This window comes from Dorea amylophila (assembly GCF_025567265.1).
Classification (GTDB): Bacteria; Bacillota; Clostridia; order Lachnospirales; family Lachnospiraceae; genus Dorea_A; species Dorea_A amylophila.
The window spans coordinates 50443-98787 of the sequence record NZ_JAOQJW010000014.1 but is presented as its reverse complement, the minus strand read 5'-3'; the positions used below and the strand labels follow the sequence as shown (position 1 = coordinate 98787).

Here is a 48345-nt window from a genome sequence, read left to right as displayed (position 1 = left end):
ATAGGCATTCGCTCAGTCCACTTAGGTCTGCCAGGCTCATCGAGAACTGTCTCGATTACCTTGCTGTCTACCTCGACCTCTGGTAGGTTTGGCTCGCTCTCCTCAACAGGGTTCTTGACATCAATTATTACGATTGCTCTGCCGTTTTTCTTTACTCCATCTACTGAGAACTCGAGAACCGCTCTTGCCGTTCCCTTCTTGCTGAGGTCAGGCTTCTGCTTTATGCTCACCTTTACTGAACCATCCGCAGGGATGTTACTGAATAGAGCTTTATAGTCATCGAGTGTCGGTTCTTTGCCGTCTACAACGAGAGGCTTTGAGTTATGTCTCTGTGGTGTAAACGCTGTTCCGCCATCTTCATCATCGTCTGCGATTCCGTCGCGGTCTTTATCTCTGTAAATCCAGTACTTATATTTTCTTACCAGCATCACCCCGTTCTTCTTTGCCTTGAACTTCAGAGTTACGGTCTTGAACATACCATTGTCTCCATCCCAGTTGTCGTCTTCTACAACCGGTGTTCCGGTTATGGTTCTGCCATCAAATTTTAGTCCCTTTGGAAGTCCTTCGATGGTTGTCTGCATCTCGGCATCCTTATCAAGGCTAGTAACTGTCGCAGGCTTGATAGGCATTCGCTCAGTCCACTTAGGTCTGCCAGGCTCGTCGAGAACCGTCTCGATTACCTTGCTATCTACCTCGACCTCTGGTAGGTTCGGCTCTTCGGTTGAACCGCCATTACCTCCACTACCATCATCACCTACAAGCTCCTTATCTGCTTCCGTACCGGAAAGCTGGAATGTCACAAAAATTGTATGTGGAGCATTAGGATTTTCATCCTTTATCACGGTGTATTTCACCTTTCTATTAACAGGTTTCTTATCAGTAGTATATTCGTAGCGATGCCCTTCCTTAGAAACCAGGCGGATCTTAACATTTTCGAACTCGAAAGATGTCGGTGCGTCAACAACCTGCTGGTCATCTATCTTACGATCATCTGCGAAATCTCTCTTAACGTCACTTACCTTATACCACTTCGAACCATCCTTGCTGTACTGAAGTCCAACAATATAGTCTTTGCTATAGCGTCCAACTAAAATTCTGAAATTGTCGTATGAAAGAGATTCCTTGTGAACTACCCTTGCCTTGATTACCTTCTTATCGCCGTAAGCCTTGAGGTCGCTGCCGTTTTCGATTGCATTACCAGCCTCATCAGTAATACTGAGTCCGTTCTCCGCAAAATCCTTCCATCCAACTTCTTTAATCGAACCGTCGTTTTTAACAAGCTTAATCTTTAGTTCAGAGAAGTCAACTACATCACCTTTATTAACTTCTATAGTCTTGACCTTTGGTTCAATGATCGATATTTCTTTTACATCAGAATTCATCTTAAAATCATTTGCAGACTTATTGGTTGCTTCCTTTGTAGCAGCAGAAATACCGCTAGCACTAACTGTAGCTCCAGTTACGCTATCAAACATCTTCTTGCCTTCGTAGCGATCACCCATGTAAGCCTTTACAGTTCTCGACATTAGTGTGAGGTCAGACTCTGTGTTCTTTCCAGATAGTCCATTGAGCATGCTTACATATTTATCTCCAAAGAGCTCCTTAACCTTCGCCTTTGGATCTCTGCTTTTTCTGATATCTTCGAAATACTCACGGTAAAGTCCCATCTTAGCTATATTCCAACGTCCTTCCTTACCCTGTAGGAAAGGTAGAACGTTCTCAGCTTTACTTCTAAATGGTCCCATATCATCACGATATTCATCACCTACTCCAACTCTCAGGCTTGAGATTTCGCCATTCTTTACGGTCACGTAAGTCTTGATTCCACCCGGATTTAGGTACCCTATACCTATACCGGTGTACTCACCGTCCTTAAGCTTATCCCCCGGATAGTGCTTGCGAAGAGCTGCATCAACGTATGACGGCTCTCCAGTCTCCGGCTTCACTAAAGGGGGGTTGTTACCCGTGCCTGGTGTATTGTTGTTATTATTGTTAGGCTTGTTAGGCTTGTTCGTATTGCTGTTCGTGTTTGTTATGTTCGTCTTACCAGCATTAGCAAGCGCATTTCTTACAGCGTAGATAATTCCACGGCTAGAATAAGTAGCGCCGGAAACTGTATCTACGCTCTTACCCGGCTTACCTAGCAGTCTACCGATTACGGCCTTTGCGCGGTTAAAGTATGGTGCATCATCGCTATGTGACAGTATTTCAACATTTGTAATATTGCCGCCGGAAACTGTTACTCGAACACGTATCGGTCCGTTGAAGCCCTGACCTGACCCTGTGTAAACCCCATCATTTAGATTAAGGCTATCTGTGGAAACTTCAGAACCTGACCCCGTGGAAACTCTATCATTTAGATTAGCATTTCTTGTATCTTTCTTAACTGTAGACATTTTAGCCTGCTGCTTAGAACCCGCTTTCCGTAGTGCGTCTGCAACTGCCTTTTTGATTGCATTCGAAGAAATAGTCGCACCCGATACAGAATCGACATTTACATTGCCACTGTTCAAAATCTTACCTATGACAGCGGATGCTCTGCTGAAATATTCCGGTGTTTCTGTGTGAGATACAACTTTGATATCTGTCAGTTTTCCACCCTTAATGGTGATGCGGACAGTAAGAGGTCCACCATAGCCGGTAGCAGTAGCCTCGTATTCTCCATCCTTAAGGTTATCTGTGGAAACTCCAGAACCTGACTCTGTGGAAACTCCATCATTTAGATTAGCATTTCTTGTATCTTTCTTAACTGTAGACATTTTAGCCTTCTGCTTAGAACCTGCTTTCCGTAGTGCGTCTGCAACTGCCTTTTTGATTGCATTCGAAGAAATAGTCGCACCCGATACAGAATCGACATTTACATTGCCACTGTTCAAAATCTTACCTATGACAGCGGATGCTCTGCTGAAATATTCCGGTGTTTCTGTGTGAGATACAACTTTGATATCTGTCAGTTTTCCACCCTTAATGGTGATGCGGACAGTAAGAGGTCCACCATAGCCGGTAGCGGTACCCTCGTATTCTCCATCCTTAAGGCTATCTGTGGAAACTTCAGAACCAATTGCCTGAGATTCCTTTACAGCCTTCTCTGTAGCAACGTTGTTCTTCTGTATGACTGTAACAGCTGAATATGCCATAGCAACCGTAACGGTCACCGCCACACAAAAGGACAACACTCCCTTGATACTTGTTGTTTTCATCTTTCCCTCCTTTGAATAGTAATGATTTCTCGGAATCTTCAGCCCAGTAAATCAAGGCTTTCTGATTCCTTTTTATTAAAATCCCCCACTTTTTTGTCAAAAACACTTGACAAATCGCTCAAAATTTGCGGCGAAGCCGATTGAATATATTTTATTTTATCGACTGGAGGGCGATTTTTATGTTACCTATTAATTGTGGCAGTCATGCTGACTACCAAAACTTTGTTGTTACTAATCTTCGTAAATATTATCCTAATCCAAATACTCTTGCTCGTTCCACCTGGGATATCATTGAGTGGTTTTGGAATCTCGATTTATCTTTTACCGATACTTTTATGGCTGATAAATATTCAAAATTCGGTCCAGCCCCACGAACTCCTTCCTGCATGCAGCGTTCTTACCTTCTTTCCATTGATTTTAAAGTTACTTCATTAACGGAGTGGGCTGTTCAGCTTAAAATTGTTAATCCTGTCTTATGTAGACTTCTACGATAAGGTCTTTCCACTGTACTGCTCTTATAAAATTACCAAATGCTTTTCTGTACTTCTTTGCTTCTTCAAAATTCAGTGTAAATCTGTCATATAAAACATACTTAGATTCATCAAAAGAAGTTTCTGTATCATACTCTTCACCTTGGATATACCATTTAAAAGCGCCGTTTTCCATTGGTGTGATTCTTGCTATAACAGCGTCTACCAGTTCGTCACTTAACTGTTTCTGATTCAAATCACACACACCATTCAGATATTCTTTTATTTTTTTAATCTCTCCTTCTACTTCTACAGGCTCATTATCCTCTTCATCCTGTGACAATATTGCCAGTTCATTCTTAATCTGTAACATCCGTTCATCAATCGTACATTTCTTGTCTTCGAACTCTTCACTACCGATCAAGTCATCCAGTTTCATATCTACAAGATTACTCATACGGTTCTTTAATCTTTCCGATTCTCTTTTCAGTTTTTCTATCTGATATTCACGATCTGTAATTCCAGTCTCTTCACTGTAATTATCCTGAATATCCTGAAGCAATTCTTCTACTGAACTTTTCTGGTCTTTCCATAACCTTTCCAGAATACTCTTAGCCATAAAATCTAATTTCCATTCACAAATAGCTGGCACATTACAATATCCCGTACCATCCAATCCCTGTTTTTCATGGAAACTTCTTTTACGGTAGCGGATTTGATGTCTGCACTGATATCCATTACTGACCTCACCATTTTTATTGGTTCTCCATTTGTATTTTCCGTACACACTGCCACATTCACATACCAGATGTCTGCACCACTTATCTTTTGATATCGGTTTAGAACATTTTCTACCGTCTACGATAACTACTTTCTTACTCTTTATTGCCTGTACTCTGTTCCAAGTCTCTTCTGATACAATCGCCGGAAAGTTACCTTTGACATATTCATATTGGCTGACATCCCGTACCGTTACCCTTTTATGTCCCAGAAAGTTTTTCGTATAGGATTTATTGTAACTGATATAACCGGCATATGTCTTATTATTTAATATCCGTAGTACTGACAAATGTTCCCAGTTGTATGTTCCATCTGCCTTTTTCCTTTTCATCTCTACCATTTTACCTGCGATAGTTTTTGCTCCCATCCCAGTTAAATACAGGTCATAAATCATTCTTACGGTTTCGGCTTCTTCCTCTATGATTTCATATGTGTTATCTATAGACTTTTTCCCTTTGATCAGTCTGTATCCTAAGATATTTCCATTACCATAAAGGACACCTTTTTCTCTGGATATTCTCTGTCCGGCTCTTACTCTTTCACTGATATGTTTTGATTCTTCCTGTGCCATTGCAGACATGATCGTAAGTCTTAACTCCCCATCCTGTTCCAGTGACCAGATACCATCATTGTAAAAGAATACTTCTACACCCCACTCTCTCAGTTGTCTTGTGTACTGTAAGCTGTCTACCGTATTACGTGCAAATCTTGATACTTCACGAGTACAGATAAGGTCAAAGTCACCTTTCTCTGCATCTTTTATCATTTGCATGAATCCCTCTCTCTTCTTTGCCTGTGTACCTGTCACACCTTTATCCACATATACATTAACTTTTTCCCAGTTCGGATGTTCTGCCAGAATCGTCTCGTACCATTGAAGCTGATTACTTAATGCGTTAACCTGTTCCTCATGTTGTGTAGATACTCTTCCGTAAAAACATACCCGGACTTTATCATGTATACTTGTTCTTGACCTGTTACTGATACACATTGCTTGCATCTTATAAGCCAAATTGTCCATTATGCTCGTTCCTTCCTCCTGTACTGTTTCACAACTTTCTTGTATGTCGAATGATTGATTTTATTATTTATGAATAACATCTTTATCAAAAGTGGTTTCATCTCCAACTTTTTTGTATCCTGATGTTCCATATATTCCTCCTTTCTCTTACTCAATCATTCATAAAAATAATATTACTTTGAAAAATACGATAATTACGAATGGTTGATAAGAATTACTTCCACCTGTTCCACCGCCCTTTTAGTCTTGTGAAGCTTGCGCTTCACGCTTTTCTTTTTTTGGGGGGGCGTGTGCACGATTATTTATCGTGCACCATCAGAATATCTGCAGGTCTTCGTCACTTCGTGTCTTCGCTTCTGCATATATTCTGACCCCTCCGTCTACTTTGTGTTCGTGGATGTGGTGGTCTGTCGCTGTAGTGTTTGTTGATGTTTCCTTTTTTCTTCTGTCTGTTTGTGTTGTCGTGGTTGTCCTGTGTTGTTATTCATTCAACATTCATACAGAACAATCATTACAATTACCCATCGTCACTACGTCACTAACTTTTTTATAAAGGGGAAAAAATATATAAATAATTTTCCCCTCTTACCGACGAAACGACGAATTATTCTTCATCAAGCTCCTCTTCTAAGTTCTTATTGGTTATCACATAAAGACGTTCCTTACCTCGTTTTTGTTCAAAATCCAGTCCATACACCTCACTTAATTCATCTCTGATTAAAATGAATGCCTTGGTTAATCTCGAACCATCTTTGGGAAGGGTCGATTTATCAATTCCTTTTTGGAGTGCGATGTGTTTTAACTCATTTAGACATTCTGTCGGTGTATTTACATATTCATATTTATCAGCCATAAGTTCTTTCAAACATATGGCTATGGAACTTGATTCCAGTATACTTAATGACAAATTAAGTCTATTTTGGAATAATATATCAGATATTTTATCTTCTTCGATACCTAATACTCTTCCAATCTTAATAGCTTTTTCATGGAAGTCAGCTAGACGAATCTTGTGTCTTGCTTTTACTTTCTTCCTGTCACTCAATACACCAGCAATCGTATTAAAGATTGCACCCAATATGAACGGTAAATCTTTTTGAAAACTTGCCATAACACTCTGCTCTGTTTTTATTTCAGATTTTTCAAATCTACTCAGAGCTATCAGACACGAACGGTCAACAAGGTCAGAAGACCTTGCAACCCCATTGATAGATGTTATACCTATGATGGAGTGAAGCTTCACGATTCTTTCTTCGGTATCTGTATACAACCGTCTTGTAGTATCGCTTGCCCCTGTTACCGCACTGCAAAGTAAGTCCGATATGGCTTTTGATATAAAGCTTACGTTGTCGAAACAGGTAAAATAACTTTTGGATAATCGGAGTACAATCGCTTCTTTGTTACTTGTATAAGCACATATTCCAGAATCTTTTGGATCGATTATCATTTCCAGCTTTTTCAAACATTCTGATTTTCCAGAGCCTTTTTCTCCCTGTATCAGAATTACTGGATGATTGAAGTTCATTCCTAACATACTAGAAACAATCAATATGCTAATGAGAATGACATCGTCTTCATCTTTAACATTAAAATGCTTTCTGATATACGGTAATAACTCTTCCGGCATAACGTTTAAATCTGGTTCTACCTGATTCTTAAAGTTCCTGTCTGTATAAAACATGAAGTCAGGTGTCTCTTCAATCTCACACTCTCCATCTTCTATACGGACACTTGTATTATTATCCGTATTTAACTGATAAATGAGCATTCTTCCTTTTGTGTAAATACGATGATTTCGTTGTATTTTATTCTTGGATTCATAACACTCTACTTCGATAATGCTTATGATCTCTTGAACTTCTTTATCGTTCAACAACTCACCATATTCTTTCTTCCAGAATGACTTAAAAGCTATTCTGAAATTGGATGAATGGATATCAAGTATTTCTTTATTTCCATTGTGCGGGATGGAACAAAGAAATGTTCCATCTTCCGCTTTTCCAACAGAAATTTTTTTTGATTTTAGAAGCCTGTATACTCTTTTGTCATTCGACATCCTTCATCCTCCTCAAAATCATCTTCAAGGATTGTATATATTTTGTCTGTGATCAGCTGGCCAAAATCGTTATAATATATACCTACCATAAATTCATGGTCATATAACTTTTCAAAGTCAGCATTTCCAGACTTATCCAATCCTCCCACTTCTTCCATGAGTTCTATAATCGAAAGATTATATCCTATGTCCAGACAATATGATTTCTGAACATCAGCCTCCTGTTTAAAAGTGTCAATTAGAAGATTTAAATTTAGATATTTTTTACCAGTTCTATCAGAGGTTTTTATATTATAATCTCTAATGTAACCCGGATATAACCCTTGCTTTATGGATATTAATTTCAAAATAAATCCTCCTCTTCCACTTCAAAATCTTCAGCTACCTGTAACTCTGCAATAAATGGTTGTCCCAATTTATTGTAGACAATGCTTACTTTAAAGAAATGGTTATACAATTTTTCAAAATCTGCTTCTTCATCTACATCTACCCCATCTACTGCTTCCATAATTTCTATGATATCCATGTTCTTTCCTGGATCCAGACAGTATGATTTTTGAAAATCTACTTTCTGTCCGTTCGCCTTGATAGTTACCGTAAGGTTTAAATAAGTTAAACCTGTTCTATTAGATCTTCTGGTATTATACGTTTTTATTTTTCCCGTATAAATACCAGCTTTTAATTTTTGTAATAACATATAATATTACCTACTTTCTTTTTTAATAAATGATTTCCTACCTACTCAATCCATGTATGCATCCATTTCTTGAATAAGTGGAAGTCATTTGTTTACGGGTAACCTTGTATTAATACAAATTTATTTAAGATATCTTCTATATCTACTATAAAACAAATGGCTTTTTTTCAAAATATGGAGGGAAAAATACTTTTTTCATGCAATCACGACCACTGGCTTAGCCGGTGGTTTATTTGTTTCCTATAGTTTCATTTTGGAAAACATCCAAAAACTCCACAACATAAAACAGAGCCTTGCCCTAACAAAAAAAAAATTGACAACCATTATAGGTCATCAATTTCTGATTTTATTCTCACCGTTCACATCATTCTTCATTTCAATTACTGATTCCAACATCTCTATACACTGAGTCAACATATCTCTTCTTTTATTTAAATAATCTAAATATTCCGCTGTCTTTCCCTCATTTACATATCTTTCATATATATATCGTTCTATCAAGATAATACTCTCACTGTTCTTTATATCTATAATTTTTCCTTGATATAATTTTTTTGGCATTTGTTTATTCAGTTTCAAGTTTCCCTTATCATCGCCATATAAAATATGATACATAATTTTTACATTTTTAGCATATCTCTTTTCTTTAAAAATAGGATTTTTTTTGGCTAATTTATCCATTACTTTTAAAACATATTTCAATCTATTTCTAATTTCATTTCTATCACTAGGCTTTCGTTCCGTTTCATTTGGTAGTATATATTCCATCAACTCCTTTATCTTTGAATGATTTATATATGATTCTGAATAGATAATCTTATCTTTATCTTCCCTTGTTAAATTTATCGAACCTGTATTTAGACATTCTATCAGCTCCTTTATCTTAGAATCATTTATATATGATTCTAAATAGGCAGTCTTATCTTTATATTCTTTTTTTGAACTATTGTAATTTTCTTTATCTTCTCTTATTAAATTCATTGAAACCGTATTTAGATATTCAAAATATCGTTTAAAATATATCATGTACACATGCATTGCAAAATGAAAGAAGACATTACTATTATATTTATCTCTGATAATATTTTCTTGTACTTCATTTAACCATTCAAATATTTTTTTGTATAAACTATCGAATTGCTCTAACCAATCTTGTTGATTATACTCTACCAAATTTTTAAAACTACTTACGCTAAAAGTATCAATCATAAATCGCATACAACTCATATACAAAAACACAACTATATCAGTTGCCTCTAACTTATTAGCCCTTTGTATTTCCCTTAGATATAATTTATCTATAATTCCGTTCAAAAATCCCAAACAAATTTCTGCCGAATGAATTTCTAATATTATCTGCAAACTTTTATACAACTTCTGTTTATCTTCTCGGAGTATATCATAATATTCTTTGTCATATAATTCCGTTACTTCATTTAGTCCCATTTTTATATCTTTTAAATTTTCTTTCACTTCTTTATCGCTACTATTATCTGAGTAACCACGCATTCTTTCATCTTTATAATATTCTACATTTCTGAATCTTTTATCCGCAAAAAATAAGTGCTCATTAAACTTCTTAATTAACGTTTCTTCATTCTGAATGAATGGTTCAATTTTAAGATTTTCATAAGTACCTCCTACTACCCAAAAATAAATTACTAATTTTTCTATCTTTGAATCTACATTTATATCTTTTATATTTTTAATTAATTTCTGATTTGGCAATACTTTTGTCCTTGATTCTTCTCTTTTTAATACTTTTCTTTTTGAATGTGTTAGTACCATGTAAGTTAACTGAAAAAGGAATCTATCTAGTTCCTCATATTGTGTTATATCAAATTCTATTTCTTTTAATTGATTAGCTATAGTTTTTCCCTTTGTTGTTTCGTAATAACATGCTTTCTTTAATCTGTCTATGGCATGTTTCTTGTCATCTTCATAATAATCAGGTAATAAATCAGAGTACATTTTTATTTTTTGATTTCCAGACATATTTCTAATTTCTTTCATTTACATACTCCTCCTTACATTTCATTTTCTTAATTCTATAAACTGAAATTTATAACAGTCCTTCTGCTTTTACCCGAATTGCATAAAACTCTTGGAATGTATCTGGTTCGTCCATTATTGTTTCTTTCATAATTTTTAATCTCCGTTTACCAACTCGTCTATCCAATACAGCAAATATTTTTACGATTAAATTTTCACTTTTAAGGCTTGTTTCAATATCTTGATTATCAAACTCTGCAAATGCATTATAAAAACAGCGTTGGTCAAAAATTCCCAATTTTATAGCTACATCGTCCATATACGCATTTTCTACTTTTATGCGTTTCTCATATTTTTCGTCTTGGGGAAACATGCCTGCTTTCGACCAATTGTTCCAATAGCATCCTTTGATGATTTCTTTTCCATCATATCTTATTGCCGCCCGTCCCTCATGGTCGGGACTCTTACTATATGATGTTACATAATACTGAATATGACCTTGCAGACTTTGAGCCAGATATTCCGTTTCCAACTTTTTTCTTATACCACTCCATGTTGCCATTCATTATTCTCCCCAAATACCGATTTGTCTTTATCATCATACTAGCACACCCAAGAACTTTTGTACATTTTTCACGTAAAAAACCCCTTACATCAATTATGGTGTAAGGGGTTTTCTATATAAGCTAATTAACGTTCTATGTTAGTCACCTACAGTGTACTATTTCTGGTTAATTGCTGCCTGTGCTGCTGCAAGACGAGCGATTGGTACACGGAATGGTGAGCAAGATACATAGTCAAGACCGATCTTGTTGCAGAATTCAACTGAAGATGGATCTCCACCGTGCTCTCCACAGATACCAACGTGAAGGCTTGGGTTAACCGGCTTACCTAATTCGATAGCCATTTCCATTAATTTACCAACACCTGTCTGGTCAAGCTTAGCAAATGGATCGTTCTCGAAGATCTTAGCATCATAGTAAGCGTCTAAGAACTTACCAGCATCGTCACGAGAGAATCCGTATGTCATCTGTGTTAAGTCGTTTGTACCGAAGCAGAAGAAGTCAGCTTCTGAAGCGATCTGATCAGCAGTAAGAGCTGCTCTTGGGATCTCGATCATTGTTCCAACTTCGTACTCAAGGTCGCTGTTTGCTGCTGCAATCTCAGCGTCTGCTGTCTCTACTACGAATTTCTTAACATATTTAAGCTCTTTGATGTCTCCAACAAGTGGGATCATGATTTCTGGTTTTACGTTCCAGTCTGGGTGAGCTTTCTTTACATTGATTGCTGCACGGATAACAGCGCTTGTCTGCATCTTAGCAATCTCTGGATATGTTACTGCAAGACGGCATCCACGGTGTCCCATCATTGGGTTGAACTCATGAAGGCTGTCGATGATTGTCTTGATCTGCTCAACAGTTTTACCCTGAGCGTCAGCAAGTTTCTTAATGTCTTCCTCTTCTGTAGGAACGAACTCATGAAGCGGTGGATCAAGGAAACGGATAGTAACCGGGTTACCTTCCAGTGCTTCATACAGTTTTTCGAAGTCTCCCTGCTGTTCTGGAAGAATCTTAGCAAGTGCTGCTTCTCTTTCTTCTTCTGTCTCAGAGCAGATCATTTCACGGAATGCATCGATTCTGTTTCCTTCGAAGAACATATGCTCTGTACGGCAAAGTCCGATACCTTCTGCACCAAGTTCGCGTGCTTTTACAGCATCGTGTGGTGTATCAGCGTTTGTACGAACTTTCATTGTTCTGTATTTGTCAGCCCATCCCATAATTCTTCCGAATTCACCAGCGATTGTTGCATCAACTGTTGGGATGATACCATCATAGATATTACCTGTAGAACCATCAAGTGAGATGCAGTCTCCTTCATGATATTCTTTTCCGGCAAGTGTAAATTTCTTATTAGCTTCGTCCATTGCGATGTCACCGCAACCAGATACACAGCATGTACCCATACCACGAGCAACTACGGCTGCGTGAGATGTCATACCACCACGAACTGTCAGGATACCCTGTGCAGACTTCATACCTGTGATATCTTCTGGTGATGTCTCAAGACGTACAAGAACAACTTTTTCTCCTCTTTCAGCCCATTCTACAGCATCGTCAGCTGTGAATACGATCTTACCGCAAGCAGCTCCCGGAGATGCTCCAAGTGCTTTTGCAAGTGGTGTAGCCTCTTTCAGGGCTTTTGCATCGAACTGTGGGTGAAGCAGAGAGTCAAGGTTACGAGGGTCGATCATTGCAACAGCCTCTTCCTCTGTTCTCATTCCTTCATCAACAAGATCACAAGCGATTTTCAGAGCAGCTTTTGCTGTTCTCTTACCATTACGTGTCTGTAACATGTACAGTTTACCATGCTCTACAGTAAACTCCATGTCCTGCATATCTCTATAGTGTTTTTCAAGAGTTTCACAAACCTGTTTGAACTGTACGAATGCTTCTGGGAATTTCTCTTCCATTTCTGAAATGTGCATTGGTGTACGAACACCGGCAACTACGTCTTCTCCCTGTGCATTTGTAAGGAATTCTCCGAACAGACCGTTCTCTCCTGTAGCTGGGTCACGAGTAAACGCAACACCTGTACCACAGTCATCTCCCATGTTACCAAATGCCATCATCTGTACGTTAACAGCTGTTCCCCATGAATATGGGATATCATTGTCACGACGATATACGTTAGCTCTTGGGTTGTCCCATGAACGGAATACAGCTTTTACTGCTTCCATTAACTGTTCCTTCGGATCAGATGGGAAATCAGAACCAATCTTCTCTTTGTATTCAGCCTTGAACTGGTTAGCCAGCTCTTTCAGGTCTTCTGCAGTAAGTTCAACGTCCTGCTTAACACCTCTGTCAGCTTTCATCTTGTCGATCAGCTCTTCGAAATATTTCTTTCCAACTTCCATAACTACGTCAGAGAACATCTGGATGAATCTTCTGTAGCAGTCCCAAGCCCAACGAGGATTTCCTGAAGCTTCAGCAAGTGTCTCAACTACTTCTTCATTTAATCCAAGGTTCAGGATTGTATCCATCATACCAGGCATAGAAGCTCTTGCTCCAGAACGAACTGAAACGAGAAGTGGATTCTTCTTATCTCCGAATTTCTTTCCTGTAATTCCTTCCATTTTATCGATAGCTTCCATGATCTGACCCATAATTTCGTCATTGATCTGTCTGCCGTCTTCGTAGTACTGTGTACAAGCTTCTGTTGTTACAGTGAAGCCCTGTGGTACCGGAAGACCTAAGTTTGTCATTTCAGCAAGGTTTGCACCTTTTCCACCGAGAAGGTTTCTCATGGTTGCGTTACCTTCTGTAAACATATAAACCCATTTTGCCATTTGTCATGACCTCCTAAAACTAAATTTTCTAAGTCGCACTTCATATTTTACTGTTTTTGCCAGTTTTCGTCAAGACTTTCACCAATAAATCTGCTGATTTTTCCTGTGTTTTTCAGTCATTGTGCACAATTGTGCTTGTTCCCGTACATTCAAGTGCAAATATACGACTTCCTTTTTTAGATATTACGCAAAAACGACTTATATCCTCTGTAAGCCTCGTATACATCTGCCTTACTTGTTACTTCCCATGGTGCATGCATACTTAAGACTGCCACACCACTGTCGATAACTTCCATGCCATAATTTGCCATGATATAAGCAATTGTTCCACCGCCTCCAATGTCGACCTTTCCAAGTTCAGCGAACTGATACGATATATCTTCTGTCTTCATCGCACGACGTATTTCTGCCAGATATTCTGCATTGGCATCATTGGAACCACTCTTTCCTCTTGCTCCGGTAAATTTATTGAATACCAACCCTTTTCCAAAGAATGCCGCACTCCGTTTTTCAAAGGCTTCCGCATACATCGGATCATAAGCTGCGCTTACATCAGAAGAAAGCATTCTGGAATTCTGAAGCGCACGACGTACTTTCAATTCTGATTCCCCTTCTGTAAGAGCTACCAGTTCTGCCACAACATTTTCAAAAAAGCGGGAATGCATACCGGTTGCACCAACACTTCCGATCTCTTCTTTGTCAACCAGGATGCAGCATGAGGTACGCACTGCTTCTTCGACATCCAGCATAGCGAATAATGAGGTAAATGCACACACTCTGTCATCCTGTCCGTAAGCCAGTATCATACTTCTGTCAATTCCACAATCTCTGGCCTTTCCTGCAGGTACGATTTCCAGTTCTGCCGACAGAAAATCTTCCTCTTCCATATCATAATAATCTGTCAGAATCCGCATGACATTGGCTTTTACTGCTTCTTTCTCACTCTCATCTAGTCTTTCTTCTTTCTCAAGCGGGCGGCTTCCGATCAGAAGATCCAGTTTTTCTCCTTCGATCACTACACTTGCTTTCTTTTCCATCTGTTTTCCTGCCAGATGGATCAGAAGATCTGTCACTACAAATACCGGATCCTCTTCTTTCTCTCCGATACTTACTTCCTGTACTGTTCCGTCGGTCTTAACAATCACTCCATGAAGAGCAAGAGGCAATGTCACCCACTGGTATTTCTTAATGCCGCCATAGTAATGCGTATCCAGGTAAGCAAGTTCTTCGTTTTCATATAAAGGATTTTGTTTCACGTCAATTCTTGGTGAATCAATATGTGCTCCCAGTATGTTCATGCCATTCTCCAATGGTTCTTTTCCGATCCGGAACATGGCAATACTTTTTCCCATACATACTGCATAGACTTTATCTCCTGTTTTTAAACTTCCTTTGATATCATTCAGGTTACGATACCCCTGCTTTTCAATCTCTTTCACAGTCAGACGGATACATTCTCTCTCCGTCTTTCCTTCATCCAGGCATACTTTATATCTGTCATTGATCTGATCCAGTTCTTTTAACTGTTCCTGTGTGTATGTCTTCCATGCATTTCTTCTTTCCATTGTCAGTCTCTCCTTTCAAGTTTACGCTGTGTTTAGTATAACACAAAAAAGAAAATGGTACGCACCACTTTTCATAAATGCTACGTACCATTTTTTCTCATCTTTTATTTATTTTTATCCGGTTATTTATTTAATCCCATCTCTTCTCTTACTTCAATAAAACATTTTACGATGAAATCAATATCTTCTTTTGTATGGCTTGCACATACCTGTGTACGGATTCTTGCTTTTCCCTTCGGTACAACCGGGTAAGAGAATGCTACAACATATACACCTTTTTCCATCATACGTTTTGCGAATTCTGCTGCTGTCTTCTCATCATAGAGCATAACAGGTACGCATGGATGTGTTCCCGGAATAATATCAAATCCGTTATCTACCAGCTGTTTTCTGTAGTATGCAGTTACCTCTTCCAGGTGATCACGAAGTTCTGTACTCTCCTCCAGCATGTCAAACAGTTCCAGGCTGGCCCCTGCAATTGCCGGTGCCAGAGAGTTAGAGAACAGGTACGGACGGCTTCTCTGTCTTAACAGATCAATGATCTCTTTCCGTCCGGATGTATATCCGCCGGATGCTCCTCCAAGTGCTTTTCCCAATGTTCCGGTAATGATATCCACACGGCCTTCCACACCACAGTACTCTGCTGTTCCACGTCCGGTCTTTCCTACAAATCCGACCGCATGGCTATCATCAACCATAACCAGTGCGTTATATTTATCAGCCAGATCACATACCCCTTTTAAATTACAGATGATTCCATCCATAGAAAATACGCCATCTGTAGCGATCAGTTTGATTCTTGCTCCGGCTTCGTCTGCTTCTTTTAATTTTGCTTCCAGATCTTTCATATCGTTATTCTTATAGCGGAAACGTTTTGCTTTACACAGACGTACTCCGTCAATGATAGAAGCATGATTCAGTTCATCACTGATGACTGCATCTTCTGCTGTCAGAATTGTCTCGAATAATCCTCCGTTTGCATCAAAGCATGAAGAATAAAGGATCGTATCGTCTGTTCCCAGAAATCCGGAGATCTTTTTCTCCAGTTTCTTATGAATGTCCTGTGTTCCACATATAAAACGTACAGATGCTACTCCGTATCCTTTTTCATCATATGTTCTCTTAGCTGCCTCGATCAGTCTCGGGTTATCCCCCAGTCCAAGGTAGTTATTCGCACACATACAAAGAAGTTCTCTTCCGTCTTCCATCTTCACTCTTGCTCCCTGCGGGGATACAAAAGGTGCCTCTCCTTTGAAAAGCCCGGCTTCTTTGATTCCTTCTACTTCTTTTGTATAAATGCTTAAAATATCGTCTTTACGTGCCATTTTCTCAACCTCTCCATTTTTATTCTGCCTTTTTCCTACTTTGTTCCATGCACTCTTCTTAGTCATTTACATGTGCCCAGTCCAGAATGACTTTTCCCGAATTACCGGAGATCATAGCGTCAAATCCTTTCTGGAAATCTTTGATGTCAAAATGATGTGTGATGATATCTGAGATATCGAGTCCTGCCTGTAACATCGTAGACATCTTGTACCATGTATCCCATACTTTACGTCCATAGATTCCTTTCAGATGTAATCCGTTGAAAATTACTGTCTCAAGATCTACTTTAGCATCTGTTCTCTGTAATCCTAACAGTGCAATGTGTCCGCCGTGCTTCATATTGTGGATCATATCATCCAATGCCACCTGTGATCCGGACATCTCAAGACCGACATCAAATCCTTCTGCCATTCCGATCTCTTTCATGACATCTTTCAGATTCTCTTCTTTTAAGTTAACTGTTCTTGTTGCTCCAAGCTTCTTCGCAAGTTCCAGTCTGTATGGATTCATATCCGTTACCACAACATGTCTTGCACCCGAGAACTTCACGATTGCTGCTGCCATACATCCGATCGGGCCTGCTCCGGCGATCAGCACATCCTCCCCCAGTGCTTCAAAAGAAAGTGCTGTATGTGTTGCATTTCCAAATGGATCAAAAATTGCATACATCTCTTCCGGAATGTTCGGATTACATGGCCATACGTTACTTGACGGAATCACAAGATATTCCGCAAATGCTCCGTTACGGTTCACGCCGACACCTTTCGCATCCTTACAGTTCTCCTTGTGTCCTTCCAGACAGTTACGGCATTTTCCACATGTAATATGTCCTTCACCGGATACCAGATCACCGATCTTGAACCCCTGTACACCTTCCCCTTTTTCTACGATCTCTCCAACATACTCATGACCTGCTGTAAGGCCGATCGGAATCGTATGCTGTGCCCAGTCATTCCACTGATAAATATGTACATCCGTTCCACAGATTGCTGTCTTGTGGATCTTGATCTTCACATCATTCGGTCCTACTTCCGGAATCGGAACACGCTTCATCCACAGTCCTTCCTCCGGTTTTTCCTTTACTAGTGCCCACATCAGACCATCATTATTTAATTGCATATTATATGACCTCCCAAAAACACCATCTCCCCAGATGGCAATCTCTTTATTAACAATGGTTATTATACCACTCTTACTGCATATGCACAACCTCTAAACGATATTTTTTTGTTTAATATGACAATTTTTTCACATACTTTTTCCTTTTTCTTGTCATTTTGCACCAAAAATAATATTTACTTTCCTGCTCTTTTCCTGTATAATCATAATCATACTTGCGAAAAGCAAAAAAACAAAAGAGAGGGGTGCGGGATTCAAAAAAATCCTGCCAAAAAAACAATGAAAGATTTAATCAAAAAATGGAACAGCATCAGCCTAATCAAACGGATCATCTGCGGATTGATCATTGGTCTGGTTCTTGGTCTTGTTGTTCCGCAGGCATCCGTAATCTCGATTCTCGGAACCATGTTCGTCGGAGCACTGAAAGGAATCGCCCCGCTTCTGGTATTCTTCCTGGTTATGAGTGCACTCTGCCACATGAAGTCTGGTCAGAAGACCAATTTAAAATTTATTATCATTTTGTACATGGTTGGTAACCTTGTATCTGCCTTTGTAGCCGTTATTGCCTGCCGGTTATTCCCAGTAACACTGACCTTTACAGACACTGCTTCTGCTACCGATATCACTCCGCCAAGCGGAATTGCGGAAGTGCTCACCAACCTTTTGAACAATCTCGTTAAGAATCCGGTTGATTCCATTGTCAATGCTAATTATATCGGTATTCTTTTCTGGGCAGTTATTTTTGGAATTGCATTAAAACATGCGAACAAGGGAACAAAAGATGCACTGGAGAACATTTCCGATGCAACGGCGACCGCAGTTCAGTGGATCATCAACTGTGCTCCGTTCGGTATCATGGGACTGATCTTCTCTACGATTTCAGAACAGGGACTGGATGCATTACTTTCTTATGGAAAGTTAATCCTCGTTCTGGTTGGAAGTATGGCTGTTGTTATCTTCATTATCAATCCAGTCATTGTATTTATTTTCACAAAACAGAACCCATTTCCACTGGTATTTACCTGTCTGAAAGGAAGCTTTATCACAGCATTCTTCACCAGAAGTTCTGCTGCCAATATTCCGGTTAATATGGAACTTTGTAAGAAACTTGGTCTGGACGAAGATACCTACTCTATCTCCATTCCACTTGGAGCTACGATCAACATGGCAGGGGCTGCGATCACAATCTCTGTAATGGCTTTATCTACCGCTCATACACTGGATATCCATGTAGATTTTCTTACATCGATCATTCTCTGTGTACTTGCTGCATTAAGTGCCGCAGGTGCTTCCGGAGTTGCCGGCGGATCTCTTCTTCTTATCCCTATGGCCTGCAGCCTCTTCGGTGTACCGAATGATGTTGCCATGCAGGCTGTCGGTGTTGGATTTATCATCGGAGTTATCCAGGATTCCTGTGAGACAGGCCTCAATTCTTCATCCGATGTACTTTATACAGCCATTGCTGATATCCGTGAAAAGAGACTTCGCGGTCGGAAATAATACATAGAAGCTGCCACCGGCAGCTTCTATTCCATATTAAAAAATACCGGGAGTGGAAGAATCTTTCTATTGATTCTTCCACTCCCGTATTTATTCTTATTTTTTCACTCAAACCATTGGATTCCGTTATCCTTTAATTGATATATCCTGCCTTTTTAAGCTCCTCTTCTGCCTTTGCAAGATTCGCATCAGACACACGGATAATCGGTCCTGTACAGCCCATTCCGCTCTCTGCATAGATGTTCTGCTTCCACAGTACTTTCACCGCATCTTCCAGATCCATAACTTCTATTCCCGCAATCTGGGATGTCACGATCTCTTTTGGCGGAGCCTTTACTTCTATGGCTTCCGATGCCGGTTTCGACATCTGTTTTCTTGCCGCCAGGATATCTTTTAAACCGGCTTTGTCTGCTGCTACAAATTCTTTCTTTGCGATCTCAAATACTTTACTTTTTACCAGCTCCGCCGCATAACGGATTGCGCCTGCGATCACTGGTGCTCCTGACGCCCTGGATACAATCATAACCAGCTGTTCATAACCTTCCCCGACACCAGGGCCATAACCATATCCGGATGCTTCAAAGCTGCCTCCTGTTGTGTAAGAAGATAACATCTTCACCATGATATTTCCGGTCAGCGAATCACATACCATAATGTCCGGTGTTCCCTGCAGTACATCATTTCCACGCATTACACACCCCCCGTCAGCTCTTGCTGATTCAGCAAACGTAATGTCGTATCCGTTTTTCTCAAGTTCTTTTAATGCCATCTCCGTCTGGCGTGCACCATCCACATTCAGGATTCCCACTGTCGGATGCTCCTTACCACACGCCTTTGCAGCTATGATTCCATAGATTGTATTTTTGATCATTCCTTCTATACGGTCTGAACTGGAAGTTCCGGTTGTATTGGCAATGAACATCTCTCTTCCCTTCGCCGGAGTCACAACACGTCCAACCGTCGATACCCCGATTGGGAATGGGAAATGCATCGTTACCGCACCGTCTATTTCATGCGATGCAAGTAATTCTTCCATCTTCTTATGGCCTTCTTCATCATCTGCCACCTTCACGGTAGTAATGCCATCTGCTTCCAGTGTTCCGATATAATATACGTCAATTCCATCTTTTGCTGCCATCTTTGCGGCTTCCATGGCATTCTCTTCTCCATGTTCGCTACCCATTCCGGTCAGTGCAATCCTCGGTTTCTTTCCAAAGTTTCCGGTCTCCAGACCTTCTGCCATCTGCAGAAATGTGTCTGCAATGATTTTTTCAATCTTATCTGCCATCCTGCACACCCCCTATTCAGCCATCAGGGTTGCTGCAAATTCTTTCATCGCCTTTGCGATCAGTCCCTTTACTTCTTCCTCAGATACACCGGCAGCTTCTTCCTGTACAGCTGCTGTATTGCCATGAATAACGAATGATACCCCATCGAAAAGGTTCGTCATACGTCCAAGGAACAGGCTTCCTTTTCCGATGATCATTGCATTCTTAATCTTTCCATCCAGAATGTCTTCTCTTGCAAATCCTACATATGGGACACCGGAAGGAATGTGACCCTGTGTCGGTGCCCATCCGGTCAGGCCATGTTCTTTTGTAAAGTTTGCAAGTTCTTTTCTGTCCAGCTCGCCTCTCTTAACAGCCAGTGCACCGATCATCTTATAATTGGCAAGCGGTACATCTCCTGCTCCTGCCGGTTTTGTGATATCCGGATTCTGCATCTCCGGTGAGAATTTATCGATATCCGTAATTTTCATTCCTGCACGGTCAAGCGGGTCTGCTACCAGGCTTCCGATTACATTCTGCGGTGCAGAACCGGTTCCCACACTGTGGCGTCCAAGCATTCCGAGATCAATCTCCGGATTCACTCCGTCATTCTCAGATACAACAACTGCAAATCCTCCCAGGCAGTCTTCCAGGATCGGAAGGCCTTTCTTTACATGATCTTTTCCGTTCATACCAAGTTTTGCAGTACAGCCTCCTGCTGTAACGACAACCGTCTTATACGCGCCCGCTTTTACCAGTGCGGCTGCCTCGATCAGTGCATGTGTCGGTGCTGCACAGAATCCTCTGGCATCTGATCCGGTTGCATTGACAAGACCTGCCACCTCTGCTGCCGCCTTCGCAAAGTTACCGCCGCCTCTTTGGTTCATATCTCCACAAGCTTCTTCCGCACAGTCAATTACATATTCAACATCTGATTTCTCAATTCCTGCATTCTTCACAGCATAGAGAAGGGCAAGTACACTGGAAGCCTTGCTCATAAGATTTTCATGCATAACATGAGAAGACAGGTTCACATCAATGTCATGTGCCGGTTTTACACAGCCCACTAACTGATGCTCAAAATATAATGGTTCCGCATGATCTTCGCTGATCAGCGTTTCGATCTCAGAAAGTTCCACCCCTTCATGGATTTTTTCAACTATGTCATCAGAGATTACCGGATCTTTGGCAAATGTTTCTTTATATTTTTCAACAAATGCTTTGTCCAGTCTCACTACTTCGAACATATCACATGCCTGTACCAGAAGCAAGAATTCTTCTTCCGGCATGATCTCTCCATATTTTCCGTAACGTTCTGCCCCTTCTTTTTTCTTGTCATAATACGGGAATTCTATTTCGGCAAGTTCATCCGGATGTGCATTACCGATATAAGTCTGGTTCGGCCAGTAAGACACTGCCTCTTCATAAGAACGGAGATGCTCCGGTACTGCTTTTAAATATTCCGAATCCGGATTCACAACTCTTTCTGTTGTCTGTGTTGTTCCGTTGTATAAAACCATATCTGGTGTATGTACTAATACATAACTTGCCCCTTTAATTACACTGTTCATTGGTTATCCACCTTTCCATTTACCTCAAAATAAATACCCTGAAATTTAGAAAAAGGACAGTCCCTGTAGGAACACAACGGACCTGTCCTTTTCATTCGTATGAGAAACTTCGGACTATAACTGATCTCTGATAGCCTGCATCTCAGAAATGATATCATCAACATCTAATACCATTTCCATCATGCTTACCTGCTCATCATAAACCGCTTCGTCAAACTCTTCTTTCATCTCTGGTTCGCATACGTGATATACCGTGAGTCCAAGCTGGACCCCTGTCAATGGACCTGCGAAAGTAGGATCGCCTAAAGTTACAGTCTCAGCTGCAAGACCTGCAGCCTCTCCTTCTGCTGCACCAAGAACTACTACCAAGTTCTCTGCACCATATTCTTCAGCGAATTCTTTTACTCTCTTCTGGTTTTCCAGATCCATTGCGCCTGCGCTCGTTCAGACGAAACATTCCGTAGATGAGAATACGATCTCAGCACCTGCAGTTTTTACACATTCTGCGATAGCCGGTCCCGGAATTCCATCACGGTCTCCGATAATTATTGCTTTTTTCCCTTCTAAAATAGCCATAATTACGATCTCCTTTCTTTTTTATTTAAACCTTATCAAGGTCATTCATCTATGATTTAGAAATTACCTCTCGAGAATCAGATATATTTCTTAATCATTGCTTCAATTGCTTCAGCTGTACAGTCATCTTTTACCAGCTCTTCTACTTTTTCCCCGTCTTTATAGATTGCCATTACAGGAAGTCCAAGAACTTTCTGGGCAATTGCAAGACGGCGTGCTTTTGTTGTATTTAACGATGTGAATTTGAGCTTGTCCCCATAAGTATCTGCAAATTCATGTACCTTCGGCATCAGTGCCTGACAAGGAACACATCCATCTCCATAAAAGTCAACAAATACATAACCTTCTGCTTTTAATACTTCTTCTTCAAACGTAGTCTTATCTACATCTATCATGTCATTTCTCCTCCTTTTTATTATAATGACCCGGTTAAATTCCGGAGTTTCTCCTAAAAATAATCTGACATGCTGCGTTCGACCTGAACAGCTGCGATCGCACCATCTGCTGCCGCTGTTACCACCTGACGCAGGCTCTTTACACGTACATCTCCCGCTGCATATACCCCCGGAATATTGGTATGCATATCAGCATCCGTCTTAATGTACCCTCTTTCATCCATATCAATGATTCCTTCAAAGATCTTTGTATTCGGAACCGTTCCGATAAATCCGAACAGCCCGAACATTCCGTCTTCCGGATCTGCTTCGACTTTTGTTACTTCTCCGGTCTTAACATTCTTCACATACATTGCCTGAAGGATGTCGTCACCTTCCAGTTCTTCTACGACACTGTCCCACATAAAGAAAAGCTTCGGATTCTTAAATGCTTTTTCCTGAATTGATTTTGCAGCCCGCAGTTCATCTCTTCTGTGAATGATCGTAACTTTTCTTGCGAATTTTGTCAGATACATAGCCTCTTCTACCGCGGAATCCCCACCGCCGACTACATATACTTCAAAATCTTCAAAAAAGTTCGCATCACATGTTGCACAATAAGAAACACCTTTTCCCCTGAACTGTCCTTCTCCTTTGCATCCGATCGGTCTTGCATGTGCGCCCGTTGCAATGATCACATTTTTTCCGCGATATTCATTCTTTTCGCTCTTAAGAACCTTGACCTCTCCTTCAAGTTCTACTTCTTTAATCATATCGGATACCCTTTTTGCCCCGAATTTTTCTGCCTGCTCTGTCATTCTTGCAATCAGGGATGGTCCGGATTCCCCTTCTACAATCTGACCCGGATAATTTTCAATCTCGTCAGTAATTGCGATCTGACCTCCATCCTGACCTTTTTCGATGATCAGAACATTGAGCCGACTTCTTCCTGCATACAGCCCCGCCGCCAGACCGGCAGGACCTGCACCCAGAATGATAACGTCATAAATCTCACTCATTTTACGTTATATCTCCTTCTATATTCACATGTACTATTCAAAAACTTTCTGTCCGTCAACTTCCGTAGTCAAAGCTTCCAGAGCTTTTTCTACGATTCCACGGCGTAATTTCTTTTCTTCTTCCTGATCCAGTGCCGGATTACCGAGTGGATGTGGAATAGCGATCGCCGGTACGATTCTATTTGCACCAACTGTCATAGAAATCGGAGTAACTGTACAGATATGTACAACAGGAATTCCTGCTCTTTCGATTTCTTTTACCATCGTTGCACCGCAACGAGTACAGGTACCTCAGGTGGAGGTCAGGATAACGGCATCTACTCCGTCAGCCTTTAATTTCTGCGAATACTCTGCTGCAAATGCTTTTGCGGATGCTACAGATGTTCCATTTCCTACAGTTGTATAGAACAGATGATGAAGCGATCCGATCACACCTTCTTTTTCCATATCGCGAAGAACATCTACCGGAAGTACACGGTCCGGATCTTCATTCGCATATACCGGATCATATCCGCCATGTGCAGTCTCATATGTCTCTTCTGTAAGATCTGTAACTCCTGTAATATCATACTCTCCATAGTGAGAAGCACTTGAACTTTCTATGTGGTCCGGGTTTCCCTTTGGAACGATACCACCGGAAGTAACCAGGGCAATCTTCGCATGTGCAAGATCCTTCACTGCCGGATTTGGTTCTACTCTGTCAAAATTCGGCATCGGATATTCTGTTACATATGGCTTGTCATTCAATTTCTTGATCAGCATCTTAACGGCACGTTTGGATCCTCTTTCTTTTTCGAAGAAGTTTACACGTACACCATTTGGGATATATCCTTCTTCTGCAGATGAACCGATTTTTTCTCCTTTTGCTAGTTTCACTGCCAACGGAGCAAGTTTCTTCACTGCATCCCTCATACCTGCCGCACTGTTCTTTGTTGAGATCATGTAGACATCATTCTTGAACATATCTGCTCCAGGGTTTTCTACATACATACCTGTAACTGCAGGAATTCCAAGTTCCTCCTGAACAGCTGCCGCAATTGTACCGCAAGCCACACCATAACGTCCTGCATTGAATGCCGGTCCTGCAATAAATACATCCGGTGCCTGCTCTTTTACCATTGCAAGAATATCTGCTTTTGCTTTTTCAAGGTTCTCATTGAAGTAAGAATCTCCGCAAATAACTGTTGCAATAATCTCTGCTTCATCTTTAAAATTCTGTGTCAGTGCCAGACCAGGTCCTACAACTTCCCCAACACGAATTTCTGCAGGATAGTCTGCTTTTTCCTCTCCACCAATCTGTGCAAAGAACTGGTTGATATAATGAACTACTTTTATCTTAGACATATTCTTATCCTCCCTCTTCTATCTTGCACTCAGCTTATTGAAACCTGTCTCATTTGTTGCACCTGTGATGACCTGAAGTTCTACTTCAAGAGATCCATCTTCGCGAAGTGTATCTTCACTTGCTCCGGCGATCTTTGTCACATAATCTAAAGTTCCAATTACTTTATCAAGTTTTGGCAGGATAACAACTTCATTTGCATTACCACCTGTTACAACCGCATCTGCTGCCACATCTGCGTCCGCAAGAGACTGTGATTTTCCATCACGTCCGGCATACTCATCTGTAATAATTACAGTCTTGATGCCTTCTGCTTCGATCTTCTTACAGTTCATAATAAGGTCTGTATCCGGATTACCAAATCCTTCCTGTGATACGATAACGCCATCCAGATCTAACATCTTACACAGTTTTGCTGTCCAGTCAGAAGATCTTTCTTTATCTGCAAGGTATACATTTTCATTTGTAATGATCTGACATACAAAGTTCAGTGTCTTTCCATGTTCTTCAAACAGATCATGAACAACCGGATTATTCTCATGTACATATGTAGGATTCTTATCACATGCAGATACACAGTTACCGGAAACGATTGCTCCGTCCATGATCTCTGTAGGACTTAAAATTGTAGGAAGTGTCTTCTTTGCATCCACTCCGTATACATAAGTGTCATGTAAGAGTCCCTGGCTTTGAAGCATCTGGACATATGCAACTCTCGGAAGATCCGGATACTGTGTGATTCCTTCTTTGATACCGCATGTCTCATATACTTTTGTCTCATCCGGTGTAAGATTCCGTGCTAATTCTCCGATGTACGCTGCAACCCTGAATCCCGCGAAACGGACTGCCTTTTCATATTCATGCTGTTTGATTCCCTCTACAGGTTCACAGACCATAACAAGATTCAATGTCTTGGAAAATGGTGTGTAATCAGCTCCCGGTCCGGTCATGTCAATGATACCTTCCTGGAAACCGACGATTCTTCCTGCTGTTACAACAGCCATTCCTTTTAATGCATATGTCTTTCCGGAACCAACGGTATCAACTTTTGAAATAATTCCCGGGAATACCCCGCCTTTTCCCTCAACTTTTACTCTTGGTTCGATCACATCTTTTACCGGTGTGATTCTTACTGATTCCCCTGGTTTCGCAATATCAAAAGTGACTGTTTTGATATGCTCATCTTCCAATGCTACCGCTTTTACAGCTCCTTTATCTACATACAGGATTCCATCTTCAATCTTTGATGTATCCGCAAACTGGATATCCTTAATGTAAATATTCCCCATTTCTAATCTCACGATCTTTTCCTCCTTTTTTCATCTTCTTTTATAAAACGCTGCCCGTTTTACAACCTCTTTTATCACTGTCTTCTACCAGACATCCGCAGACGCCAGTCCGCTCTCTAATAAAGTCCAGTCAACCAATTGAAAATCCTTATAAACTTCTTCTTTGTAATACTTACTTTTATCTTGAAATTTCTGACATACCAGAATCGCATTTTCAATCAATCTGACAGATTCCCCATCCACCTTCTCCTTTCTCTCAGATATCAGCACAGATTTGTACGGTGTTTCCTTTGGTTTTACACTTCCTGATAATGGATGTGTCAATAATCTGTGGCCTTCGTAAATTCTGTCCCTTACTACCTTCAGAAGTTCTTCATAAGAGAGTTCCAGATAGATTACCTCATGTGTATCATCCAGCCTGGATCGTACAAGCGGATTATTTGTGATCACCATATACTTACTCATTCATGTCCATCCTCTCTTATGTTATTTCAACCAGCCTTAGAAAATAAAAAGGACGCTCCACGCCAGTTACTGCGTTCAAACGTCCTTTTCTGTCTTTCGTCCTGTTAAATCTAATTCCTCTTACAGTACAAGATTCAGAATGTAGTCCCTTTCTCCGTCCTTTTGCCTGAAAGTTTCGTCCGGTTTTTCCACATTTTTTTCGATACCGGTTTGCCTCTTCGGCGGCTGCCCTGGCAGCTCTCTCTTGAGAAATATCATCCCACTCTTCTTTTCAGTTATAGAAAATTTTTATATCATTTATTTTCTTCCTCTATATTACATCATTGTTATTTATATTGCAATACTTTATCTTTTTTTATCTTTTTTTAGTTGTTTTGAACAATTATGTAATCTGATTTTTGTATATTTTTCTATTTTCCCTCCGTTTTTCGTTTTCACTTATTCATTATTCACAAAGTCTTTTTTCTTTATTTTACTTTTTTATTTTTTAAGAAATTATGATAGTAATCGTCATGCAATTCTTTCATCTGGCTGCTCAGGAAGAACAATGCAAGAATATTAGGAATTACCATCAATGAATTGAAACAGTCTGCCATATTCCATACCAAATCAACCTGTGCAAGTGAACCTAACAATACACAGAGCGAAACCAGAACCGCATACGGCTTTACTGCATTTTTTCCAAATAAATATTTCACATTGGCCTGCCCAAAGAAATACCAGCCAATAATCGTCGAAAATGCGAAAAAGAACATACAGATTGCAATAAATACATTACCGAATTTTCCGAATACACTCGAAAATGCATACTGGCTGAGCGCTGTACCTGTAAGCCCTGTCGGAATCGACTGTGTTGTAATAATCACCAGTGCCGTCAGATTCAGAATTACAAAGGTATCAATGAATACACCGATCATTGCTACAAATCCCTGCTCTACCGGATGTTCTACTTTCGCTACCGCATGTGCGTGAGGCGTCGATCCCATACCTGCTTCATTCGAGAACAGTCCTCTTGCCACACCTTTTGTGAGTGCAAGCTTTACCGTTGCTCCCACTGCTCCGCCACTGACTGCAGACGGTTTAAAAGCACCTACAACGATAGAATAAAATGCATATGGGATTTCTTTAAAGTTTGCAAAGATTACAATCAGTGATCCGATAATATAAAAACATGCCATGATTGGAACAATCGTCTCTGTAACTTTTGCAATTCTGGAAATTCCTCCGACAAATACAAACAATGCGATAACCGCTATAATGATCCCCACCACTATCTGTGGTATACCAAATGCAGTATGAAATGCTGACGCTATCGAGTTGGACTGTACCGCATTTCCCATAAATCCCAGTGCAAAAATGATCAGAACAGAAAAGACAGCTGCCAGGATTTTTCCAAAAGTACCTTTGAAAGCCGCCTGGATATAATAAACCGGTCCGCCTGTTACATGCCCGTCTTTTCCTACATGCTTATATTTCTGAGCCATAATAGCTTCTCCGAAAATGGTCGCCATTCCAAGAAATGCCGCAATCCACATCCAGAAAATCGCTCCCGGTCCGCCTATTGCCAATGCTGTTGCCGCTCCTGCAATATTCCCCGTTCCTACCTGTGCTGCAATAGCCGTTGCAAGTGCCTGAAATGATGACATACCGTCTTTTCCCGCCGTTCCTTTTTTCGAAAACAGTCCGCCAAACGTTCTTTTCCACCCGGCCTTAAATCCACGTATCTGGATAAATCCGAGCCGGATCGTAAATATAACACCTCCTCCTAACAGCAGAATGATCAAAATATAATCTGCCAGATAATGTTGAATCAATAATACGATATTATTCAGTTTATCCAAAGTCTTTCCTCCTTACTTATAGATTTTACGAATAATGAATTAAGTCTTTTCTATAAATATACTCTTTCATTCATTTTAAATCAATATTTTATTTTATATTTTATTTTTTTGTACATTATGCACAAATCAATTTCTACATACCTGCATATATAAAAAAGACCGTGAAACCGCCATGCATGCACTTTGGCATACATAGCCGATTCCACGGTCTCTTGTTTTATCTCTTATGCTTCAATTTTCTGATGCTTACCACTCGAATTTCTTCTCAAAGTAAGCATCCAGATCTTCAATCTTGATTCTTTCCTGTTCCATGGTATCTCTGTCACGGACAGTTACTGCTCCGTCTTCTTCAGAATCGAAATCGTATGTTACACAGAATGGTGTTCCGATCTCGTCCTGACGACGGTAACGTTTTCCGATATTTCCACGGTCATCATATTCGCAGTTGTATTTCTTGCTTAACTGTGCAAATACTTTCTCTGCGCCTTCATTCAGCTTCTTAGAAAGCGGAAGCACACCGATCTTAACCGGTGCCAGTGCCGGATGGAAGTGAAGAACCGTACGTGTATCAGGCTTCTCCTCTGTTCCGATCTCTTCTTCATCATAAGCACTGCAAAGGAATGCAAGTACCATACGGTCTGCACCGAGTGACGGCTCGATAACGTATGGGATATATTTTTCCTTTGTCTCATCATCAAAGTATGTCAGATCCTGTCCGGATACATTCTGATGCTGTGTTAAGTCGTAATCTGTACGGTCAGCGATTCCCCACAGTTCTCCCCATCCGAATGGGAATAAGAACTCAACGTCTGTTGTTGCTTTACTGTAGAAAGAAAGTTCTTCTTTATCGTGATCACGGTAACGTACTTCATCATCTTTCAGTCCTAATGCAGACAGCCAGTTCAGACAGAACTTCTTCCAGTAGTCGAACCACTCAAGGTCTGTATCCGGTTTGCAGAAGAATTCCAATTCCATCTGTTCGAACTCTCTGGTACGGAATGTAAAGTTACCAGGTGTGATCTCGTTACGGAATGATTTACCGATCTGTCCGATACCAAATGGCAGTTTCTTTCTGGATGTACGCTGTACATTCTTGAAGTTAACAAAGATTCCCTGTGCTGTCTCCGGACGAAGATATACCGTATTCTTCGCATCCTCTGTTACTCCCTGGAATGTCTTGAACATCAGGTTGAACTGACGGATATCAGTAAAGTCATGCTTTCCACATGTCGGACATGGAATCTGATTCTCATCGATAAAGTTCTTCATCTGCTCCTGTGTCCATGCATCTACCGCACCATCCAGTTCAATGTTATTCTCTGCACAATAATCTTCGATGACTTTATCCGCACGGAAACGTTCGTGACACTGTTTACAATCCATCAGAGGATCACTGAATCCTCCGAGATGTCCACTTGCGATCCATGTCTGTGGGTTCATAAGGATCGCACAGTCCACACCTACATTGAACGGAGATTCCTGAATGAATTTCTTCCACCATGCTTTTTTTACATTGTTTTTCAATTCTACTCCGAGATTACCATAATCCCATGTATTCGCAAGCCCGCCATAGATCTCAGATCCCGGATATACAAATCCTCTTGCTTTCGCCAATGAAACGATCTTATCCATAGTCTTTTCTGCCATTTTTTCATCCTCACCTTCTCAAAATATTCGTAATTGAATTTAATTATAGCGTCTGCCCTCTTTGTTTTCAAGCCTTATCGTACAATTGTTTCCAATATCTCCAATGATTTGAAGCGTTTTCCCAGATATTCATCCAGATACGCTTTCGTCAGATTCTTTAGTTCTCCAAGCACATCTTCTTTTACAACGAAAGTATATAATTTCTCAACCGGGGAACATACGATGTACTGCAATGTATATAATGTCGACGGAAGCAGCCGGATTCCATCGGAAATATGGCCGGCACACTGCGTGCATATCACGCCGCCTCTCCGTATACTAAATACTTTTTCCCGCTCCTTATCCCCGCACATGATACATTCCATCACCTGCGGACCTTCCCCATTCACGGTAATGGTCTTCAATTCGTAAATGCACCGTATCAGTTCATTCGGGATATGTATGTTCGTCAGTGCCCGTAGCGTCTGATACAGAAGCTTCAGCATCTCGGTCTCATCGTTCGCTTCTCTTGCATAATACCCGGCCAGATCCATAAAATAGAATCCGTAATAGGCACCTTCTACATCCGTACGCAATTCCTGGAAATAATTGGAAACAGAGGCCGACACCAGCGTATAAGATGTCCGCCCCTCATATACAGTAAACTCTCCAAATGAAAAAGGGCTCGTCACTCCCATCAGTGCACTGTTCGGTCTTCTTGCACCACGTGCGAATGCCGAGATTTTCCCTCTTTCTCTGGTCAGTATTACCACTCGTCTGTCATATTCACCTATCGGTGCTGCTGTCAGTATCATGCCAGTCAGTGTAATCTGATTTACCAATTGTATCTCCTTCTTTGTATCTGTTTATCGTCTCCTCACAGATACTCATACCTTTATAATACAGATAATCTTCTATCTTACCTGATGCGACGAATCTGTCCCAGTACTCTTCCATATGATCACCTCATCCTTTGCCAGGGCATATTTTTTAATGCTCTAAGATTAGGTTCTCCCATGGGCACTGCTTTTTATTCATCTTCGCGGTATCCAAAATTTTTCATCAAAAATTCACTGTCTCTCCAGTCTTTCTTTACTTTGACCCAGAGCTTGAGATTCACCTGCTGATCCAGCATTTTCTCAATCTCATAACGAGCAGTGCTTCCGATCTTTTTCAACATACTTCCTTTTTTACCAATAATTATCCCCTTGTGTGAATCGCGCTCACAGATAATGGTTGCATCGATGTGCATCACTTTATTTCTGACTTTCATACTGTCAATGGCAACTGCGATACCGTGCGGAATCTCTTCCTGCAAGCAGTGCAGTGCTTTTTCACGGATCAGTTCGGCCACAATCTGACGCTCCGGCTGATCTGTAATGGTATCTTCATCATAGAACTGTGGTCCGTACGGAAGGTATTTCATGATCACTTTTACAAGCTCATCGGTATTGTCACCGTTTCTCGCAGATACCGGAACGATTTCTGCAAAGTCATAGACATCTTTGTACGCAGCGATGGCCGGAAGAACATCTTCCTTCTTCACGCTGTCGATCTTATTGATGACCAGTACAACCGGTGTCGTTACTTTCTTAAGCTGGCTGATGATATGCTGTTCACCTGCTCCGATAAATGTTGTCGGCTCTACCAGCCAGAGCACCACGTCAACTTCATTCAATGTACGTTCTGCCACATTGACCATATACTCCCCAAGCTTGTTCTTTGCTTTATGGATTCCCGGTGTATCCACGAACACAATCTGACCGTCATCTGTTGTAAGTACGGTCTGGATACGGTTACGTGTCGTCTGTGGTTTATTCGATGTAATCGCGATCTTCTGTCCGATCAGCTGGTTCATCAGAGTTGATTTTCCAACGTTTGGACGACCGATCAATGTTACGAATCCTGATTTATAATCCTTTTTCATATTTTCTCCTGTTCTTTTATCTGTTGAAGACAACTAAAATGTCGTCACATTTTTAAACATATCTTTTGCTTCTTCTATCTTCTCTTCGCTTCCGATCACGCAGACCTGTTCGGCTTTCATCACTGCCTCTACGACATCCGCCAGCTTCCGGATATCTTCCTGTCCTGCCTCAAGGATCTGCAGACGCTCTTTCTTGATTGTCTCTGCACTGACTTTATTCATGTACAGATTGAACGAACGGTCTCCTTTTGCAGACGGTGTCATCGGCTGGTCAATATTACTCATAGTTCCGATAATATATTTGTTCATGTCACGGTCACTGACAGTAAAGTTTCTCAGATAATCTGCGATGCCTTCATAGACTTCCATCGTTCTTTCCAGGTTCGGATCACGGTAAGATACAAAATATCCTTCTCCGGTACGGCTGAATCCGCTCATGCAGCCATAAGCGCCGCCTTTGACACGGATATTCTGCCAAAGGTAATCATAACTTAAGATCACCTTCAATATCTGCAGTGCTCCTGTATAGTCAGTTCCATTGTCAATAAAGTTGCCGACTCTTGCCACATACTGAACTTTGGAAGCAGTCTTGAATCCTTCATTCTTCATCTCACAGTGCAGTACGCATCTGGTATCTTCCACCGGATCTTCGAACATTGCTTTCTTCAGACCTTCTACCAGCTCTTCCATGCCGTTCAGGCCCTCTTTTGCAACCGTGTAACTGATCATCATATTGTCTGCACGGAACAGCTTATGAGCCAGCATCTGAAGCTTCTGTACCAATACGTCTTTTTCTTCTTCAAAATGTTCCTCGATATAAGCGATCTTATCATAGAACTCGATACCGCTTGTCATGTCTTTTAACTTAGATGACGGAGATGCATAAGACATCGCACGAAGCACTGCTGTTGTATGTCCAGATGACTGGAATTTCATAAGAAGTCTTGACTTCTGCATCGCAAGAATCTCTCTGATTCTCTTGGTATCTCCCAGTTTCGAACGTGTCAGGATCTCCTCCATCATCCGGAATACGACTGGCAGCTTCTGATATAATGCCTTTCCTTTGATTTCAAATGTTGCTTTGAATTCTTTTTCCGGCACTTTGGAAATGTCTGTATACAGTTCCAGTGATGTTCCGATACCGCCGGTATGCACGTTGATCTCATTAAAGAGTTCTCCGTACTTATAATTCTCGGTATCAATGACTCCAAGTACTCCCTGCAGGATTCCGACATACGGAAGATCTGCTTCTTCCACACCTGACATATCAAATAACACATCCACGTATCCGATACCATTTGTCTCAATCTCATGGTAAACTACCGGTACATCTGCGATTCTTTTTTCTTCATTGATGATCGGCTCAATCTCTTTTGAAATATCTTCTCTTGAAAGAACCGGGATCTTCTCAAGATCTTCTACTGCATCCGGTGCTGACTGATATGCCTCTAATGCATTGGAACGCTCTACCAGTTCTTTTCTTTCTTCTTCTGTAAGACTTTCTTTGTATGCCTGTAACTTCTCCTGAAGTTCTTTGTCCATTCTTGCAGTACGTCCTTTTTCCGGCTTAATCAGCACAATCGCACCGTGCGTATTCTCTAACAGATATTTGCGGATCAGTTCTTCATAATATCCTGTTCCGACCTGTGCCTTTAAGAACTCGAATGTATCCAGCGCTTCGATATGGATAAATGGTTTTTCGTCATCGTATAACCAGCTGTCCATAATCTGCAGTCCGTACATCAGTCCCTTCGGATAACCTCCGAAATCCGCCTCTCTGTAACGGAACTCATTATAATTGATTCCGGCTTCGAGAGCTTTCTTATCCATTCCATTTTCAACAATATCTTTTAATGTATCCTCGATTACTTTCACAAATGCTTCTTTCTGTTCTACATTCGCATTCTTCGCAATGACAGAAAAGATCGGCTGGTAAATTCCGTTGTCATACGATCCCATAATGTCTTTTCCGATCCCGGCATCCGTAAGTGCTCTCTTAAGCGGTGCTCCCGGTGCAGATAACAATGCATAATCCAATACTTCAAATGCCAGATACAGCTTCTCATCCAGGCTTGTTCCAATGACTTTATTGTAAGAAATGTAAGTATTATCCTCTTCTGATTCATCGCTTGCTATGGAATATGGCATCTCTTTTTCGATTACTTTATCAAATGGTTCCTGATAGCGGATCTTGGAATCTACCGGCGCATAGTCGAATTTGCTCAGATATTCCTGATCCAGCCAGTTTAATTTTTCTTCCATGTCCATATTTCCATACAGGTAAATGTAACTGTTTGACGGATGATAATATCTTCTGTGGAAATCCAGGAACTGCTCATACGTAAGTTCCGGAATCACTTCCGGATCCCCGCCAGATTCGTTCGCATATGAGGTATCCGGGAATAATGTATTCAATACCACTCTGTCCAGCACACCTTCCGGTGAAGAGAATGCTCCCTTCATCTCATTATATACAACACCGTTGTAAGCCAGATCATCTTCCAGAGAATCCATCTTGTAGCTCCAGCCTTCCTGACGGAAGATCTCTTCATGCTGATAAATATTCGGATAGAATACCGCATCCATATATACATGCATCAGATTCTGGAAATCCTTATCATTACAGCTTGCTACCGGGTAAACCGTCTTATCCGGATAAGTCATTGCATTTAAAAATGTATTCAGTGAACCCTTTACCAGTTCTACGAACGGATCCTTCGCCGGGAAATTCTTAGATCCACACAGTACGGAATGTTCCATGATATGTGGTACTCCGGTACTGTCTGACGGCGGTGTACGGAATCCGATATTGAATACCTTGTTGTCATCATCATTTTCTATCAGTAAGATCCTTGCCCCGCTCTTCTTATGCTTTAACAGCATTCCGTGGGATTTGATCCCTTTTAAATCTTCTTCCTTTACTAATTCGTAAGCACTTAAGTCTTTTACACTCATGAATTTCTATGTTCTCCTTTCGTCTGCAATCTTCCATTTTCCCAAAGCAGAAGATTCTTCTGCCCCGTAATATATCTACTGGAATAATTGCCACTCATGCAAGATATTATAACACCTTTCTTATTATTCTGCACCTATCAAAAAAAGACTCCAAAGCAACTTTTGCGCCACATACTTTTATGCAAGGCAAAGAGTCTTTGAAGTCTCTGCTAATTTTAATTTTTTAACAAATCATTTATGAATGGCTTTCTGTTCTCTTCTTCATGAGCAGTAAAGCTGCTACCAGAAGTACCATACCGATTGGAAGACAGATCAATGCATTCTGAACAAATCCGGCAATTACATAAGTAATGCAGGAAACAACTGCAACGGTTGCCGCATACGGTAACTGTGTCGTTACATGGTTGACATGATTACACTGCGCTCCCGCGGATGCCATGATCGTTGTATCCGAAATAGGCGAACAATGATCTCCACATACAGCTCCCGCCATACAAGCTGAGATAGAGATGATCATCATAGTCTCGTTCGTTCCCTGGAATACCGCTACTACGATCGGGATCAGGATTCCGAATGTTCCCCATGATGTTCCAGTTGCAAATGCAAGGAAGCACCCTACGAGGAAGATAATTGCAGGCAGGAAGTTTAATAATCCTCCAGCTGCGGACTGCATAACATTAGCCACATACTCTGCAGCGCCAAGACTGTCTGTCATTGCTTTTAATGTCCATGCAAATGTCAGGATCAGGATTGCAGGTACCATAGCCTTGAATCCTTCCGGAACACATTCCATAGATTCACGGAACTTAAGTACTTTTCTAAGTGCATAGAATACAACCGTAACAACCAATGCGAAGAAACTTCCAAGCATCAGACCTACCGATGCATCACTTGCCGAAAATGCTTTAACAAAGCCTGTTCCACTAAAGAAGCCTCCTGTATAAAGCATACCGCAGATGCAGAAAATGATCAGGACCACTATCGGGAATACCAGATCGATCACTTTTCCCTTTTCTTCTACGATCTCATTCTCAGCATTTGCATATGGCCTGTCCGGTGTAGTATAGATATCACCCTTTACAGCATTATCTTCATGTAATTTCATCGGGCCATAATCAATCTTAAGCACTACGATCAAAACCATTGCAAGAATTGTGAGTAAAGCATAATAGTTATACGGAATCGCACGCATAAAAATAGAAAATCCATCTTCACCTTTTACAAATCCTGTTACAGCCGCTGCCCATGATGAGATTGGAGCGATGATACATACCGGTGCCGCTGTCGCATCGATCAGATACGCCAGTTTCGCACGTGATACATTGTGCTTATCTGTGATCGGACGCATAACACTTCCAACTGTCAGGCAGTTAAAATAATCATCGATAAAGATCAGTATTCCAAGCACGATCGTTGCAAGCTGTGCCCCTACTCTTGTCTTGATGTGAATACTAGCCCAACGCCCAAATGCTGCCGAACCTCCTGCATTATTCATCATGCAGACCATAATTCCAAGAATAACCAGGAATACCAGGATTCCCATATTATAGCTATCTGTCAGTACTCCTACGATTCCATCTTCAAATATATGCAATACTGCCTTTTCAAAATGGAAATTAGACCAGAAGATTCCTCCGATCGCAATTCCGACAAACAAGGAACTATACACTTCTTTCGTGATCAGTGCAAGACCAATTGCCACAATTGGGGGTACCAGTGCCCAGAATGATGAATACATCTTTGGTACATACTCTTTTCCTCCATCTGCCGCAAATACGGTAATTGCACCGCATGCAAAGATCATGAGGCAGGTGAGTACGGCAAAGAGTAATTTTTTTCTTTTTCTCATAACTCTCTCCTTCGTTTTTTTCCAAAAAAATACCATGAACAATTTCCTCTGCGTGGATTGCTCATGGCATATATCATCTTATAAGCAGGACATCCGTATTTTCAGATCATTCAACACTTCATTTATGTCCTCTATATAACTCTAAATACAAATTACATAATTAAACTCTTATATCTTCTATATACTCCGATAGCGCTCCACTTACTGAAGTGACAGTCCGCAGCATATTCTGCTACGTCCCAGGAAGTATATCTCGAATATAATAAGGGATGATATCTTCCTTCGGCAGTTTTCCCTTTCAGGCAGAAATGATTTCCCTTTATCTGTTGTTCTACCTTACTGATGAAACCTGCGCCTCTATCTAGTCTCATTATTCATATAATAATATTTTTATCATCTTTGATCTATTTTGTCAATACAATATGGCAAATGCATGACAACGCAAAACTCCCGCAGATCCTTTCGAATCTGCGGGAGTCATGATTTATACTATTCTATTGCTAATCAGATATGATTACTCCTCTACTTTGTAAAGGTCTGTCAGTTTTGACAGGTAATCGTATCTTTCCATAGCCTCTGCCTCATTCTTAGCGAAGAGTCTTGCAGCCTTTTCCGGATTAGCTCTCTTAAGAGCATTGTAACGAACTTCTCCGTCAAGGAATGCCTGGTAATCTTCTTCCTTAGGCTGTTTGCTGTCAAGAGTGAACTTGCTTCCCTTTTCAGCTGCAGGATTGAATCTGAAGTTGTTCCAGTATCCGCATTCTACTGCTAACTGTTCCTCTGTCTGAGCTTTGCTCATACCCTTCTTGATACCATGGTTGATACATGGAGCGTATGCGATGATCAGAGATGGTCCCGGATAAGCCTCTGCCTCTGCAATTGCTTTTACAGTCTGGTTGAAGTCTCCACCCATAGCGATCTGTGCAACGTATACATATCCATAGCTCATAGCCATGCTTGCAAGGTCTTTCTTCTTCGTCTCTTTTCCGCCTGCTGCGAACTGAGCTGTAGCACCAGTCTTAGTAGCCTTAGAAGACTGTCCACCTGTGTTAGAGTAAACCTCTGTATCGAATACCATGATGTTGATGTCTTCACCACTTGCTAATACGTGGTCAACTCCACCGAATCCGATATCGTAAGCCCATCCGTCACCACCGAAGATCCACTGAGATTTCTTACCGAGGAAGTCTTTATTCTTAACGATGTCTTTGCATGTATCACAATCACATCCGTCTAATGCTGCAACTAATTTATCTGTAGCATCTCCGTTTGTAATACCACATGCGAATGTATCGAGGTATTCCTGGCAAGCTGCCTTAACCTCTGCTGAAGCCTGCTCTGATGCTGCAACAGTTTCAACTTCTTCTTTCAGTCTCTTTCTGATTGCTTTCTGAGCAAGTAACATACCATATCCAAACTCTGCGTTGTCTTCGAACAGTGAGTTAGACCATGCAGGTCCCTGTCCCTTAGAGTTTATTGTGTATGGTGTAGACGGTGAAGAGTTACCCCAGATTGAAGAACATCCTGTTGCATTAGCGATGTACATTCTGTCACCGAATAACTGTGTGATCAGTTTTGCATAAGGTGTTTCTCCACAACCTGCACAAGCTCCTGAGAACTCAAGTAATGGCTGTTTGAACTGGCTTCCCTTAACTGTCTCTGGTTTGAATTTAGCAACAACTTCTGGTTTAACCTCGATCTCACGTCCGAAATCAAAGATATCCTGCTCTGCTGCATTTTCTTCCATGTTTGCCATAACAAGAGCTTTTTCACCCTTCTTACCTGGACATACATTTACACAAGATCCACATCCTGTACAGTCATATGCTGATACAGTCATAGTGAATTTCATTCCCGGCATACCGATCATATCGATTGCTTTTGTTCCTTCTGGAGCTTTTGCAAGTTCATCCTCTGTAAGTGCTACCGGACGGATAACTGCATGTGGGCAAACGTATGCACAACGGTTACACTGGATACAGTTTTCTGACTGCCATACAGGGATATCTACTGCGATACCACGTTTCTCATATGCTGCACTACCTGATGGTGTAGATCCATCTGCATAGTCAGTAAATGTAGATACTGGCAGAGTATTTCCTTCCTGAGCATTAACCTTAGACTGGATGTTCTTAACGAATGCTACAACATCGTCTTTTCCACCCTTAACTTCTGGTGTGAATAATCCTTCGTCTTCACAAGATTTCCAAGATTCCGGAACTTCGATCTCAACTACCTGTTTAGCACCGGCATCGATAGCATCGTAGTTCATCTGTACGATCTTGTCACCTTTTCTTCCGTAAGTAGCTTTTGCAGCTTTCTTCATCAGATCGATTGCTTCTTCTTCCGGAATGATAGATGCCAGTTTGAAGAATGCTGACTGAAGGACTGTATTGATACGTCCGCCAAGTCCGATCTCTTTACCGATCTTAATACCATCAATTGTGTAGAACTTGATGTTGTGATCAGCGATGAATGCTTTTACCTGTCCTGGTAAATGTTTCTCAAGACCTTCCATGTCCCAAGAGCAGTTCAGAAGGAATGTTCCTCCGTCAACTAATTCCTGAACCATGTTGTATTTGTTTACATAAGATGGGTTGTGACATGCTACAAAGTTAGCCTTGTGGATCAGGTAAGTAGATTTGATTGGCTTCTTACCGAAACGCAGGTGAGACATTGTAACACCACCAGACTTCTTAGAGTCATAGTCGAAGTAAGCCTGTGCATACATGTCAGTATTGTCACCGATGATCTTGATAGAGTTCTTGTTAGCTCCTACAGTACCGTCAGCTCCAAGTCCCCAGAACTTACAGTTGATTGTTCCTTCTGGTGTTGTAACCAGTGGTGCACCAACTTCAAGTGAAAGATTTGTAACATCATCGTTGATACCGATTGTGAATCTTTCTTTGTCTGCGTTGTTAAATACTGCAACGATCTGTGCAGGTGTTGTATCTTTAGATCCTAATCCGTAACGTCCGCCGTTAACCGGTACTGCGTCGAACTTAGATCCCTTTAATGCAGAAACAACATCCAGGAATAATGGCTCTCCCTGAGCTCCTGGTTCTTTTGTTCTGTCAAGTACGTTGATGTATTTTACTGTGTCAGGAATTGCATCAATTAATGCCTGTGCACAGAATGGTCTGTAAAGACGAACCTTAACAACACCAACTTTTTCCCCAGCTGCTGTTAAGTAATCGATTGTCTCTTCGATTGTGTCACATACAGAACCCATAGCAATGATAACTTTCTCTGCGTCTGCTGCTCCGTAGTAGTTGAAGAGTTTGTAATCTGTTCCGATCTTCTCGTTAACTTTGTCCATGTACTCCTGTACGATAGCCGGCATAGCATCGTAGTATGGGTTACATGCTTCTCTTGCCTGGAAGAAGATATCCGGGTTCTGAGCTGAACCTCTCTGGCATGGGTGATTTGGATTCAGTGCATGATTTCTGAATGCATCGATTGCGTCCATATCTACCAGATCTTTCAGATCTTCGTAATCCCATGTCTCAATCTTCTGAATCTCGTGTGATGTACGGAATCCATCGAAGAAGTTGATAAATGGAAGTTTTCCTTTTAATGCTGCGCAGTGTGCAACTGGTGTTAAGTCCATAACTTCCTGTACGCTGGATTCGCAAAGCATTGCTGCACCAGTCTGACGACAGGCGTAAACATCAGAGTGATCTCCGAAGATATTCAGTGCATGGCTTGCAAGCGCACGAGCGGATACGTTAAATACTCCAGGAAGCTGTTCTCCTGCTACTTTATATAAGTTAGGAATCATTAACAGAAGTCCCTGTGATGCTGTAAATGTTGTTGTCAGAGCACCAGCAGAAAGAGATCCGTGTACTGCTCCTGCAGCACCAGCTTCTGACTGCATCTCTGTTACCTGAACAGTCTGTCCAAATATGTTCTTTCTTCCTTCTGTAGCCCATTCATCTACATGTTCCGGCATAACGGATGATGGTGTAATAGGGTAAATTGCTGCAACTTCTGTATATGCATATGAAGCATGAGCTGCGGCCTGGTTACCATCCATGGTCTTCATTTTTCTTGCCATTTTCGTTGTTCCTCCTTGATAATAGTACAAATCATATATTGACGTGTATGGTTTTATTATATCTCCTGTATCATCAAAAGTCTAGCGATTCCGACTGTTATTTTGTTCATTTTTTGGTACAAATACAGATTCTCGTATCATTTTGTCGGCATATTTGCCCATAAAACCGAGAATAAATCTCAAATTCATTTGGAAAGAATATGCTTAATAAGCACATACATCACAATCGCAAATGCAAATAAATACCCAATCGCACCAATTGCCGGGATCCCGCAGATCTTCGGGCTCATATTGGTAGTGCAGATAATGCTTGAACTGATCAGCAATGCCATCACCCACAATCCCATTACCACATTCCGCACCAGACGTCTCAGTAACTGTGCCAGATCGTTGGATGCATGCAGATCCAGGTTGACTCTTGTCTGACCTTTCATCAGACCATGCAGTGCATCCGCTGCAAGTCCCGGGACTTCTACTGCTTTATGCATCGAACGGTAAAGATTCTTTCCTGCATGTTTTAATTCTTTTTTCCAATCCAGATCTTTCCACATACTCTCTGAAATATGTCTGGATGCGATCTCGATCATATTGATCCGTGGAGCAATGTCTGCAAGCACGCCTTCCATGTTAGTCAATCCTCTTGCCAGCATCGTCAGACCATGCGGCATACGGATCTTATTTTCCTTCATCACTTCCATAAGATCCATCATCACTTCTGCAACATCGATCTCTCCCATATCTAAGGACCCATACTTCGACATCAGTTCACTGATATCTTCATACAATACGCTCTGATCTGGTTTCTCTTTAAATTCACCCAGTGCCATGACTGCTTCCTGGATCATGCCGATATCATTTTCTGCAATGCCGCGGATTGCTTTTCCGATCAGTTCTTTATCCCGTTCGGTCAGTCTTCCCATCATTCCCATATCGATCCATACAATCTTGCCATCCTGGATCTTTACATTTCCCGGGTGGGGATCTGCATGGAAGAAACCGTCTTCCATCACCTGTTTGATATAATTATCGATCAGCTTGATCCCGATCTCTTCCAGATCGTATCCGCCTGCCAGAAGTTTCTCTTTATCATCGATTGCAGGCCCTTCGATGTATTCCATGACCAGCACATGCATGGTTGTATATTCCTGATATAGTTTCGGTGTTCTTACATATACGACATCCGCATTCCGTCTGGCAAACTCTTCCATATTCGATGCTTCGGTGAGAAAATTCATCTCTTCCCGTGTCACATTCCAAAGTTCATCCAGTACCTGGTCGAAGTCAGCCATTCCTTTCAGACTGATCGGCGGCATCAGCTTTACTGCCTTCCGAAGGAGTCCGATATCTCTTGCCATAATTTCATAAATACCTGTTCGCTGAACCTTGATAACAACCTGTTCACCGCTGAGCAGTTCTGCTCTGTGGACCTGTGCAATGGATGCTGATCCCAGTGGTGTATCGGAAATAAATGCAAATATTTCATTCCACGGACAACCATATGCCTGTTCGATTACTTCTTTTACTTCCGGAAATTCCATCGGAGTTACTTCTGAACGCAGACACATCAGTTCATCACAATACCTTTTCGGTAAAATGTCTGAATGCAGTGACATAATCTGACCGATTTTAATATAAGTAGGCCCCAGATCCTCCAGTATCATCCGGAGTTTCTGAGGCGTAATTCCCCTGGTGATTCCATATTTATGAAGTACGGATGTAATCTCCTTTAACCTGGTACGGTATTCTTTGGATTCTCCCTTACTCATGAACCTGTTCCTCTTTAAATGTCTTCGTTCTCAGCTGTCTCTTCTTCCGCTGCTTTCTCTGCCGCATCTTCGCATACGGATTCGTCTGCCACATCTTCTACCGTCTCTGCAGCTTCAAATTCTTCCTGTTTTTTCTCCATCTCATCAATTCTCTGTTTCAACAATGCCATCTGTTCCGGAGTCATCTTATCCAAAAGCTCATCCAGTTCTTCCGGTGAAGATGTTTTTACTTTTACATTCACTTTTTCTTTTACTGTCGACTTGATGTTATGCTTAAGTTCTTCATTCAGTGCTTTGCCCTGTTCAACAGTCAGCTCACCCTTTTTCACCATCTCATCCAGAAGTTCTTTTGATTTCTCTCCTGTGACTGCAACTGCTCCGATTCCTGCAAGTAATACTTTCTTTAATCCGCTTCCTAATTTTTCCATAGGTCGTTCTCCTTTCGATGTCTATATAGACAGGCTTTCCAAAAGCTTTGGAATAAATATGATCATCCCTGCAATTGCTGCCATGATTGCTGCGATCAGTACTGCTCCGGCCGCCGCATCTTTGGCAAGCTTTGCAAGCGGCATTCTCTCTTTCGTGACCAGATCGACCACTGCTTCCACTGCCGTATTCACCATTTCCAATGCCATGATCAGACCAAACAATGTCAGGCAGATACACCACTCTACCGGTGTAATATGAAATACGAATCCTGCGATCACCACACAAACCATTGCCACACAATGAATCTTCATATTCCGTTCCTTCGTTACCACTGCAAATATTCCGGCAAATGCATAACCGAAGCTTTTATGCAATGGATCTTTCTTTTGTTTCTTCATTTTTGCACCTGTCCTTTGTTTTCTTACATTTTAACACATTTTGCACAAATTTACACAAACATTGTATGTATTTTGTTTTATTTTAGAAATAATACGGACTTTTAAAGAAAAGTATGACCTTTTATAAATTCTGCATCCAGCATAATTTTTCTATCAAAATAAGAGGACAAAAATAAATACAGGGATTCTGCTTCTTATACCAAAATCCCTGTATTTTATCACCATATGCTCTACAGAACTTATATTCTATTATACATTCTCTGCATTCATTCCTTTGAGAATTCTCTGATTCTTCTCTTCCACATTCAGTTTTTCCGTAAACGCTTTCGTTTCTTTTACTATGACTTTGCTGAGTGCAAGCAAGGCTATCAGATTCGGGATTGCCATCAATGCATTGAAGATATCTGCGATATTCCATACTGCCGCAACCGTCATATATGGTCCGATGAATACACATATAATATAAAGCCATCTATACGCTCTTACAGCTTTCATATTCTTATTAAACAGATATTCCAGGCATCGTTCTCCGTAATAATCCCATCCAAGAATCGTTGTAAATGCAAAAAATACCAGACAAATCATCAATGCAAAGGATGCCACAACCGGCGGGAACGGAAGTCCCTTCTGGAAGGCCGCTGTCGTAATTTCCACACCTTCCAGTCCCGTATTCCATGTTCCTGTAATGACAATAGAAAGTCCTGTCATCGTACAGATTACGATCGTATCAATAAATGTACCGGTCATTGACACCAGTCCCTGTCTTGCAGGTTCTTTGGTCTGTGCTGCAGCCGCTGCGATCGGTGCGCTTCCAAGTCCGGATTCATTCGAGAAGATTCCTCTGGCAATACCTTTCTGCATTGCTACGATCATACTTCCCATTGCACCACCGGCCAGTGCGCTTCCGGTAAATGCTGATTTTACAATTGTTACAATAGCTGCCGGAATTGCGGTAATATTTGTCACCATGATAATGACTGCCAATACTACATACAGAACCGCCATGAACGGAACGACGATCTCAGATACTTTTGCAATTCTCTTGATTCCACCTAATACAACCATTCCGACACATACCGTCAGTACCAGACAGGATATTACAGTTGCCCATGAATAATCATTTCCAAATAATGCTACTGTATGTGCCATGTTCGGATCAAAAAAAGTTACGGACTGCAGATGAGATACCATTCACCTGTGTAAATGTACCGATTCCGAATAATCCAACCCCTGCTCCAAAGAATGCAAATATCTTTGCAAGCCATCTGAACTTTACACCCATTCCATTCTCAATGTAATAGAATGGTCCGCCAAGTACATGCCCGTCTTCATCGATCGTACGGTATTTTACTGCCAGAAGACCTTCTGAATACTTTGTTGCCATTCCTAAAAATGCTGTCAGGATCATCCAGAATAACGCTCCCGGTCCACCTGCAGAAATTGCAGTTGCCACACCGACGATATTACCGGTACCGATTGTTGCCGATAATGCGGTACAAAGAGCTCCAAAGCTAGTTACTTCTCCGTGTCCATCTTCTTCATTTTTCACCATGAATTTTAACGCTTTCCCAAGATACCTTACCTGAAGAAGGCCCAAGCGCACAGTCAGAAAAATTCCTGTGACCAGAATTAAGATGATTAACGGAAGTCCCCATACGACTCCGTCAAACCATGTGATAAAAGTGTCAATACGTCCAAAAATTCCCATAATTCATTCCTCCATCCTTTTGCCTGAGAGATTTGCAGATCTGTTTTCTGCTTACACCTTCGGCGCTTTTCATTTCATTACGAAAAGACTCTCCTGAGTTTTTTATGATAACGTAATCGCATTGCAGCAAATTCGTCAAAGTAATTGTCATTATTTTGAGAATAAATCCTCAGCCAAATCGCTTTAGCACGTCTTTGCTTTAGCACGATGCAGGATAGCTTATCATGAATCTTTACATATAGCAAGATATTTTATAATTAAAAATGCAGGCAGCATTTATAAGTTATAATTATAATTCCTGTCTGCATCTGTATTTTTATTCTTTTCCGACTGCCTTTCAGAATCCGAAATCTGCATAATCTTCCGGCAAAAAACGGTGATAGATCATATGACACCCTTCGTCCTTAAAGCAGTAATAGTATTCGTCCTCATTTTCTTCCGGAAATCTTACCCAAAAGTCAAATTCTCCGTTGTGCATATCTCCCACCCTGATATCTTTTGCCTCTTTCTGAAATATCGCAAGGATATCTTCTTTTTTGATTCCGTGATTCATCATCAGCTCCACCAGCTTTTTGATGAATTCATTTTCTGCCATATGTTCATGTACATAGACACTTCCCTGTTCCGGAATATGCAGGCAGAATCTGTCTTTTTTGTGCGTTACACAGATATCTCCGAGTTTTTTCTTTACTTCTTCCGGGAACTGTTCCAGACGTGTCTGCATCTCATCCACATCGTCATCCGCCTCAAAGAAATGATTGAGGGAAATCAATGGATAATACAAACGGATCTCTTCTTTTCGAAATCCAAGTTTTGCCTGTTCTTCTTTTATAATATCGATCAAATTTTTTTCCAAACGTTTAAATCCCATTTCTGTTCTACGTGCTCCTTTTATTTCTCATATATTCAGCTTTCCTGTTCCATGTCTCCTAATTGACAAGCCCATTTCCAATACATTATACTACATTTATAATATTTACTGTATTTTAACATCAGATTTTTAAGGAGGAAATTTATCATGATCATCAAACATGGACTTGTGGTAGATCCTGCATCTGGTCTGTCCGAGCATATGGATATACTGGTGAAGAACGGAAAAATTGCAAGAATCGCACCTGAAATTTCAGAAGATTCCGAGGAGATTCTAGAAGCCGGAGGACTCGTTGTCGGACCGGGACTCATCGATACACATGTACATTTCCGTGATCCGGGATTTACATATAAAGAAGATATCCATACAGGAGCAAAGGCATCTGCAAAAGGCGGGTTTACTACTGTAATCTGTATGGCGAATACATCCCCTACGGTCGACAATACAGACACCCTAAAAGATAATCTTGCACGTGCTTCCAAAGAAGATATCCGTATCTTCCAGGCTGCTGCAATCTCCCGTTCATTAAAAGGCCGGGACGAAGTAGACATGCTTGCATTAAAAGAAGCCGGGGCATGCGGATTTACCGATGACGGCATCCCTCTTCTGAATGCTGAGTTCTGCTATCAGGCGATGAAAAATGCCGCAAAGTTAAACGTTCCGATCAGTCTTCACGAAGAAGACCCGGCTTTTATCCGCAACAATGGAATCAATCATGGCAAAGTATCCGATGCACTCGGCATCTACGGTTCTCCATCCATTGCCGAAGAAGCACTGGTGGCAAGAGACTGTCTTCTGGCGCTCCGTTCCGGTGCAGATGTTGTAATCCAGCATATCAGTTCCGGTGTATCGATTGATTTGATCCGTACATACAAAAAACTGGGAGCAAAATTACACGCTGAGGCAACGCCGCACCACTTCTCCTTAACAGAAGACGCTGTTTTGGAACATGGCACGCTGGCAAAGATGAATCCGCCGCTTCGTACGGAAAATGACCGCCAGCAGATTATTGCAGGACTCGCTGATGGAACTATTGACCTGATTGCTACGGATCATGCCCCACACAGCACAGAAGAAAAATCCAAACCGATCACAGAAGCCCCAAGCGGCATTATCGGTCTCGAGACCTCCCTTGCACTCGGTATCACCAACCTTGTAAAGCCCGGATATCTGACCATGATACAACTTCTGGAAAAAATGACAGTGAACCCTGCAAAGCTATACCATCTGCCTTACGGAACAATTCAGGAAGGTGCAGATGCAGACTTTGTTATATTTGACCCTGATGAAATATGGATCCCGAAAGAATATGCTTCCAAATCATCAAACTCACCATTTACCGGAAAGGAACTTACCGGTAAGGTGAAATATACGATCTGCGGAGGAAAAGTCGTATATTCTGATATAAAATAAGCTTGGGATTTAATTTATTAACTGGAGAAGCGGCCTCTCAGTCCTTGAAGGAAACAATAGATAAGGCTTCTTGTTCAGGTTCCATACCATAAGAAACACTAAGAGAGTCAGAATCACCTAAAAGCAAAGGAACTACGCTCAAACTCGGCGTTCGCCTCAAACACGTTCGCTTCGTTCCTTTAACGGTGCTTCTGACTCTCTAACTGTTTCTAACGGCATTCCACATTCACAATAATCCTTATCTATTGTTTCATTCAAGTCGTGACTGGCAGCGAATGTTAATAAATAAAATGCCCGGAAGTGTAACCCGGTGAAGGCCACTACGGTTACGCATTTGCCATTTCATTCGTAAGGCATTTGATACACACGGAATAAAACTTGGAAAGGCGTTCCAGTGAATGTGAAAGAGGCGTTGGTAATTCTTAAGGGGCAAAATTCTGCGTTGGGTTTTCAAAATTTGACTGTCTGAGGCGTATGCCGAGTTTCAAATTTTGAAAGCCTGCTTTTAGCAGAATTTTACCCCTTTAGA

34 protein-coding genes, 1 pseudogene and 3 riboswitches are annotated in these 48345 nt (G+C 41.1%); of the genes and pseudogenes, 3 read left to right on the top strand and 32 right to left on the bottom strand.

Features of this window, described 5'->3' with window-relative positions:
• The coding region (locus OCV72_RS10190) for an FMN-binding protein (RefSeq protein ID WP_055283645.1) at positions 1 to 3200 on the bottom strand (3200 nt) is incomplete at its 3' end.
• Between the two features lie 179 nt (positions 3201 to 3379).
• On the opposite strand from OCV72_RS10190, the gene OCV72_RS10185 reads away from it, so the two are divergent.
• Positions 3380 to 3694, top strand: coding sequence for a hypothetical protein (locus tag OCV72_RS10185; protein WP_055283642.1), 315 nt, complete (start codon positions 3380 to 3382; stop codon positions 3692 to 3694).
• Here OCV72_RS10185 and OCV72_RS10180 read toward each other — a convergent pair.
• The 10 genes from OCV72_RS10180 to tdh all read right to left on the bottom strand — a co-directional run bounded on the left by OCV72_RS10180 (position 3663) and on the right by tdh (position 17572).
• Entirely contained in the window at positions 3663 to 5471 is a 1809-nt protein-coding gene (locus OCV72_RS10180) for a recombinase family protein (RefSeq protein ID WP_055283640.1), read from the bottom strand. The two genes, OCV72_RS10185 and OCV72_RS10180, sit on opposite strands and share 32 nt — an antisense overlap.
• 604 nt (positions 5472 to 6075) lie before the next feature.
• Positions 6076 to 7527: a hypothetical protein gene (locus tag OCV72_RS10175; protein WP_055283638.1), complete on the bottom strand. Its 1452-nt coding sequence runs from the start codon at positions 7525 to 7527 to the stop codon at positions 6076 to 6078.
• Positions 7494 to 7874, bottom strand: a complete 381-nt coding sequence (locus OCV72_RS10170) for a hypothetical protein (protein ID WP_055283636.1) — start codon at positions 7872 to 7874, stop codon at positions 7494 to 7496. Before OCV72_RS10170 ends, OCV72_RS10175 begins: the two co-directional genes overlap by 34 nt.
• Positions 7871 to 8224 carry a hypothetical protein gene (locus OCV72_RS10165; protein WP_055283634.1) on the bottom strand — a complete coding sequence of 118 codons (354 nt, stop codon included), beginning with the start codon at positions 8222 to 8224 and terminating at the stop codon, positions 7871 to 7873. The genes OCV72_RS10170 and OCV72_RS10165 overlap by 4 nt, the downstream gene beginning before the upstream one ends.
• Before the next feature lie 333 nt (positions 8225 to 8557).
• Positions 8558 to 10237, bottom strand: coding sequence for a hypothetical protein (locus OCV72_RS10160; RefSeq protein ID WP_055283632.1), 1680 nt, complete (start codon positions 10235 to 10237; stop codon positions 8558 to 8560).
• A gap of 49 nt (positions 10238 to 10286) precedes the next feature.
• Positions 10287 to 10778: an SF0329 family protein gene (locus tag OCV72_RS10155; protein ID WP_005330996.1), complete on the bottom strand. Its 492-nt coding sequence runs from the start codon at positions 10776 to 10778 to the stop codon at positions 10287 to 10289.
• 159 nt (positions 10779 to 10937) lie between these two features.
• Positions 10938 to 13562 (bottom strand): pyruvate, phosphate dikinase, encoded by a 2625-nt coding sequence (gene ppdK, locus OCV72_RS10150; RefSeq protein ID WP_055283630.1) that lies wholly within the window; start codon positions 13560 to 13562, stop codon positions 10938 to 10940.
• 176 nt (positions 13563 to 13738) lie between these two features.
• Complete coding sequence (locus OCV72_RS10145) at positions 13739 to 15127, bottom strand: aminopeptidase (protein WP_055283628.1); 1389 nt, start codon at positions 15125 to 15127, stop codon at positions 13739 to 13741.
• Positions 15128 to 15249: 122 nt separating this feature from the next.
• Positions 15250 to 16452 carry a glycine C-acetyltransferase gene (locus OCV72_RS10140; protein ID WP_022415102.1) on the bottom strand — a complete coding sequence of 401 codons (1203 nt, stop codon included), beginning with the start codon at positions 16450 to 16452 and terminating at the stop codon, positions 15250 to 15252.
• Positions 16453 to 16510: 58 nt separating this feature from the next.
• Positions 16511 to 17572, bottom strand: coding sequence for an L-threonine 3-dehydrogenase (tdh, locus tag OCV72_RS10135; protein ID WP_022415101.1), 1062 nt, complete (start codon positions 17570 to 17572; stop codon positions 16511 to 16513).
• 279 nt (positions 17573 to 17851) lie between these two features.
• Between tdh and sstT the strand changes: the two genes are divergently transcribed.
• Complete coding sequence (sstT, locus tag OCV72_RS10130) at positions 17852 to 19072, top strand: serine/threonine transporter SstT (protein WP_022415100.1); 1221 nt, start codon at positions 17852 to 17854, stop codon at positions 19070 to 19072.
• A gap of 133 nt (positions 19073 to 19205) precedes the next feature.
• Here sstT and grdD read toward each other — a convergent pair whose 3' ends face one another.
• The 21 genes and pseudogenes from grdD to OCV72_RS10025 form a co-directional block, all read right to left on the bottom strand.
• Entirely contained in the window at positions 19206 to 20360 is a 1155-nt protein-coding gene (gene grdD / locus OCV72_RS10125; RefSeq protein ID WP_055283626.1) for a glycine/sarcosine/betaine reductase complex component C subunit alpha, read from the bottom strand.
• Positions 20361 to 20372: 12 nt separating this feature from the next.
• Positions 20373 to 21911 (bottom strand): glycine/sarcosine/betaine reductase complex component C subunit beta, encoded by a 1539-nt coding sequence (grdC, locus tag OCV72_RS10120; RefSeq protein WP_022415098.1) that lies wholly within the window; start codon positions 21909 to 21911, stop codon positions 20373 to 20375.
• A gap of 114 nt (positions 21912 to 22025) precedes the next feature.
• Positions 22026 to 22487 carry a glycine/sarcosine/betaine reductase complex selenoprotein A gene (gene grdA, locus OCV72_RS10115; RefSeq protein ID WP_080656513.1) on the bottom strand — a complete coding sequence of 154 codons (462 nt, stop codon included), beginning with the start codon at positions 22485 to 22487 and terminating at the stop codon, positions 22026 to 22028.
• Positions 22488 to 22564: 77 nt separating this feature from the next.
• Positions 22565 to 22882 carry a thioredoxin TrxA gene (gene trxA / locus OCV72_RS10110; protein ID WP_022415097.1) on the bottom strand — a complete coding sequence of 106 codons (318 nt, stop codon included), beginning with the start codon at positions 22880 to 22882 and terminating at the stop codon, positions 22565 to 22567.
• A 53-nt stretch (positions 22883 to 22935) separates the two neighbouring features.
• The gene (trxB, locus tag OCV72_RS10105) at positions 22936 to 23880 is read right to left on the bottom strand and encodes a thioredoxin-disulfide reductase (RefSeq protein WP_055283624.1); all 945 of its coding nucleotides are present in this window, start codon (positions 23878 to 23880) and stop codon (positions 22936 to 22938) included.
• 33 nt (positions 23881 to 23913) lie between these two features.
• On the bottom strand, positions 23914 to 25224 hold the full coding sequence (gene grdB, locus OCV72_RS10100; protein WP_081021049.1) for a glycine reductase complex selenoprotein B: 1311 nt from the start codon (positions 25222 to 25224) through the stop codon (positions 23914 to 23916).
• 18 nt (positions 25225 to 25242) lie between these two features.
• Positions 25243 to 26523 (bottom strand): glycine/sarcosine/betaine reductase component B subunit, encoded by a 1281-nt coding sequence (locus tag OCV72_RS10095; protein WP_242859249.1) that lies wholly within the window; start codon positions 26521 to 26523, stop codon positions 25243 to 25245.
• Positions 26524 to 26595: 72 nt separating this feature from the next.
• Positions 26596 to 26976 carry a GrdX family protein gene (locus OCV72_RS10090; RefSeq protein WP_006426357.1) on the bottom strand — a complete coding sequence of 127 codons (381 nt, stop codon included), beginning with the start codon at positions 26974 to 26976 and terminating at the stop codon, positions 26596 to 26598.
• 144 nt (positions 26977 to 27120) lie between these two features.
• Positions 27121 to 27233, bottom strand: a riboswitch (glycine riboswitch).
• Positions 27234 to 27443: 210 nt separating this feature from the next.
• Positions 27444 to 28817 carry an alanine/glycine:cation symporter family protein gene (locus OCV72_RS10085; RefSeq protein WP_044919436.1) on the bottom strand — a complete coding sequence of 458 codons (1374 nt, stop codon included), beginning with the start codon at positions 28815 to 28817 and terminating at the stop codon, positions 27444 to 27446.
• A 246-nt stretch (positions 28818 to 29063) separates the two neighbouring features.
• Positions 29064 to 30464 (bottom strand): glycine--tRNA ligase, encoded by a 1401-nt coding sequence (locus OCV72_RS10080; protein WP_028087060.1) that lies wholly within the window; start codon positions 30462 to 30464, stop codon positions 29064 to 29066.
• 74 nt (positions 30465 to 30538) lie between these two features.
• Complete coding sequence (recO, locus tag OCV72_RS10075; RefSeq protein WP_006426361.1) at positions 30539 to 31258, bottom strand: DNA repair protein RecO; 720 nt, start codon at positions 31256 to 31258, stop codon at positions 30539 to 30541.
• A complete protein-coding gene (locus tag OCV72_RS10070) occupies positions 31230 to 31400 on the bottom strand; it encodes a hypothetical protein (RefSeq protein WP_155515226.1) in 171 nt (56 codons plus the stop codon). Before OCV72_RS10070 ends, recO begins: the two co-directional genes overlap by 29 nt.
• A gap of 73 nt (positions 31401 to 31473) precedes the next feature.
• Positions 31474 to 32370 carry a GTPase Era gene (gene era / locus OCV72_RS10065; protein WP_006426363.1) on the bottom strand — a complete coding sequence of 299 codons (897 nt, stop codon included), beginning with the start codon at positions 32368 to 32370 and terminating at the stop codon, positions 31474 to 31476.
• Positions 32371 to 32403: 33 nt separating this feature from the next.
• Entirely contained in the window at positions 32404 to 35325 is a 2922-nt protein-coding gene (locus tag OCV72_RS10060; RefSeq protein ID WP_055283621.1) for an insulinase family protein, read from the bottom strand.
• 235 nt (positions 35326 to 35560) lie between these two features.
• The gene (locus OCV72_RS10055) at positions 35561 to 37174 is read right to left on the bottom strand and encodes a Na+/H+ antiporter NhaC family protein (RefSeq protein ID WP_161144163.1); all 1614 of its coding nucleotides are present in this window, start codon (positions 37172 to 37174) and stop codon (positions 35561 to 35563) included.
• A gap of 182 nt (positions 37175 to 37356) precedes the next feature.
• Positions 37357 to 37542: riboswitch (Lysine riboswitch) on the bottom strand.
• A 146-nt stretch (positions 37543 to 37688) separates the two neighbouring features.
• Positions 37689 to 41231, bottom strand: a complete 3543-nt coding sequence (gene nifJ / locus OCV72_RS10050) for a pyruvate:ferredoxin (flavodoxin) oxidoreductase (RefSeq protein ID WP_055283617.1) — start codon at positions 41229 to 41231, stop codon at positions 37689 to 37691.
• 185 nt (positions 41232 to 41416) lie between these two features.
• Complete coding sequence (locus OCV72_RS10045; protein ID WP_055283615.1) at positions 41417 to 42997, bottom strand: ABC1 kinase family protein; 1581 nt, start codon at positions 42995 to 42997, stop codon at positions 41417 to 41419.
• Between the two features lie 14 nt (positions 42998 to 43011).
• The gene (locus tag OCV72_RS10040; protein ID WP_006426370.1) at positions 43012 to 43425 is read right to left on the bottom strand and encodes a phasin family protein; all 414 of its coding nucleotides are present in this window, start codon (positions 43423 to 43425) and stop codon (positions 43012 to 43014) included.
• A 21-nt stretch (positions 43426 to 43446) separates the two neighbouring features.
• The gene (locus OCV72_RS10035) at positions 43447 to 43824 is read right to left on the bottom strand and encodes a diacylglycerol kinase (RefSeq protein WP_055283613.1); all 378 of its coding nucleotides are present in this window, start codon (positions 43822 to 43824) and stop codon (positions 43447 to 43449) included.
• 249 nt (positions 43825 to 44073) lie between these two features.
• Positions 44074 to 45532, bottom strand: a pseudogene (locus OCV72_RS16810) (alanine/glycine:cation symporter family protein).
• A gap of 1 nt (position 45533) precedes the next feature.
• Positions 45534 to 45638: riboswitch (glycine riboswitch) on the bottom strand.
• Positions 45639 to 45869: 231 nt separating this feature from the next.
• Positions 45870 to 46403 (bottom strand): DUF3877 family protein, encoded by a 534-nt coding sequence (locus OCV72_RS10025; protein WP_022415081.1) that lies wholly within the window; start codon positions 46401 to 46403, stop codon positions 45870 to 45872.
• A 147-nt stretch (positions 46404 to 46550) separates the two neighbouring features.
• Here OCV72_RS10025 and OCV72_RS10020 point away from each other — a divergent pair, with 147 nt between their 5' ends.
• Complete coding sequence (locus OCV72_RS10020) at positions 46551 to 47816, top strand: dihydroorotase (RefSeq protein WP_055283611.1); 1266 nt, start codon at positions 46551 to 46553, stop codon at positions 47814 to 47816.
• The last annotated feature ends 529 nt before the right edge of the window (positions 47817 to 48345 follow it).

Excerpts from the sequence above, each read along its gene's own strand:
- OCV72_RS10185 (WP_055283642.1), top strand. The coding sequence starts at position 3,380 with ATGTTACCTATTAATTGTGGCAGTCATGCTGACTACCAAAACTTTGTT.
- OCV72_RS10180 (WP_055283640.1), bottom strand. The coding sequence starts at position 5,471 with ATGGACAATTTGGCTTATAAGATGCAAGCAATGTGTATCAGTAACAGG.
- OCV72_RS10175 (WP_055283638.1), bottom strand. The coding sequence starts at position 7,527 with ATGTCGAATGACAAAAGAGTATACAGGCTTCTAAAATCAAAAAAAATT.
- OCV72_RS10165 (WP_055283634.1), bottom strand. The coding sequence starts at position 8,224 with ATGTTATTACAAAAATTAAAAGCTGGTATTTATACGGGAAAAATAAAA.
- OCV72_RS10160 (WP_055283632.1), bottom strand. The coding sequence starts at position 10,237 with ATGAAAGAAATTAGAAATATGTCTGGAAATCAAAAAATAAAAATGTAC.
- OCV72_RS10155 (WP_005330996.1), bottom strand. The coding sequence starts at position 10,778 with ATGGCAACATGGAGTGGTATAAGAAAAAAGTTGGAAACGGAATATCTG.
- ppdK (WP_055283630.1), bottom strand. The coding sequence starts at position 13,562 with ATGGCAAAATGGGTTTATATGTTTACAGAAGGTAACGCAACCATGAGA.
- OCV72_RS10145 (WP_055283628.1), bottom strand. The coding sequence starts at position 15,127 with ATGGAAAGAAGAAATGCATGGAAGACATACACACAGGAACAGTTAAAA.
- OCV72_RS10140 (WP_022415102.1), bottom strand. The coding sequence starts at position 16,452 with ATGGCACGTAAAGACGATATTTTAAGCATTTATACAAAAGAAGTAGAA.
- tdh (WP_022415101.1), bottom strand. The coding sequence starts at position 17,572 with ATGCAATTAAATAATGATGGTCTGATGTGGGCACTAGTAAAGGAAAAA.
- sstT (WP_022415100.1), top strand. The coding sequence starts at position 17,852 with ATGAAAGATTTAATCAAAAAATGGAACAGCATCAGCCTAATCAAACGG.
- grdD (WP_055283626.1), bottom strand. The coding sequence starts at position 20,360 with ATGGCAGATAAGATTGAAAAAATCATTGCAGACACATTTCTGCAGATG.
- grdC (WP_022415098.1), bottom strand. The coding sequence starts at position 21,911 with ATGAACAGTGTAATTAAAGGGGCAAGTTATGTATTAGTACATACACCA.
- trxA (WP_022415097.1), bottom strand. The coding sequence starts at position 22,882 with ATGATAGATGTAGATAAGACTACGTTTGAAGAAGAAGTATTAAAAGCA.
- trxB (WP_055283624.1), bottom strand. The coding sequence starts at position 23,880 with ATGAGTGAGATTTATGACGTTATCATTCTGGGTGCAGGTCCTGCCGGT.
- OCV72_RS10090 (WP_006426357.1), bottom strand. The coding sequence starts at position 26,976 with ATGAGTAAGTATATGGTGATCACAAATAATCCGCTTGTACGATCCAGG.
- OCV72_RS10080 (WP_028087060.1), bottom strand. The coding sequence starts at position 30,464 with ATGGCAGAAAAGACTATGGATAAGATCGTTTCATTGGCGAAAGCAAGA.
- recO (WP_006426361.1), bottom strand. The coding sequence starts at position 31,258 with ATGATACTGACAGCAGCACCGATAGGTGAATATGACAGACGAGTGGTA.
- OCV72_RS10070 (WP_155515226.1), bottom strand. The coding sequence starts at position 31,400 with ATGGAAGAGTACTGGGACAGATTCGTCGCATCAGGTAAGATAGAAGAT.
- era (WP_006426363.1), bottom strand. The coding sequence starts at position 32,370 with ATGAAAAAGGATTATAAATCAGGATTCGTAACATTGATCGGTCGTCCA.
- OCV72_RS10060 (WP_055283621.1), bottom strand. The coding sequence starts at position 35,325 with ATGAGTGTAAAAGACTTAAGTGCTTACGAATTAGTAAAGGAAGAAGAT.
- OCV72_RS10055 (WP_161144163.1), bottom strand. The coding sequence starts at position 37,174 with ATGAGAAAAAGAAAAAAATTACTCTTTGCCGTACTCACCTGCCTCATG.
- nifJ (WP_055283617.1), bottom strand. The coding sequence starts at position 41,231 with ATGGCAAGAAAAATGAAGACCATGGATGGTAACCAGGCCGCAGCTCAT.
- OCV72_RS10045 (WP_055283615.1), bottom strand. The coding sequence starts at position 42,997 with ATGAGTAAGGGAGAATCCAAAGAATACCGTACCAGGTTAAAGGAGATT.
- OCV72_RS10040 (WP_006426370.1), bottom strand. The coding sequence starts at position 43,425 with ATGGAAAAATTAGGAAGCGGATTAAAGAAAGTATTACTTGCAGGAATC.
- OCV72_RS10035 (WP_055283613.1), bottom strand. The coding sequence starts at position 43,824 with ATGAAGAAACAAAAGAAAGATCCATTGCATAAAAGCTTCGGTTATGCA.
- OCV72_RS10025 (WP_022415081.1), bottom strand. The coding sequence starts at position 46,403 with ATGGGATTTAAACGTTTGGAAAAAAATTTGATCGATATTATAAAAGAA.
- OCV72_RS10020 (WP_055283611.1), top strand. The coding sequence starts at position 46,551 with ATGATCATCAAACATGGACTTGTGGTAGATCCTGCATCTGGTCTGTCC.